Source organism: Marivita sp. S2033, from assembly GCF_046592965.1.
Lineage (GTDB): Bacteria > Pseudomonadota > Alphaproteobacteria > Rhodobacterales > Rhodobacteraceae > Marivita.
The window spans coordinates 114,462-168,819 of the sequence record NZ_JBISBV010000006.1 but is presented as its reverse complement, the minus strand read 5'-3'; the positions used below and the strand labels follow the sequence as shown (position 1 = coordinate 168,819).

Sequence of the window (54,358 nt, the reverse complement as noted above, 5' to 3'; positions counted from 1 at the left end):
ATTCGGCGGCACGATGAATAACAAGGTGGTGTATAACCTGCATTATGCCTTTTACAACATGGGCTTCACCGTGCTCCGTTTCAACTTTCGCGGTGTCGGGCGCAGCCAGGGCGAATACGATCAGGGTGTGGGCGAATTGAGTGACGCCGCCTCGGCGCTCGACTACCTGCAATCGATGAACAACAACTCCAAGCATTGCTGGGTCGCGGGCTTCAGTTTCGGTGCGTGGATCGGAATGCAGCTGCTGATGCGCCGGCCTGAAATCACCGGTTTCATCTCGGTCAGCCCGCCGGCGAACATGTATGATTTCTCGTTCCTCGCGCCCTGCCCGTCCTCGGGACTGATCATCAACGGCACCGGAGACCGGGTCGCACCGCCCGCGGACACGACCAATCTCGTTGCCAAGCTGGCCGAGCAGAAGGGCATCACCGTCACCCATACCGAAATCGAAGGCGCGGACCATTTCTTCAAGGAACCGCATATGGACACGATGATCGACCACGTGACCACCTATGTGAAACGCCGCCTCACCGAAAACACCCGTTAAGGATCGCACACATGTCGAAGGTCGAAGACCTCGCAGAAAAGCTCGCCGATGACACGCTCAAGGCGATGAAGCATCTCGACGATGATCGCTTTTTCATGGAGGTGGCCGCCGAGCTCGGTGCCGCATCCACAACGCTGGAAGAGGCCTTCCTGACGGCGATCCGCGTGCGCCTTGCCGAGCGCAGGGCCAGCGCCTTCATCCGCGCGCGGGTTCAGGGGCAATTGAAGGACGAGAATTTCGGGCGCTGACCCCGGATCGAGATCGAAAGCGGGTTTCTTGCTCGCGCCAACCGCTCAACACGCCCAGGGAAAGACATGTCGCACAGCGCCCCATCCCGCACCCTTCTTTTGACCGGCGCCAGCCGCGGGATCGGCCACGCGACCGTCAAGAAATTCGCCTCCGAGGGCTGGCGCGTGATCAGCTGCTCGCGCCAGGCTTTTTCGTCCGATTGCCCCTGGCCCGGTGGCGCGCGAAATCACATTCAGGTCGATCTCAGCGATCCGCAGCAGACGATGCAGGCCGTCGCGACGGTGAAAGAGCGGCTCGAGGGCGGGCGGCTCGATGCGCTGGTGAACAATGCCGGCGTGTCGCCCAAGGGCGAGGACGGCGCGCGACTCAGCACGCTCGACACCGATCTGAGCGATTGGGGCAAGGTGTTTCACGTCAATTTCTTTGCGTCCGTCGTTCTGGGACGCGGCCTCAAGGACGAATTGGCCAAGGCGCGCGGCGCGATCGTGAACGTGACCTCGATCGCCGGCGCGCGGGTTCATCCCTTTGCCGGTGCCGCTTACGCCACATCCAAGGCCGCGCTTGCCGCGCTCACGCGTGAGATGGCGCATGATTTCGGCCCACTCGGCGTGCGCGTCAACGCGATTGCGCCGGGCGAGGTGGAGACCAGCATCCTGAGCGAGGGCACCGACGAGATCGTCGCCGGCCTGCCGATGCGTCGCCTTGGCCAACCAAGCGAAGTGGCGGACGTGATCTTTTTCCTCTGCTCGGACCAGAGCAGCTATGTGTCGGGCACCGAAATCGAGGTGAACGGCGCGCAGCACGTGTGACACGCGGGGCAAGAATCTTCGGACGAAGATTCTTCGGCGTCAGAATTTTCGTTCGAAAATTCTTTGTCCCCGACGGCTAGAAATGAATGGCGCGTCCCCACGCGTCGAGCACGCTTTCATGCATCATCTCCGACAGGGTCGGATGCGGGAACACGGCGTGCATCAGGTCTTCCTCCGTGGTCTCGAGCTGGCGTCCGATCACATAGCCCTGAATGAGCTCGGTCACTTCCGCCCCCACCATATGCGCGCCCAGCAGCGCACCGGTGTTCGCATCGAACACGGTTTTCACAAGCCCCTCCGGTTCGCCCAGGGCAATCGCCTTGCCGTTGCCGATGAACGGAAACCGGCCCACCTTGATGTCATAACCCTGCTCTGTCGCCTGCGCTTCGGTCAGCCCGACGCTGGCGACCTGCGGCTGGCAATAGGTGCAGCCCGCGATGCTGTCGGGTGACACGGCGGGCGGCGTTTGCCCCGCGATCAGTTCGGCCACCATGACGCCCTCGTGGCTGGCCTTGTGCGCAAGCCAGGGAGCGCCTGCAATATCGCCGATGGCATAAAGCCCGTCGATGCCGGTGCGGCACTGCGGATCGGTCACGATATGGCTTCGCTCGACCGTGACGCCCAAATCTTCCAGACCAAGACCTTCGGTATTGCCGACGATGCCGACGGCGGAGATCACCGTGTCGAACTCTGCGGTTTCGACCTTGCCGCCGCTTTCGATATGCGCCGTCACCGTGCCGCTGGCGCGATCCAGCTTCTTGACCATCGCCTTTTCGCGCAGTGTCATGCCTTGCGCTTCGAACTGCTTCTTTGCGAACGCGCTGATCTCGGCGTCTTCGACTGGCAGGATACGGTCCATAACCTCGACCACGGTGGTCTCGGCACCCAGAGCATTGTAAAAACTGGCAAATTCGATGCCGATCGCGCCCGATCCGATGACCAGCAGCTTTTTCGGCATCCGTTTGGGCACCAGCGCATGTTTATAGGTCCAGACCAGATCGCCATCCGCTTCCAGTCCCGGCAACTCACGAGCGCGCGCGCCGGTGGCGATGATGACGTTGCGGGCGCTCAACTCCTCGGTGCCCGTCTCGGTCTTGACCGAGACCTGGCCCTTGGCGGGCAGTGTCGCCTCCCCCATGAAGACCTGAACCTTGTTCTTTTTCAGCAAGTGCCCGACACCGGAATTGAGCTGTTTGGCGATCTTGCGCGAGCGTTTGACAACCGCGTCTAGGTCAAAGCCGATGCCGTCGGCCTTGAGGCCGAATTCCTTGGCGCGGTGCATGAGGTGGAACACTTCGGACGTGCGCAGCATGGCCTTGGTCGGGATGCACCCCCAGTTGAGGCAAATGCCGCCGAGATGTTCGCGCTCGACGATGGCGACACTCAGACCCAACTGCGCGCCACGTATTGCGGCGACATAGCCGCCCGGCCCCGCGCCGATCACGATCATGTCGAAACTCTTGCCCATCGCGCGCTCTCCCTCGGTGATTGCACAAAGCCTAGGCGAAACCGGGATGGCCGACAATGGGGCGGCGGCGTTAGGTCCGAAACGGACCGAATGTTTCGCATGCGAAACAATGCGTCAAGATCGCTGACCCTTTAACGCCTTGTTAACAAAAGCTTTTCACGCCTCGGCCTTCTTCTCCCAGCGCCCCGACGCTTCGGACCAGTATTGTGCCGAACATCCCGCGCCGGTCAGGCTGCGCCATTGGCCGCGCGCGACCTCGACGGCGCGGGCGTCGTTACCGTCAAACAGCACGCAGACCCGTTGCAGCGCCTGCACCTCGTCCGCAGCGACCTCCGCGCCGTCGATTGTCATCACGCATTGCGGCGCGTTTGCCGCGTTTGGTTCGGTTGTCAAAAGAATGGGCTGGTCCGCATCATGCGGGCCGCCCGCCAGACCATGTGGCAGAAACCCGTCTTCCGGCTCCAGCCACAGCTTTTGATCCAGCCAGTCCATGCGTTCGGGATCGGTGCCGCGCACCGCCACCCGCCAGCCCGCAGAGAGCGACTTTGCCAACAGCATCGGCAAGGTCGCCTCCAGCGGCTTTTGCGTCAGGTGATAGAAATACGCGGCCCCCAACTCAGCTCACTCCTTGTTCTCGAACCGGTCAGCGATCAGCCGGTCGAGCGCACGCACGCCCCAGCCGGTTGCGCCTTTGGGCGACAGGTCAAGATCCTTGTCGACATGCGCGACACCGGCGATATCGAGGTGAATCCACGGTGTTTCATCCTTGACGAACCGCTTGAGGAACTGCGCCGCAGTGATCGACCCGGCGGGGCGGCCGCCGACGTTCTTCATATCCGCAACCGGGGATTTCAGCATGTCGTCATAGGCCTGTCCCAGCGGCATCCGCCATGCGCCTTCGGTTTCGGTTTCGGCGGCCTTGAGGAAGGCGGTGACAAGTGGGTCGTCGTTGGAATAGACGGCGGCGTTTTCATGCCCCAGCGCGATGATGCAGGCACCGGTCAGGGTGGCGAGGTCGATCATCGCGGCGGGTTTCTCGGATTCCTGCGCGTGCCACATGACATCGCACAGAACCAGACGGCCCTCGGCGTCGGTGTTGATCACCTCGATCGTGTCGCCCTTCATGGAGGTCACGACGTCACCGGGGCGCACCGCGTTGCCCGAAGGCATGTTTTCGACCAGACCCACCATGCCGACGACATTGGCCTTGGCCTTGCGTTTGGCGATGGCGTGCATGACGCCGGCAACAACGCCCGCGCCCCCCATGTCCATCGTCATGTTCTCCATGCCCGCCGCCGGTTTCAGCGAAATACCCCCGGTGTCGAACACGACGCCCTTGCCGATCAACGCCAAGGGCGCGTCGCCCTTGGTGCCGCCGTTCCAGCGCATCACGGCAACTTTCGACGGGCTGTCAGACCCCTGCCCGACACAAAGCAGCGCACCCATGCCCAGCTTTTCAAGCGCGTCCTCTTCGAGGATGTCGACCTCGACACCCAGATCGCGCAGACCCTCAAGACGGGTTGCGAATTCGCTTGTCGTCAGCACATTGGCCGGCTCGTTCACCAGATTGCGGGTGAAAAGAACCCCTTCCGCAACCGCGCGGCGGGGGGCGAACGCGATTTCGGCGTCTTCGGGATTGGTGCACATCACCGTCACTGCGCCGAGGGGATCCGCTTTCTTGGATCTGTGAGCGTCAAAATCATACCCGCGCAGTGCCAGACCCAGCGCGATTTCGGCGGCGCGCCGTGTGCCTTCGACCAGCACGGTCACTTCGGACCTGTTACCCGCCGCCGCGAGGGCCGCACCGGCCTTGCGCGCGAGATCGGGTGTCGGGCGGCGTGACAGTTTGACGAGATCAAGTGCCTCTGCCGCCATTCCGACCGGCCAGGCCAGCGTCATCACCTTGCCCTCGTCGAGCTTGTCCCACGCCTCTGACGCAACCGCCCGTGCCACCGCGCCCTTGGTCAGCCGGTTGGCGCGGCGCGCACCGGGGCTGAGCTTTTGCTCGGGGGTGATGAAGGCCGCGATGCGGCCCTTGGCCGTGGACAGCCCGTCAAGATCGACAGGCGCAAAGGTGAGTGCGCGAAGTTCCGCCATTTCATGCTCCGTAAATTGGTTCGCGCCTAGGCCTAGCGCCCGTGCGCGCGGTTGACCAGAGGCGGCTTTTCCCCCAAACCCTAGAGGATCGGGCCGCAAGGCCCACTCCATGTCGTGTGAAGGGGTCCGCTGTGCCAAGATTCGACAGATACATGCTGTCGCAACTCATGGTCCTCTTTGGATTTTTCGCGCTGGTGCTGGTGTCCGTCTATTGGGTCAACCGCGCGGTTGTCCTGTTTGACCGCTTGATCGCGGATGGCCATTCTGCGGGTGTCTTCCTCGAATTCTCGGCGTTGAGCCTGCCCAGCGTGATCGCGGTGGTGCTGCCGATGGCGTCATTCGCCGCCGCGGTCTATGTGAGCAACCGGATGATGGGAGATTCGGAGCTCACGGTCGTGCAGGCGACGGGATACAGCCCGTGGCGTTTGGCGCGCCCGGTCTTGGTGTTCGGGGTGATCGTGGCCGTGATGATGTCGGTGCTCACGCATTTTCTGGTGCCCGCCTCGGTCAACCAGCTCAAGGAGCGCGAAGTCGAGATCTCCGGTTCGGTAAGCGCGCGGCTTTTGCGCGAGGGTACGTTCCTGCACCCCGGCCCCGGCGTGACGTTCTTCATCCGCCAGATCACCCCCGAGGGGGAATTGCGCGACGTCTATCTGTCGGACCGGCGGCGCCCCTCGCGCGAAGTGACCTATACCGCCGAGCGCGCCTATGTCGTGCAGGGCGACGAGGGCCCGCGCCTGGTGATGATCAGCGGTCTGGCGCAGACGCTCCAGGTCGAGACCGGAACGTTGTCGACCACACTGTTCACCAATTTCACCTACGATATCAGCAACCTGATCGTTCAGGATCGCGACAAGGACTTGCAGCCGAGACATATGTCGACATGGGATTTGATGACCAGACCGGCCGAGATGGCCGAGATCAGCGGCGATTCCATCGCGCGCATCGGTGAGGAATTGCACGGCAGGTTCCAGCAGGCGCTGCTGGGGCTGGTGGCCGCGTTGATCGGCTTTTCGACCTTGATGACCGGAAGCTTCAGCCGCTTCGGCGTTGGCCGTCAGATCGTGGTTGCGATCTTCTTGCTGGTGGTGGTCAAGCTGGTGGAAAGCGGAGTCAGCGATCCGACACGCAACACTGCGATGCTCTGGCCGCTGGTCTATCTGCCATCGGCGGTCGGGCTGGCGATCTCGGCCTTCTTGCTGCATCTGGCGGCGCGTCCCTTCCGACCGGGGCGCGCTCTTACTGATCCAGAGGCAGCGACATGACCCTGCATCTCTATTTTGCGCGCCGTTTCATGTGGACGTTCCTCGGCATCTTTGCCGTGTTTTTCCTGTTCCAGATGCTGCTTGATCTGGTCGAACAGATCCGGCGCTTTGACGACTCGGTCAGCTTTGGCGAAGTCATGCGTCTGACATTGCTCAACACGCCCGAAGGCATGTACCAGATCCTGCCACTGGTGATGATCCTGTCGGCAATCGCGCTGTTCGTATCGCTGGCGCGCTCTTCGGAACTGGTGGTGATGCGCGCGGCAGGGCGATCCGGTCTGGTCGCGCTGATCGGGCCGGTGTCGGTGGCTGTCATCATCGGCGGGCTTGCCGTGGCGATGGGCAATCCGATTGTGGCAGCGACATCGAAGGCATATTCGGACTTGCGCGAAACCTACCGCAACGGGGGCACCTCGGCGCTGTCGATCGGGGCCGAGGGGCTGTGGTTGCGCCAGTCCGATCCGCGCGGCCAGACGGTGATCCGTGCGGCGCGCGCCAATGCGACCGGCACCGTTCTTTATGACGTGATGTTCGTCGCCTACGCAGAAGACGCCGGCCCGGTGCGCCGCATCGAGGCCGAGGAGGCCGAATTGAACCCCGGCGCATGGTCGCTGACGAACGCCAAGGTCTGGCCGCTCGAGGCCGGGGTCAACCCCGAAACCAATGCAGAGCAATACGATGAACTGACCGTTTCCTCGACCCTGACCGAAGACAGCATCAAGGACAGGTTCGGCCGCCCGTCCGCTATCTCGGTCTGGGATTTGCGCGGCTATATCACCGATCTCGAAGACGCGGGCTTTTCGGCGCGCCGCCACGCGGTCTGGCTCCAGATGGAAATGGCGCGGCCGGTGTTCCTGTTGTCGATGGTCCTGATCGGCGCGGCCTTCACCATGCGCCACAGCCGGATGGGCGGCACCGGGATTGGCGTGTTGACGGCGGTGTTGCTGGGCTTCTCGCTCTACTATGTGCGCAACTTTGCGCAAATCCTTGGCGAAAACGGCCAGTTGAACCCGCTGGTCGCCGCGTGGGCGCCGCCCCTGGCGTCGGTGCTGCTGGCGCTGGGATTGATCCTGCAACGGGAGGACGGGTGATGTGGCGCGCACTGTTGGCTGCCGTCGGTGTGGCGCTGATCCTGTCGCCATCCGCGTCGGCACAATCGGACGACGTTGTGCTGCTGGCGGATTCCGTGCTGGTGCAGGAGGGTGGCGACAAGCTGATCGCAACCGGAAACGTCGAGGCGTTGAGCGGCGGCATGCGGATGACAGCCGCAACCGTGATCTATGATCGCGCCACGAACACGCTCGACATTCAGGGGCCCATTCGGATCACCGATCCGGAAGGCAACATCCTGACCGCGACGCAAGCCGAACTGGATCAGGGGTTCCAGAACGGCTTGTTGGACAGCGCCCGGTTCGTACTGGACGAGCAGTTGCAGATCGCCTCCGCACGCGCCGCGCGGGTTGACGGGCGCTATACCGCGATGAGCCAGATTGCCGCCACGTCCTGTCAGGTGTGCGGCAGCGACGACCCCCCGCTCTGGGCGATCCGCGCAAGCCGCGTGGTGCACGACGCCGAGGAGCGCCAGATTTATTTCGACGATGCCCAATTACGGGTGCTGGGCGTGCCGGTGTTCTATATCCCCCATATGCGCCTGCCCGACCCGACTTTGAAGCGCGCGCGCGGCTTTCTGATTCCGGAACTCAAAACCTCCAGCCTGCTGGGGTTTGGAATCAAGCTGCCCTATTTCATCCCGATCGGCGATCATGCGGATCTGACGCTCACGCCCTATCTGTCCTCGATCACGCGCACGCTTGAACTGCGCTACCGTCAGGCGTTTCGTACCGGCGACCTCAAGATCAACGGTGCGGTCAGCCGCGATACGCTGCTGGACGACGATCTGCGCGGGCTGCTTTTTGCCGAAGGCGCGTTCAGCCTGCCGCGCGATTTCCGTCTGACCTTCGACATCGAAGCGGTGACCGACGATGCCTATCTCAACGACTATAACAACGATTTCAAGAAAGACCGGCTGGACAGCGCGATCACCCTGTCGCGCACCAAGCGGGACAGTTTCTTTTCCACCGGCGCAATCCATTACGAAAGCCTGACAGACGGCGAAAACAATGCCACCCAGCCGACGATCATCGGCAACCTGCGCTACAGCCGGCGGTTTTTTCCCAAGCGCGTGGGCGGTGAAGTGCGGCTTGGTTTCGATCTGCACGGGCATTACCGCTACTCCGACCTTGATATCGACAGCAGCGATTCCGATAACGTGGTCGACGGGCGCGATGTGGCGCGCGCCAATCTTGACCTCAGCTGGCGCGATCGCTGGACGCTGCCGGGCGGCCTGCGCGCGGGGGCTGTGGCGAAGGTCTCCGTGGACCGGTTTCTGGTGCGCCAGGACGCGGTGGCCGAAGGCGATTACACCGAAGTGACCCCCGCCGGGTCGCTCGAACTGCGCTGGCCCTGGACCAGAACCGACCAGAACGGCGCGCGGGTGCTGCTCGAACCGGTGGCCCAGGTGGGCTGGATCGGCGGCGAACGGACCGGCGTGCCGAACGACGAAAGCACGCGGGTGGAGTTTGACGAGGGCAACCTGTTGTCGCTGTCGCGATTCCCGGTCGCCGACCGCCGCGAACGTGGCTTGATCGGAGCGGCGGGGCTTAGATGGATGCGCGAGGATCCCGATGGCTGGCGCGCTGCATTGACGGTGGGCCGCGTCTGGCGCGAGGATCTGGACGGCGATGTCTCGCGCTCCTCGGGGCTCGACAGCGAAACCTCGGACTGGCTGGTGTCGGGCCAGTTCTCGCACACGACCGGAATCCAGCTGCTCGCACGGGGGCTTTATGACATGGTCGACAGCCGCTTTACCAAGGCCGAAATGCGCGCCAACCTGAACCGCGAGCGCTATGCGCTGGGTGCGTCCTATATCCTGTTGACCACGGATGCCGCCGAAGACCGCGCGGATGCGCAATCGCAGTGGCGACTGAACGCGCGCTACAATGTCGACCGTCACTGGACCGCGACAAGCAACACCCGCTATGACATCGCGGAGGGGCAATTCCTGCACGCGGGGCTGGGTGCCGAGTATCGCAACGAATGTGTCGTGGTGGACTTTTCGGTCTCGCGCAGCTTTGCCTCTTCCTCTAACCTGAACCCATCTACCGATTTCGGCCTGACCGTCGCGCTGACTGGATTCAGCACCGGCGGCAGTGGCAAGGAGTACCGTCGTTCATGCAACCAATGAGCATTTTCACCCGCAAACTGGGGGCGCTTGCCCTTGGCCTGACGCTGGCGCTTGGCCCCGTGACCGCCGGAGCGCAAAACATGTTCGCGCCCGCGATCCGGATCAATGACAGCGTGGTCACCGCCTACGAGCTTGAACAGCGGGCGCGGATGTTGACGGTGCTGAGCGCGCCGGGGAATGTGCAAACGCTGGCCCGCGAGCAGTTGATCGACGACCGGCTGCGCCTGCAGGCTGCCGAGGCCGCGGGGATCGATCCCTCCGAGGAAGAGGTGCTGGACGGCATGACCGAATTTGCCGGTCGCGCCAACCTGAGCCGGGAGGAGTTTATTCAGGCTCTGGCGGGGAGCGGCGTGGCGGAGCAGACCTTCCGCGACTTCGTGCGCGCCGGTTTGAGCTGGCGGCTGCTGGTGCAGGCAAGGTTCGCCGGGCGGGTGAACCTGACCGACACCGAGATCGACCGCGCCTTGGGAGCGGCTGGCGGGTCGTCGGTGCGGGTGCTGTTGTCGGAAATCATCATGCCGGCCCCCCCGGGGCAGGCCGACGCGGTGCGCGAGCGTGCCGAGCGGATCAGCCAGATCACCTCCGAGGCGGCGTTCTCGTCCGAGGCGCGACGCTATTCCGCCACTGCGACCAAACAGGCGGGCGGACGGTTGCCCTGGCAAAACCTCGAGGATCTGCCGCCGGTGCTGCGTCCGCTGGTGCTGGCCCTGTCGCCCGGTCAGGTGACCGATCCGATCCCGATTCCCAATGCGGTCGCGCTGTTCCAACTGCGCGACATCGAGGAGACCGGCTACAAAGCTGCGACCTACTCGGCCATCGAATACGCCGCCTATTATCTGCCCGGCGGGCGCAGCGCCGCCACGCTGGCGCAAGCGCGCGTGTTGGAAAGCAAGCTGGATCGCTGCGACGATCTTTACGGCGTTGCCCAAGGCCAACCGGCCGGGGTTTTGGAACGACAGACGCTGCCGCCATCCGACATTCCCACCGACGTGGCGTTCGAGCTTTCAAAGCTTGATCCCGGCGAGGTGTCGACGGCGTTGACGCGCTCGAACGGGCAAACGCTGATGTTCCTGATGCTGTGTGGCCGCACCGCCGAAGTGAACGAGGATGTGGACCGCGACCAGTTCGCGCTTGGCTTGCGCAATCAACGGTTCCAGTCGCTTGCGGAAAGCTACCTGGCACAGCTGCGCGCCGATGCCCGTATCCGAACGCAATGACGCCCGCGCCGATTGCCCTGACGGTCGGTGAGCCAGCCGGTATCGGCCCCGAGCTCGCGGTGGCCGCGTGGCAATCCCTGCGCGGCGAGGTGCCGTTTTTCCTGATCGGAGACCCCGCGCATTTGCCCGACGGTGCGCAATGGGTCGAGATTGCGGCGCCCGACGAGGTGGACACCGACCGCGCAGCGCTGCCGGTGCTGGTGCATCGCTTCGAGGGGCCGCGCATTCCGGGCGCACCGCACGCTGCGCAGGCCAAGGGCGTGGTCGCGGTGATCGAACGGGCGGTGGCATTGGCGTCGAGCGGCAAGGCCGGCGGCATCTGCACCCTGCCCATTCACAAGCAGGCGTTGCAGGAAGGTGCGGCGTTCGGCTTTCCCGGTCACACCGAGTTTCTGGCGCATCTGTGCGAGACGCCGGACGTGGTGATGATGCTGGCCAGTCCGGCACTGCGGGTGGTGCCGGTCACGATCCACATTCCGTTGGCCGAGGTCAAACACGCGCTGACGCCGGAGCTGATCGAAACCCGCATTCGCATCACCCATCTGGCGCTGCGATCGCAATTCGGGATCGCAGCGCCGCGTCTTGCCGTGGCCGGGTTGAACCCGCATGCGGGCGAAGGCGGGCGCATGGGGCGCGAAGAGATCGATGTGATCACTCCGGTTCTGGAGGCCTTGCGCGCCGAGGGGATGGACATTGCCGGACCGCTGTCGGCGGATACGATGTTTCACGCCGCCGCGCGCGCCACCTATGATGCGGCGATCTGCATGTATCACGATCAGGCGCTGATCCCGATCAAGACCCTCGATTTCGACCGCGGCGTGAATGTGACGCTGGGTTTGCCGATCGTGCGCACGTCGCCCGATCACGGCACGGCGTTCGATATCGCCGGCACCGGCAAGGCAAACCCGACCTCCACGGTTGAGGCATTGCGGATGGCGTGGGCGCTGTCGCGGCCGCACCAGAGTGGGGGCCAGCCCCCACACCCCCGGGATATTTCGGGCAAGAAGAAGACATGAGCGCGATTGATGATCTTCCGCCGTTGCGAGAGGTGATTGCGAGCCACGGGCTGAGTGCGCGCAAGGCGCTTGGGCAGAACTTTCTGCTGGATCTGAACCTGACGGCCAAGATCGCGCGGCAAGCGGGCGATCTGCGCGGCACCGATGTTCTGGAGGTTGGCCCTGGCCCCGGTGGCTTGACGCGCGGGTTGCTGTCGGAAGGCGCACGCCGGGTGCTGGCGGTCGAGAAGGATCCGCGATGTCTGCCGGCGCTGGCAGAGATTGCCGCGGCCTATCCCGGCCGCCTTGAGGTGATCGAGGGCGATGCTTTGGCGATCAATGCGCTGGAGCGGCTCACGCCGCCGATCGCGATCTGCGCCAACCTGCCCTACAATGTGGGCACCGAGCTGTTGGTGCGGTGGTTGACGCCGCCAAGCTGGCCGCCGGTGTGGGACAGTCTGACGTTGATGTTTCAGAAGGAAGTGGCTGAACGGATCGTCGCGCAGCCCGGATCAAAGGCCTATGGCCGGCTGGCCATATTGGCGCAGTGGCGATGCGACGTTCAGATCGCGATGCATCTGCCCCCCGAAGCGTTCACGCCGCCGCCCAAGGTGAGTTCGGCTGTCGTGCATCTGCGCGCCCTGCCCGAACCGCGATTTGATGCGGACGCCAAAACGTTGGAACGGGTGGTTGCAGCCGGATTCAACCAGCGCCGCAAGATGTTGCGCGCGTCGTTGAAAAGCCTGTCACCTCAGATCGAGGACCACCTCGTTGCGGTCGGGATCGCGCCCACAGAGCGGGCGGAGCAGGTGTCGGTGGAAGGGTTTTGCGCCCTCGCCCGGCGGCTGGCGTGATCCAAGCGGCACACCGCCGCTGAACGTTATTCCGCCGCGTCGGGTGTGGAGGTTTCGTTGTCTGCCCCGGATTTGGAGTCGGCCTTGGGTTCGGGCTTCTTGCGCGGCTTGCGCGGTGCACGCGGCTTCTTTGGCTTGTCGTCGGCCTTGGCTTCCGGCGTATCGACCAATCCGCTGTCAGAGGGCTGATCGGCATCGACGATCTCGGGCTGCGGCGCGCCGGAGGGATCGTCGGTCTGCTGCTGGGTCTGTGCGGCGCGTTCGGCGTCACGCTGCGCCTGGCGTTCGCGGTTTTCGCGTTCCTGCTGTTCGCGGCGTGCGTCTTGCTCGCGCTGCGCCTCCGAGAGCATCCGCATGTAATGCTCTGCGTGTTGCTGGAAGTTCTCGGCGTTCACACGGTCATTGCTCAGCTGTGCATCGCGCGCCAACTGGTTGTATTTGTCAATGATCTGCTGCGGCGTGCCGCGCACCTTGCCCTCGGGACCGGAGCTGTCGAACACCCGGTTGACGACATTGCCGACGGTATTGGAGCGGTTGCGGTTCGACTTGTTCCGCGGACGTTTGTTGGAAGAGCGCATATTTGACTTTTCAGCCTTCTTTCAGCTGTTTTTGCGATTGCATTGTGCGCTTTGTGCGCGTTGGGTGTTTGCAATAGCATCCATATTTTGGCTTACATCGCGTGAGAGGGGTCAGACCAGCCTCAACCGACGCGATACCCTGAGTAACCATGTCCGGGACGTTGGCACAAGGGTATTATAGGCAAAAAACGAGTCAACTCATCAAAAATCAACGCGTTCATGGCGATTTTATGCCGGAAACGACCCGATCCCGGCCATCAAGGTCGCGATGGATGGCGATTTCTTGCAGGCCGTTCCGTTCAAAAAGCCCCGACACTGCGGCGGCCTGGGATGGTCCGATCTCGACCAGGAGGCGGCCATTCGGGGCGAGGAAACGGGGCGCGTCGCGCGCGATCGTACGATAGGCGGATAGGCCATCGGCCCCGTCGGTGAGCGCCATTTGCGGCTCGTGCGACAACTCGGGCGCCAGCGAAGACATTTCATCGAGCGCGATATAGGGTGGGTTCGACACGATCAGGTCAAAGATGCCGGTGACATCCGAGAACCAGTCCGAGCGCTGCCACGAGACGCGCTCTGTCACTCCGACGATGCCGGCGTTCTTGCGCGCGACCGTGAGGGCGGCGTCCGACAGATCGGTGCCGAGTCCCCTCGCTTGCGGTCGTTCGTGCAGCAGCGACAGCACGATGCAACCGGACCCGGTGCCAAGGTCGAGAACTGATGTAAACGGCCCGGTCAGAGCGGTTTCGATCAGGGTTTCGGTGTCGGGGCGTGGATCGAGCACATCCGCTGTGACGGCAAATTCGTGCATCCAGAACGCGCGTTTGCCGGTGATGTGGCTGATCGGTTCGCGCTGCACCCGGCGTTGCACCAGTTGGTTCAGTCGCGCGATCTGGGTGTCGTCAAGCGGCGTCCAGGGGGGTGCGTCGCCCTGCACCACATCCATCAGCGCGCTGGCGTCGCGGGCCGGACTGGGTGATCCGGCCAACTCCAGCTTGCGCCGCATGTCGCGAAGCGTCGCGTCCGGATCGTGGCTCATGCCATTTCGGCCAGCATCGTCGCCTGTGCGTCCGCGGTCAGCGCGTCGATGATCTCGTCCAGATCGCCTGCCATGACTGCATCGAGTTTGTAGAGCGTGAGGCCGATGCGATGGTCGGTCAGCCGTCCCTGGGGAAAGTTGTAGGTGCGGATACGCTCGGAGCGATCGCCCGAGCCGACCTGGCTTTTGCGGCTGGCGGAGCGTTCGTCATCGACCTTTTGCCGCTCGAGATCGAACAGCCGGGTGCGCAGCACCTGCATGGCGATCTCGCGGTTGCGGTGTTGGGATTTCTCGGAGCTGGTGACGACGATACCGCTGGGGATGTGGGTGATGCGCACGGCCGAATCGGTGGTGTTGACGTGCTGACCGCCCGCGCCGGAGCTGCGCATGGTGTCGATGCGCAGATCATTCGCGTTGATCTGGATGTCCACGTCCTCGGCCTCGGGCAAGACGGCGACGGTGGCGGCGGAGGTGTGGATGCGCCCACCCGATTCGGTTTCCGGCACCCGCTGGACGCGGTGGACGCCGGATTCAAACTTCAGCCGCGCAAAGACGTTTTCGCCCTTGATATGGGCCACGACTTCCTTGATGCCGCCGATCTCGGTCGCCTGCTCTTCGATGATCTCGAACTGCCAGCCGCGCGCCTCGGAGTAGCGTTGATACATGCGCAGCAGGTCTCCGGCGAAGAGCGCGGCCTCTTCACCGCCGGTGCCGGGGCGGATTTCAAGCATGGCGGGGCGCGCGTCGGCCTTGTCTCGGGGGAGAAGGGCCAGTTGCAGCGCGCGTTCCACCTTCGGCAGGCGCGCCTTGAGCACCGGCAGTTCCTCTTGCGCCAATTCGCGCATTTCCGGATCGGAGAGCATTGCCTCTGCTTCGGCCAGCCCGTCGCGAACGCGGTGCCATTCGGCGATCTGTTCCACGACCGGCTTGAGGTCGGAATACTCCTTGCCCAAAGCCGCAATATCGCCGGACCCTTCGGCCATCTGGGCTTCAAGGTATTCGAAACGTGCGGTGATTTGGCGGAGGCGGTCTTCTGGGATCATGCGGTTCTGTCGGTCATCGGCGCTGCGTGGTCAAGACCTATCCCTGCTGCGCGCGCAACATCTGAAGCCAGCCATCGACGCGTTCCCTGTTCACACCCATGTCGGACTGGCCGAATCGCAGGCGTGCATAAAGCTTGAGCACGTCTTCGTCTTTCATCACCGTGGTGTAATCGGGAAATCCCATCCATTGCGAGCGGGTGACGTAAGTGACCATGCCGTCGTCAACGCTGCCGGCCAGCACTTCGGTGCGCGGCGTGGCGAGGATGATGCGATCAAGCTCCTGAAAGGTGGTGTCAGTGGCGGGGATGCGGCGCCGCACACCCCCGGCAAGATCCTGATCGGAGGTGACCTTGGGATCGACATGCCAGACCGCAGGATCCGAAGGTGCCAGCCTGATCCAAGCAAGACCTGCGACAACAATCAGAATAATTGCCCAGAAAATCATCTTCACGACGCCTCTTTCCTCGCCTCAGTCAGAGCACCCGCCCCGATCGTCACGCCTAAGACATTCAGCCGCGGCGGGTCCAGCCCCAGAGGCTGAGAATTTCGGTGGCCACATGCGCCCCCGCAATCGCGGTTGCGCCCGTTGTATCGTATGGAGGGCTGACCTCAACCACATCACCACCCATCAACTCTATGCCGGCGATATTCCGCAGGATAGCGGCCATGTCGGCACTTGACGGGCCGCCCCAAACCGGCGTTCCGGTGCCGGGCGCGAAGGCCGGATCGAGGCAGTCGATGTCGAAGGTGAGGTAGGTCGGGTAATCCTTCAGGATTTCGCAGATTTTTCCGGCGACCGCCTCTGGCCCGATCCGGTGCATCTCGCGGGCGTCGATGATGTTGAAGCCCAGCGTGTCGGGATTGTCGGTGCGGATGCCCACCTGAACCGAGCGGGCCGGGTCCACCAGACCCAGCTTGACCGCCTTGTAGAGGAACGTGCCGTGATCGATGCGGTCCATGTCGTCATCCGCCCATGTGTCGGAATGGGCGTCGAACTGCAAAAGCGACAGGGGGCCGTATTTCTCGGCATAGGCTTCGAGGATCGGCAGGGTTATGGAGTGATCGCCCCCTAGCGTCACGGTGGCGGTGTCGGTGGCGAGGATGTCGGCGATGTGGTTTTTGAGTGTTTCGGGGAATTCATATGTTTTCGCGTAATCGAAGGCCAGATCGCCGTAATCGGCAATCGCGAATTCTTCGAGCACATTGTAGCCCCAGCCATAGGGCATGTCATAGGGTTGCAGGCTCGACGCCTCGCGGATGGCACGCGGGCCGAACCGCGTGCCGGTGCGGTTGGTGACGGCCTGATCGAACGGGACGCCGGTGATCGCCACATCGACGCCGGACAAATCCTTGGTGTATTTTCGCCGCAGGAACGACGTCGCGCCGGCAAAGGCGTTTTCGAAACTGCCACCCTTGAGGTCGTCGCGCGTGAAAGCGTGGTCAATCTGTGTCTTGGCGTCTTCCAGTCCCATATTCTATGTCCCGTGCCGTGTTTCGATGAGGCGCGCAAAGAAGGACGCGCCGATGGGGGCCACCTCGTCGTTGAAGTTGAAGGCCGGATGGTGACAGGACGGCCCGATCCCCTGCCCCAGCATCAGGTAACTGCCGGGCCGCGCCTCAAGCATGTAGGAAAAGTCCTCGGCCCCCATCTCCGGGCTGCGATTGGCGTCCACACGTGCCTCTCCGACGATGCCTTCGGCCACCTGGGCCGCGAACGCCGTCTGGTCTGCGTGGTTCACCGTGGCGGGATAGTTGCGCATGTAATCGAGCGTCGCCTCGACGCCGTAGCTGGCCGCTTGCCCGGCGACGATCTCATGGAAGCGGGCTTCGACCATGTCGCGCAGATCGGCATCGAAGCTGCGCACCGTGCCCGCGAGGCGCATGGTTTCGGGAATGACGTTCGTTGCGCTGCCGCCCTGCACGATGGTCAGCGACACCACCAGCGGCAAACGCGGATCGGCGTTGCGCGAGGCAATGGTTTGCAGCGCCTGCCCGATGGCCAGTCCGCACGGCACCGGATCGAGCGTTTGATGCGGAAAGGCGGCATGACCGCCCTTGCCCTTGATCGTGATCTCAAAATCATCCACCGCCGCCATCATCGGACCCGAACACGTGCTGAACGTGCCCTCTTCCGAGAACGGATCGGTGTGCAGCGCATACACTTCCTCGATGCCGAACCGCTCCATGATGCCTTCCTCGACCATCATGCGCCCGCCGCCCACGGTTTCCTCGGCTGGCTGAAAGATCAGCGCCACGGTGCCTTTGAACTTGAGAGTCTCGGCAAGGTAACGCGCCGCGCCCAAGAGCATCGTGGTGTGGCCGTCATGGCCGCAGGCGTGCATCTTGCCGGAAACGGTCGACGCATAATCGACACCGGTTTCCTCAAGGATCGGCAGCGCATCCATATCGGCGCGCAGGCCCGTCACCGGCCCGTCGCCCTGACCCCGGATCAGCGCAACGACGCCGGACTCTGCAATCCCTTCGTGAATCTCATCCACCCCGAAGCTGCGCAGTTTCTCAACAACGAACGCCGCAGTCTGATGGCAATCAAGGCTCAACTCGGGATGCATGTGCAAATGCCGCCGCCAGCCGGTCATGTCGTCTGCAAAATTACCGATCCGGTTGATGATGGCCATGACTGGACTCCCTCGGCCTGATGCCGCATCCCTGCATCTAATCCCTAAGCACAGAGGCCTGCAATGTCCGATGACCTGATCCACGACTCCCAAGGCGGGATGCCCCGGCTGCTGGAGATCATGCGCCGCTTGCGTGATCCCGACGCCGGATGCCCGTGGGACATCGAACAGGATTTCGCCTCCATCGCCCCCTACACGATCGAGGAAGCCTACGAGGTGGCAGACGCGATTGAGCGTGAGGCATGGGGCGAATTGAAGGGCGAATTGGGCGATCTGCTGCTGCAATCGGTCTATCACACGCAGATGGCCGAGGAAGCCGGGTTGTTCACCTTCGACGACGTCGCGAATGCAATCTCCGACAAGATGGTGGCGCGACATCCGCATGTGTTCGGCGATGAAAGCCGCGACAAATCGGCGGAACAGCAGGTTCAGGACTGGGAAAAGATCAAAGCCGCCGAGCGCGCTGGCAAGGCGGAAACCGGCGTGCTGGACGGGGTGGCCCAGGGCCTGCCCGCCCTGACGCGGGCGATCAAGCTGCAAAACCGAGCCGCGCGCGTCAGCTTCGACTGGCCCTCAAGCGACGACGTTCTGGAGAAGATCGTCGAGGAGGCGCAAGAGGTGCGCGAGGCCGAAACAGAGGCGGACCGGTTCGAGGAATTCGGCGATCTGCTGTTCGTGATGGTCAATCTGGGCCGTCACATGGGTCTTGACCCCGAAGCGGCCTTGCGCGCGGCGAACGGAAAATTCACCCGTCGGTTCGAGAGCATCGAGGCGGCACTGGCGGCGAAGGGGAAGACTCCGGCTGAAAGCGATCTGGCCGAGATGGATGCGTTCTGGGATGCGGCAAAGCTGGCTGAGAAGCAGGCTTGATCGGTCGAGATCGGACCCTTGATGGCGCAAAGAACGGAATAGTTCATCCGGGCGCAGGGAAAGGCGGGTCCGAGCCGTTGTTGCCGCGCTCCTGCATCGCGGCTACGGAGTTTGTGAGACTGGAAAACGGCGATTTTCGCGGACGTTCCGAGAACGAGGGTTTTTAGAACAGATCGCTATCAGGCTACGGCAAACAGCTTCTCAAATTCCTGCGCACCAACCTTGCTGAATGTTACTACGCGGGACTTCTGGTCTCGCTTCGCCCAAGACAGGTCTTCGAAACGCCTCAGGAAGGCACGGCCAAGGCTTCCCGCCAAATGTGACCTGCGTTCGCTCCAATCCAGACACTCGCGGCAAAGCGGTGTCCGGTTGCTTCGCAAACCATCGAGGTCGATCTGGAAGTCTGCCGCAAAATTTGCGCCGCTCACGGTCAGGCTCAGATCGTCACCAAACAGAGCAAGGTGCCTTTGCGCCATCAGACTATCGAACAGTTGCGTTCCCATATCTCCGGCGAGATGGTTGTAGCAGACACGCGCTTTGCGCAGCTCGGTATCTTTGGGGCCAGTGCGCTTGCGCAAATGTCCTGATCCGGCGGCGAGACCCATGAGACCTTCCAGAACATGGGCCACATCATCACTGGCCAGCGAAAAGTACTTGTGCCGCCCTTGTTTGCGGGGGCGCAGCAAGCCGCCGTAGTCAAGTTTCGACAGATGCGAACTGGCAGTCTGGATGGTCACGCCCGCCTCTTCGGCCAGCTCACTCACGGTCAATGCCTTACCGCTCATCAAAGCAGTCAGCATGTTCGCACGAGCCGGATCACCGATCAGCGCGGCGATGTGAGCGATGTCAGGACCTTCTTTCATAGTTCGAGCGTAATCGAAGCATTTTCTCACGGCAACAGGATAGAAATGGCTCAACAGTTTTGAAAAGGAGCCTGCAATGCTGACCTGTGTGATCCGCTACCAAATCGACCCGACAAAGAAAGTCCAGTTTGGGGAATATGCGCGCAATTGGGGGCAGGCGATCCCCCGCTGCGGTGCCGACCTGATCGGATATTTCGCGCCCCACGAAGGGTCCAGCACATTGGCCTACGGCATCTACAATGTGAAAAGTCTCGCCGACTATGAAGCTTATCGTGCCAGACTAGCCGATGATCCGCTTGGGCGCGAAAATTATGAGTTTGCCCAAAAAGAGAAGTTTCTTCTGCGCGAGGACCGCACGTTTCTGAAACTTATTTCCACGCCTCACGGCCCGATTGCGCCCCGATGATTGCCGTTATTTTTGAAGTTGAGCCTGCGGACGGCCGCAAGGATGAATATCTTGATATCGCAGCCGAAATGCGCCCGATGCTTGACCAGATCGAGGGCTTCATCTCGGTCGAGCGATTTCAAAGCCTGACCGACCCGCGCAAGGTTCTGTCGCTATCGTTCTTTGAGGATGAGGCCGCAATCGCACGGTGGCGCACGCTCAACGCCCATCGAGGGGCGCAGGCCAAAGGAAGGGGTGGCGTCTTTGACGACTACCGTCTTCGGATTGCGAGCGTGGTTCGTGACTACGGAATGTTCGACCGCACGCAAGCACCGGCAGATTCAAAAGCTGTTCATACGAGTAAGGACAATGATGATTCCAAGTAGTGACAGCTCGTTGGATTTCATCATACCGCCTGCCAGAACCGACCATCTGTTGAACGGTTTGCCACACGGGACATTGATCCAAGCGAAGCGACTGTCTGCAAAATCCGCAAACCGAACGTTCGGCTATTGTTCAACCGAATGGAACCTTGAGCCAACAGCGCAAAAGAAAAACGCGCCCCGAGGCGGGGCGCGTTTTTAAAATTCTCGAAGGATGCGAAGCTTACTGTGCTTCTTTGATGAACTTCACCGCATCGCCGAATGTCTGGATGGTCTCGGCAGCGTCATCGGGAATTTCGATGCCGAACTCTTCTTCGAATGCCATGACCAGCTCGACGGTGTCGAGGCTGTCTGCGCCAAGATCGTCGATGAACGATGCGTTCTCGACAACTTTGTCCTCTTCAACACCAAGGTGCTCGACAACAATTTTCTTAACGCGATCTGCGACGTCGCTCATGTTTTCTTCCTCACAGTTTCGTCGGCGCTGTTGGCCGGATTAACCCTCACCGGGGCGGAAATGTAGTGCCCCGAGGGGTCGTGATGTGCGTCCCGGTCGAACGCGACAAGGCCAGTTCTGTCCGAAACGGACTGACCGAAACCTGCGCCGCTATAGCACATGAGAACCGGATGGCAAACGCTTTGCAAGCAAAGATTATCTTTGTTTGTTGATCGTGCGGGATGGAACTTCAACACGGATGCCGTCCGAATTTCGCATGATAAATCAAACCATTGCCATGCCGCCGTTTACGTGCAGCGTCGTTCCGGTGACAAAGGCGGCTTCGGGACTGCTGAGATAAAGAACCGCCGCGGCGACCTCATTTGCGGTGCCCATTCGGCCAACGGGAATCTGCCCGGGAATGGCGGCTCGCTGCTCCTCGGTCATCTTGTCGACCATGGCCGTTTCGATGAACCCGGGCGCAACCGCGTTGACGGTGATACCGCGGCTGGCAACTTCGTAGGCCAGCGATTTCGACATGGCGACCATGCCAGCCTTCGCGGCAGCATAGTTGCTCTGGCCGGGATTGCCGATCGCGCCGACCACCGAGGACACATTGACGATCCGGCCCCAACGCGCCTTCATCATGCCGCGCAAGACGCCTTTGCACAGGCGGAATGACGAGGTCAGATTGATGTCGATCACCGATTGCCAATCGTCCTGCGACATCCGCAGCATGAGGCCATCGCGCGTGATCCCGGCGTTGTTGATCAGAATATCAACGCTGCCCATGGCCTCTGCCGCTTGCGTGGGCAACGCCGAAACCGCGTCGCCGTCGCTCAGGTCGCATGGCAGGACATGCGCCCGTTCGCCGAGATCGGCGGCCAGTTCCTCCAGCGGCCCCTGCCGTGTGCCCGACACGCCCACGGTCGCGCCCGCCTCATGCAAACAGCGTGCAATGGCACCGCCAATACCGCCCGAAGCGCCGGTGACCAGCGCCGTTTTTCCTGTCAGATCGAACATCTGTGCTTCCCTTTTACGCGCCTTTTGCTCATCGGCCTGGCGCTTGTTTCCTTTTAGGTCGTGGCGGATTGAACGTCGGCCACGGTGCCGATCGCGCGGGTTGTGGCGGTTTTGTCGATCCGGCGCACCATGCCTGTCAATGCCTTGCCTGCCCCGATTTCCCAGAACTCGGTCACGCCGTGATCGACCATCCACATCACCGATTTGCGCCATCGCACGGCACCGGTGACCTGCTTTACCAGCAGAGCGCGGATCGCCTCGGGCGAGGTGACGGCCTCGGCGACAACGTTTGCAACCAACGGCACCACAGGCTCCCTGATCTCGACCGCGCCAAGGGCGTCCTGCATGACCTGCGCCGCAGGTGCCATCAGGTCGCAATGAAACGGCGCGCTGACCGGCAGCAACAGCGCGCGCTTGGCGCCCGCCTCTTTCGCCAGATCAATCGCGCGCTCGACCGCGGCCTTGTGGCCGGACACCACAACCTGCGCCGGATCGTTGTCATTCGCCGCCGCGCAGACGTCGTCCCCGCGCGCTTGCGCTGCCACGCCGCGCACCTGATCGAGCGTCAGGCCAAGAATGGCCGCCATAGCGCCCTCGCCCACCGGAACGGCCTCCTGCATTGCCGCTCCGCGCTTGCGCAACAGGCGCGCCGCATCTGCGACCGAGAGTGCGCCGGCCGCCGTCAAAGCCGAATATTCCCCGAGCGAGTGACCCGCAACATAGGCTGCCGCAGTCACGTCGACCCCTTCCGCGCCAAGCGCTCGCAGGGTGGCGATCGACGTCGCCATCAGCGCCGGCTGGGCATTTTGCGTCAGCGTCAGGGTTTCAATGTCGCCGTCCCAGATGGTGCTGCTAAGCGACTCTCCCAGTGCCTCATCAACCTCTTCGAAAACCGCACGTGCCGCTGGATAGGCGTCGGCAAGATCACGTCCCATGCCGACGGCCTGCGCGCCCTGTCCGGGGAAAAGAAATGCTCGGCTCATGCTCAGTCTCCGTTTTAGTTGGAGAAAGCCATTACATCCCGGACCGCTTCGGCGCAACGTTCATGCCGGGTTTCGCCTCAACGAACCGGCGAATGATCACGATGGCCGCTACCGGCGCAACAGGCACAAGCCCGCGAAACCCATCAGAACGACCGACATCGCAAGCCCCATGATACGCGCCTCGGGCAAAGCGCCGTGCACCGCGATCCAGGTACCCGGTACGGCGATCAGGCAGGCAACGCCGATAATGCGCCGAAAAAGCTGCCCCACAGGGTTTGCTTCAGGTGGGTAATCATCGCTGAAATGCGCCATTGAAGTGTGTCCTGTTTACAAGCTGGAACCACATTGTTGGACGAATATGCCCTAAACTGGGCAGGACATGCGCGATGCGAAGGCGCGTTTCGGGCAACACAAGGGCAGAACCCGACGCGCGTGCTTTGGCCGCTTGAACCCACCCATATTCCGTGTATACCGGCGCTTCCTTTCGCAAGACGATTTTATCCGCGCAGACTCTCGTGGGCAGGTGCGAAGGGATCATTGCCTGTCCTTTGAAATGCGCCAGAACAGAAACGGAGTTCACATGCCGCTATACGAGCATGTTTTCATCTCGCGTCAGGATTTGTCCAACGCGCAGGCCGAAGGCCTCATCGAACATTTCGGCACAGTCCTTGCGGACAACGGCGGCAAGCTGGTTGAGCAAGAGTACTGGGGCGTCAAGACGATGGCCTACAAGATCAACAAGAACCGCAAGGGCCACTATGCCTATCTGCGCACCGATGCACCCGCGACGGCCATTCAGGAAATGGAACGTCTGATGCGCTTGCATGACGACGTGATGCGCATTCTCACCATCAAGGTTGATGAGCACGAGGAAGGCCCGTCGGTCCAGATGCAAAAACGCGATGATCGTGGCGACCGCCGCGAGCGCCGCAATTGATCGCCTGAAGAAAGGACGTTAAACCATGGCCGCAAAACCATTTTTCCGCCGTCGCAAGGTCTGCCCCTTCTCGGGCGACAATGCACCGAAAATCGACTATAAAGATACCAAGCTGTTGCAGCGCTACATCTCGGAGCGTGGCAAGATCGTTCCGTCGCGGATCACCGCGGTGTCTGCCAAGAAACAGCGTGAACTGGCCCGTGCAATCAAACGCGCCCGCTTTCTCGCCCTGCTGCCCTACGCAGTGAAGTAAGGAGACACGCACATGCAAGTCATTCTTCTGGAACGCGTGGCCAAGCTTGGCCAGATGGGCGATGTCGTCGACGTCAAGCCCGGCTTTGCCCGCAACTACCTGCTGCTTCAGGGCAAGGCCCTGACCGCCAGCAAGGAAAACATCGCCTCTTTCGAAGGCCAGAAAGCGCAGCTGGAAGCTCGCAACCTGGAATCCAAGAAAGAAGCCGAACAGCTGGGCGACCGTCTTGACGGTCAGCAGTTCATCGTGATTCGTCAGGCCTCTGACGGCGGCAACCTCTATGGCTCCGTCACCACGCGCGATGCCGCCGATGTGGCGACCGAGGAAGGGTTCTCGATCGACCGCAAGCAGGTCATCATCCGCCAGCCGATCAAAGTTCTTGGTCTGCACGAAATCGAGGTGCACCTGCACCCCGAGGTGATGGTCACCATCGAGCTGAACGTCGCCCGCTCTCCCGAGGAAGCCGAACTTCAGGCCTCCGGCAAGTCCATTCAGGAACTGGCCGCAGAGGAAGAAGCACAGGCGGAATTCGAGATTCAAGAGCTGTTCGACGATATCGGCGCGGCGCAACTGGACGAACTGGAAACCGAGGTCGAACAGAAGACCGCCGAGCCTGCCGTTCAGGAAAAAGCCGAGCTGGACGAGAAGCTCGACCGCTAAGCTTTTCTGCAAGACACCGAAAAGGCCGCGCCGGATATCCCGCGCGGCCTTTTTTGTTGGGCGTTTGCACCTCGTTGCCATCCACGAAGCTAGCCTTCGAGATACGCCTTCAGCGCCACGGCATTGTTATGCTCCTCGTCCTTGGCGCCATAGACCAGTGTGACACGCCCCTCCTTCAGCCGGTCCTTCAACTCGGCAACAACGTCGTCCTTGCCGTCAAGCTCCTTGGCGTAGCGTTTCTGGAATTCGTCCCACTTGTCGGGATCGTGGTCGAACCAGTCGCGCAGATCGTCGCTCGGCGCGATGTCTTTCATCCAGTCGTCGAGATCCAGATCCTCCTTGGACACCCCGCGCGGCCAGATCCTGTCGACTAGAATGCGCTGCCCGTCCGACCGACCGGGCTCCTCATATGCGCGCTTGAGCCAAATGCTGGTCATCTTTCGCCTCCTGTCACTGAGTGCTGTCTTGCATCCCTCGCCTTTCCTGAACGCTGACATTTTGCGTTTGGTTGCGCGACAACGAGGCTTTAACCTGACCTGACATCGAACCGATGAACCAATAACCGGGAGGACACGCACATGGCATTCAACCTCAACCGACGCAGCTTTCTTGCCAGCACGGCAGGATTTCTCGCGCTGCACCCGTTCTCGCTCCGCGCGGCAGCGAACCAGACGCATTTGCGGATCATGGAAACCACTGATCTGCACGTCCATGTCCACCCCTACGACTATTACGCCGACCGCCCCTCCGACACGGTCGGGCTAAGCCGCGTCGCCTCGATCATTCAGAACATTCGCGGCGAAGCGACCAATTCGCTGCTGCTCGACAATGGTGATTTCCTGCAAGGCAATCCGATGGGCGATTGCATCGCCTACGAGCGCGGGATGAAAGATGGCGACATGCACCCGATCATCACAGCGATGAACGTGCTGGGGTTTGAGGCGTCGACACTGGGCAACCACGAGTTCAACTACGGGCTGGAGTTCCTGACCAAGACCATCGCGGGTGCCGAGTTCCCCGTGGTGTGCGCCAACGTCGTCAAACAGACCGGCGCGTCGCCGCGCGAGGACACGCCGCTGGTGCCGCCCTATGTGATGATCGAGCGCAGCGTGACGGATGGCGCAGGCACCGCGCATGACATCAAGATCGGCCTCATCGGCTTTGTTCCGCCACAGGTGATGACCTGGGACCGCCGCCACCTCGAGGGCAACGTTCAAGCCCGCGATATCGTCGAAACCGCCCGCGCCTGGGTGCCGCAAATGCGAGAGGACGGCGCCGATATCGTCATCGCGCTGGCCCATACCGGCATCGGCCCTGCACAGGCCGAGGATGGCATGGAGAACGCGGCCGTCCCGCTTGCGGGTGTCGATGGGATCGACGTGATCCTCACCGGCCATTCGCATCTCGTCTTTCCTTCGCCCACTTATGACGCGGTTCCCGGTCTTGATGTGGCAGCCGGCACGATCAACGGCAAGCCCGGCGTCATGGGCGGCTTTTGGGGCAGCCATATGGGATTGGTCGATCTGATGCTGGAGCGCGATGGCAATGGTTGGCGCGTGCTCAGCCACCAATCCGAGGCGCGCCCGATCTACGAGCGCGGCGAAGACCGCTCCGTCACGCCGCTGGTTGAGGATTATCAACCGGTGCTCGACGCCACGATGGCAGAACACGAGGAAACGCTGGCCTATGTCCGCCGCGCCGTGGGCAACACCGATGCTCCGCTGCACAGCTATTTCGCGCTCGTGGCCGACGATCCGTCAGTGCAGGTCGTCTCGAACGCGCAGCGCTGGTATATCGAACAGATGATGCGCGGCACCGAACATGAAGGCGTGCCGATCCTGTCCGCTGCCGCGCCCTTCAAGGCCGGCGGTCGTGGTGGGCCGGAATACTATACCGACGTGCCGAAGGGCGCGGTTGCGATCAAGAATGTCTCCGATCTTTACCTCTACCCCAACACCGTGCGCGCCGTGCGGGTGACGGGCGAGCAGGTCAAGGGCTGGCTTGAACGCTCGGCGGGCATGTTCAACCAGGTAGAACCGGGAGCGACGGATGCACCGCTGCTCAACCCGGAATTCCCGAGCTACAATTTCGACGTGATTGACGGCGTGACCTACCAGATCGACCTCAGCGAGCCGTCGATGTTCGACCGCGAAGGCAAGGTGATCAACCCAGACGCCGACCGGATCAAGGATCTGCGCTACGACGGCGCGCCGATCGCACCCGATCAGGAATTCATCATCGCCACCAACAACTACCGCGCCGGCGGCGGCGGCAGTTTCCCCGGCACCGGAGACACGATCATCTTCGAGGGACCCGACACCAACCGCGACGTGATCGTGCGCTATATCGTGGAACAGGGCACCATCAACCCGAAGGCCGATTTCAACTGGCGCTTTGCTCCGATGGACGACACCAGCGTGATCTTCGAAACCGGTCCGGCGGGGGCGAAGTACTCAGACAGCTTGCAGGACATGCAGTTGGAAGAGGTCGGCACGAACGAAGACGGGTTCGCACAGTTCCGACTGACGTTGTAAGACCTGAAAACCAGTGCGCCGGAGTCAGCTTCGGCGCACATTTGAAGGGGTGCGACAATGCCCGTACGTTTGACGCATGTTACCGTTCTGGCCTGCCGCGTCCCTATCGAGCGTCCGGTTGCCACCTCCTTTGGCGTGATGACTAGCCGCCCCGCGGTGTTCGTACGGCTGGAGGATCAGGACGGTACGTTTGGCTGGGGCGAGATTTTCGCCAACTGGCCTGCCGCCGGTGCCGAACACCGCGCCAGGCTGGTGGTCGAGGATTTCGCGGAACTGCTGATCGGGCAGTCTTTCGAAGGGCGCAGGGCGCTGTTTGAAACGCTGACGGCCAAGACCCATATCCGCGCCTTGCAATCGGGTGAATGGGGGCCGTTCCGGCAGGTGATCGCTGGTCTGGATACGGCATATACCGACCTGCTCGCCCGTCGCGCCGGCGCATCTGTCGCGCGGTTCTGAACCCTCACGCGGATTTGACGGTGCGCTGCTACGCCAGCGGCATTGCCATCGCGCATGCCTTCGAAAGCATCGCGGACAGCCGGACGCAGGGCTTTGCCGCGTTCAAGGTGAAGGTCGGCTTTGATGCGGCGCGCGACACCGGCATTCTGCACGACCTGTTCGACACGCTCATGCCCAACGAGGTGATCTGCGCCGACGCAAATCAAGCGTGGACATTGAAGGGCGCACAAGACTTCCTTGCCGCAATACGCGGTTTGCCTCTTGGTTGGCTGGAAGAGCCCCTGCCCGCCGACGCGCCGCAGAGCGATTGGCTTGCATTGGCAAACGCAAGCACCGTTGCGATCGCCGCGGGCGAGAATATCACCGGCACAGGCGGCTTTAGCGAGGCCATCGCGTCGGGTGTGTTTGACGTCATCCAGCCCGATCTCGCCAAATGGGGCGGGTTCAGCGGTTGTTGGCCGGTAGCGCAGGCGATCCGCACGGCCGGTCTGCGCTATTGCCCGCATTTTCTCGGCGGTGGCATCGGTTTGCTGGCCTCTGCCCATCTGCTGGCGGCAACGGGGGGCGACGGGATGCTCGAAGTCGACGTCAATCCCAACCCCCTGCGCGACGGCTTCGAGATCTGGCAAGCGGGCACCACGAAAGGCACCCTCACCTTGCCAGAGCGCCCCGGTCTGGGCATCACCGCGTTTCCCGACCCGCTTCGCCGCTACGTCACGTTCGAGCGCACACTGACCGCCTAACGAAAAAGGCCGCCCCTTGGGACGGCCATTTCCTGAATGCGATGAAGTCAGATCACTCTTCGTCAAGCGCCTCGACGGCCTTTTGAAGATCGTCTTTGGAGACTTCCTTTTCGGTCACCTTGGCTTGCTCGGCAACGTGATCAACAACCTTGTCTTCAAAGATCGGCGCGCGCAGCTGCTGCTGCATCTGCTGGTTCTGGCGCACGAAATCGAAGAACGCACGTTCCTGTCCGGGATACTGGCGCGCCTGGTTCATGATCGCCTGCGTCATCTCGGCGTCAGTTACCTCGATCTTGGCCTTCTGGCCCAGTTCGGCCAGCAACAGACCCAGCTTCACGCGGCGCACAGCGAGCTTGTTGTGCTCGTCCGTCGGCTCGACCTCGGGGTGATCGTGGCCTTCGACATCCGGGTTTTCCTCGTGCCAAAGCTGATGCGCGATCTGCTTGGCTTCGGCTTCCACCAGCGACGGCGGCAGTTCCACGTCGGTTTTTTCGTCGAGCTGGTCCAGCAGGTCACGCTTCATCACCGCGCGCGCGGCACCGACATATTCGGCCTCCAGACGCTCTGCGATCTGGCCTTTCAGCGCGGCAAGATCTTCGGCACCGAACTTGGTGGCAAGCTCGTCGTTGATCTCGGCGGCAACCGGCTCCTTGACGTTCTTGATCTTGCATTCAAAGACCGCGTCTTTGCCGGCCAGGTTCTCGGCACCATATTCCTCGGGGAATTTGACCTCGACGTTCTTTTCGTCGCCAGCCTTCACACCGACCAGTTGCTCCTCAAAGCCGGGGATGAACGACCCTGACCCCAGAACCAGCGGATAATCTTCGGCGGCACCGCCCTCGAACGGCTCGCCATCGACCTTGCCGAGGAAATCGATCACCACCTGATCGCCGTCCTTGGCTTTGGAGCCTTTCTTGCGATCATCAAAATTCTGCGCGCTTTCGGCAAGATTCGCCAAGGCTTCGTCAACCTCGGCATCACCGGCTTTCACAACCAGACGCTCAAGCGATATGGTCGACAGATCGACCTCGGGCATCTCGGGCAGTTTTTCGTAAGCCATGTCGACCTGAATGTCGTCGCCCTCTTTCCAATCGTCGTTGGTCATCTTGACTTCGGGCTGAAGCGCCGGGCGGTCGCCGCTTTCCTCAAAATGCTTGTTCATCGCGCCGTCGATGGTTTCCTGCATCGCTTCGCCCAGAAGACGCGGGCCGAACTGCTTTTTCAGCAGCGGCATCGGAACCTTGCCCTTGCGGAAGCCCTTCATTTCGACTTCGGGCTGCGCCTCTTTCAGCTTTTCATTGACCTTCGCGTCCAGTTCGTCCGCCGAGACGGTGATCGAATAGCCGCGCTTGAGACCGTCATTGAGCGTTTCGGTGACCTGCATGTCATTCCCCTAAAGCTTAACGGGGCGCGCCTGCACCCCGTACCTTACAATTCGCGCCCTTCTATGCATCGAAAACCCTGTGTGCAAGGCAGATTCGACAGGGGTGGAGCGAGCATTCCACCAACCCGAATTCGCGTTCCGGCGCGATGCCAGCCGGAAGGTACAGCCTGCTGCCGCCGAGCGGACGGCCGTAAGCGCGTGAAGCTGTAATGAAATTGGTGCGGGTGAAGGGACTCGAACCCCCACGCCATAGGCGCCAGAACCTAAATCTGGTGCGTCTACCAATTCCGCCACACCCGCATTGCGCTGCTCACTAGCAAAGCTGTGACGCCGATGCGAGAAGAATTTTCGTACGAAAATTCTGAAGCCAAAGAAACTTCGTCCGAAGTTTCTTACCCGGTCAGACGGGAGAACACGCGCGGCAATGTGTCCGGCAGATCCTCGGCGATCAATCCCGGCCCGAATACGCGGGCCGCTTCGCAGTGGAGCCACACCGCGGCTTCGGCGACCTGAAACAGGCCCGCAGACGTCGATGGAGCGGCGAGCCCCGCAATCAGCCCCGCCAGAACGTCCCCGGCCCCGGCGGTGGCCAGCCACGGCACAGCCCGCGCGCCGGTTGCGCTGTGCACGCTGGCACCGCCACCGGGTTCGGCGATCACGGTGTCTTCGCCCTTGAGCAGCACCACGCATCCAGCCATGTTGGCCGCCTGTCGCGCCGCGTCGATCTTCGACGTCTCGCCGCGCGCGGACTGGGACATGTTCGGAAACAGCCGCGCGAATTCACCCTCATGCGGGGTCAGGATCGTTCGTTCGTGCGTGTGGGCAAAAAGAGCGGACGGATCATCGGCAAAGGACGTCAGCGCATCCGCATCGAGGATGACGGCCGTGGGCCGAGAGGCGCGGTCGCCGCCGCGATGGGCCAGAGCCGCAAGCACGAAATCGCGTGTCCTCGCCCCCACGCCCATGCCCGGCCCGAGGCAGAGCGCCGTCACGCGGTCATCCGCAATTCCGCGAAAGGTGCTCGGATCGGCGCAGGCGCTCAGCATCACCGCATCCAAGTGGGTGGCATTTTCCTGAAGTGCTGCCGGCGGGCACAGGATGGTCACAAGCCCTGCTCCGGCACGCAATGCCGTTCGCGCCGCCATGCGCGCGGCGCCGCCCTTTCCGACGCCGCCCGACATGACAATGACATGCCCGTAATCGTATTTATGGCCGCTGCCCTGAAGCTTGGCCACAATCGCGCCGGGCCAGACGCGCAACGGCAAGGGTCGCTGCATGAAGTCAGGGATCACAAGGCGCGCGCGTTCCGCGTCAGGCGCGGTTCCCACCATCGCGCGCTCCTTCGCATCAGCGCCGCGCAGGCCGATATCGACAACCTCGACATCGCCGCAAAGCGACGGACCAAGCCCCAGCTTGTGGCCCACCTTCAGACTGTGGAAGGAAATGGTGAGATGCGCCGAGTTGACCAGATTTGCCTGATCATCCCCCGGCACCATGCCGGTATCGAGGTTCAGTCCCGAGGGACAATCAATCGCCAGTCGTCGGACAGCCGGGCCGTGCGCCGGATTGGTCATCATTCCGGTATCGAGCACCGCAGCCAGTTCCTTGGGAATTGGCCGGGTCAGCCCCGTCCCGAACACCGCATCGACAAACAGCGCGGGCTGGTCGCACCGCTGGATCGCACTTGGATCAAAGGGCGAGACGGTGCCCATGTTCAGCCAGAGGTCATGGTTCACCTTCGCATCCGGAGGCAAGCTGGTCGCGTCGCCAAAAAGGAAGACGTCGACCTCCCAGCCGAGATCCCGCAAACGCCGGGCGATCACGAACCCGTCGCCGCCGTTATTGCCGGGTCCGCAGAGGATCAGCGCGCGATGCGCACCTTTGGCGAGGTCCGGCCATTTGCGCAGCGCCGCCTGAACCGCGCCTCGTCCGGCACGCTCCATCAATTGCAGGCCGGTCACGGCACCCGACTCGATTTCGGCCAGTTCGATGGCGCGCATTTGCGCCGAGCTCAGCAATTCGGTCACGATTGTCCTTCCGAGCGTTCTAATCCTGCCTCTTTGGCAAGCGCTTTGCACAATTTTTAAGCGTTTTTCCTGTCGCGCCCCTTTTACCCGTGCCGTGTCCGACATCACCGATTGTGACCCAGAAAGAGAAATGGTCTCTCGATTTCAACACCGGAACGAGGATGCCACCATGAAAAAAGTCGAAGCGATCATCAAGCCATTCAAACTCGATGAGGTGAAAGAGGCGTTGCAGGATGCCGGCATTCAGGGCCTCAGCGTCATCGAGGTCAAGGGGTTCGGGCGTCAGAAGGGCCATACCGAACTCTACCGCGGTGCCGAGTATGTCGTCGACTTCCTGCCAAAGGTCAAAATCGAGGTGGTTCTTGAGGATGATCAGGTGGATGGTGCAATCGAAGCGATCGTCGAGGCGGCACGCACCGACAAGATCGGCGATGGCAAGATCTTCGTCTCTCCGGTCGAACAGGCAGTGCGCATCCGGACCGGTGAAACCGGGTCCGACGCGATCTGATCCGTTACCCCGTCACGTTAAACACACCCCCCAATCCCATATCAGCGAAAGGGAACGAGAATGAGCATTGATGCGCTTCTCAAGCAGATCAAAGATGAGGATGTCGCCTATGTGGACATCCGGTTTACCGACACGCGCGGCACGCTTCAGCACGTCACGATCGATGTCGATCTTGTCGACGAGGATTTCCTCGAAGAAGGGTTCATGTTCGATGGCTCCTCCATCGCCGGATGGAAATCCATCGAGGCCTCGGACATGAAGCTGATGCCCGACACCGAAAGCGCCTATATTGATCCGTTCTATGCCGAGCGGACGCTTTGTGTGCATTGCTCCATCGTCGAGCCGGACACCGGCGAACCGTACGAGCGCGACCCGCGCGGCACCGCGCAGAAGGCCGAGGCGTATCTCAAGTCGAGCGGCATCGGCGACGCGGCCTATTTCGGCCCGGAAGCCGAGTTCTTCCTGTTCGATGACGTGCGCTATTCCAACACCATCAACAAGGTCTCCTACGAGGTCGACGCACTTGATGCCTCCTGGAACACCGACACCGAATACGAGATGGGCAATACCGGTCATCGTCCGGGCCTCAAGGGCGGGTATTTCCCGGTCAATCCGATTGATGACGGGCAGGACATCCGCTCCGAGATGCTATCGACGATGAAGCGTCTGGGCATGAAGGTCGACAAGCACCATCACGAAGTCGGGTCATGCCAGCACGAGCTGGGGCTGATTTTCGGCAGCTTGACCGAACAGGCCGACGAATTGCAGAAATTCAAGTACATCATCCACAACGTCGCGCAGGCCTACGGCAAGTCCGCCACCTTCATGCCCAAGCCGATCTTTGGTGACAACGGCTCGGGCATGCATGTGAACATGTCGATCTGGAAGGATGGCAAGCCCTTGTTCGCAGGCGACAAATACGCGGACCTGAGCCAAGAGGCACTGTATTTCATCGGCGGCATCCTCAAGCATGCCAAGACCCTGAACGCCTTCACCAACCCGACAACCAACAGCTACAAGCGTCTGGTTCCCGGCTTTGAGGCGCCGGTGCTGCGCGCCTATTCCGCGCGCAACCGGTCGGGCTGTGTGCGTATCCCGTGGACCGAAAGCCCCAAGGCCAAGCGTGTCGAGGCCCGTTTCCCCGACCCGGCCGCAAACCCGTATCTGTGCTTTGCCGCGCTTCTCATGGCGGGACTTGACGGGATCAAGAACAAGATCAATCCGGGCGAGGCGATGGACAAGAACCTCTATGACCTGCCCGCCGAAGAGCTGGAAGGTATCCCGACAGTATGCGGATCGCTGCGCGAAGCCATCGAAGCCCTGAAGGCGGATCACGATTTCCTTCTGGCCGGCGATGTCTTCACCAAGGATCAGATCGACGGATATGTGAGCCTGAAGCTGGGTGAGGCCGAACTTTACGACCAAACGCCCCACCCTGTCGAATTCGGTATGTATTACAGCTGCTGACCGGAGCTTTCAGATTGACACGGGGGCGCATTCAGGTGCGCCCCTTTTTTTGTGCCCGGCCACGTCATCCCCGATGCCGCGAATTGGCCATGATGTCGTCGTTACCGCGCCATAGCAGCGGCGCAGATCCAAAGACGGACGAGCAACAACGCGACACGGAAAGGCCGTCGTCATGACTCAGGATTTCAAGGAGCGACTGGCGCGACTCGAGGCCAAGCAAGCCAGACAGGATGCGATCGCCGCGCCTTCCGGCAATGATCCCAGCGCTGGCAGGATGTCCACTGGCCCCTTTCAGGGTAGGTCGCTTCTTTTCAAGGTTCTGGCCGGAGTCGCCGGGGTGTTGCTGTTGCCGACAATCGCGGTGGTCACGATGGTGATCCTGTTCATCGAGCGCGAACCGATGAGCGACATCAAGGCGCAAGTGGATTCGCAGCCTGCCCGCACAGCCGCCATCGCGCAACCCACCGAAAATTCTAGTTTTGGGGAGTCCGGTCTGGCCGTGAAATTGGCCACCGGCGTGGATACGAGCGTCGAGGCAGAAGACAGTTTGCGCGATCTTCCCACCGGAGATCTCATGCTCGAGCAGATGAATGAGGCCGAAGCGCGCAACGGTACGGAGCCGAGACCTTAAGCGGCGCGTAATGAACGTGCGGGATTGCGAGGCAATCAGGCTCACGAACGCCTGCATAATTCGACCTCACTCGAAACAATCCCGCTCCAGACCCTGATTGTTTGCAAGTGAACAACATTCCTCCAAATTTCGACCACATTCCGGCGGAATCATGAACAGACAAGTCCTTTGCTTGAACGAAAAGGAGGTTTGGTATGTGTGCGGCAGATGTAACTGTAATCAGCTTGGTCACCGATCTGGCCAAAGATAAAGTGTGCGCGGCGCTGGTGGTCCGCGTGTCCGACGCGCTGGCCTCTCTGGGAATTCGCTATCAGCGATTGCCGATCACACGCGACTATATCGACTGGTCGCTGGACGAGTCCGATCAATTGACCGTCGCGCTCGACGATGCCAACGACTCAAGCATCATCCTCGTGGCGATACGCAGCGCGAACAGCGCCGATAGTGCAGCACAGCTTGCAAATATCGGAGCCGAATTGTGCCGCAGCTTCGATGTCCATACGGTGTACTGGAACGGCGCGTCCACGCCGATTTCGGCTGCTGCCTTTCTTGGTAAACCGGGCACGGATGGTCGCTCAATCTCGAACCGCCGCACGGTCTATCCGCGCAAGGTCTCTGTCCAGCGCCCGTCGACACGGCGGCAAACACCCTTTCCGACATCTGCAAAGCTGGAAACCTGGGTGATGCGCGGGTTGCGCGCACGGTTCAAGGAATTCGACGCCGCCACAACAGACCGGACCGAGACGGATCCGCGCCGCGCAACCTCTGTGCCATTGCGGCTGGCCGCATGGGCGCTGTCGTTGACGACCGCCATCTTCATGCTGCCCTTGGCGATCCCGCTGATCGCCCACAACCTCGTGCGCGGCGAGGATGTACGCTCGGGTGCGATGGCGCTGGGTGTCGCCGGTCTGTTCGCCTCGCTGGCCCATAGCGGCATGGCTCCGGCGCTGTCCTACCTGTACCTCGTCTAGGCCCGGTTCCACAGCAAGACGGAGCAAGCGAAGGAACGCTTGCTCCTGTCCGGGCGTTTGCTAACTTAATGCAACTCATTTCCTGTGGAGACTTTCCAAATGCGTCGATTGATTGCTGCCGCCCTGATGACGGCCTGCGCCGCCCTGCCCGTTTCTGCGGCTCAGTGCATCACCAGCCAAAGCGACTTCAACGCCTACAAGCAGAACCTCGCCAATCAAGCGGCCGCTGCCGGTGTCGGCCAGCGCGGACTGGCGGCGTTGCAGGCGGCGAACCTGTCTGGCATCACGTGGCGCTTTGAATCCAACCCCAGCAGCCAGAGCGGGACGCTGCAAGGTGATCCGGCGCGTTTTCTGGCCAAACGCTCTGGCAGCACAGCCGACAGCTTCATCAACCAGACCCGCTCCAAGATCGCCAAGAACCCCAACACGTTCGCCTCGATCGAGCGCAACTTCGGCGTGCCCGGGTCGATCCTTGCAACCATTTGGGGGCTGGAAACCAGCTGGGGCGGCTATCTCGGGGGCACCGACATTGTGGACGGCGCGGTGACGCTGTCCTCCTATTGCCGCCGTCACCCGCGGTTCGAGCCACATGCGATTGCGGCGCTGCAAATGGTCGATGACGGAACATTGTCGCCCGGCACACAGGGCGGACCGTCAGGCGAATTGGGCCATATGCAGTTTCTTGCCGGCAACTGGATGAAATACCGCGTCGATGGCAATGGCGACGGGCGCGCCGACCCTTACAATGCGGTTGATGCGCTTGCGACGGCGGCCAACATGCTGCGGCGCAATGGCTGGCAGGCCGGTCAACCGTTCGGCGAAGGCACGCAGAACTTCAACGTGCTGTCGGTGTGGAATGACAGCGGAAACTATCTGCGCGCCATCGTCTATTCCGCCGAACGCGCGGGCGGCTGACGCACCGGCGTTTACTCGAACACCACGATTTCGGCCAAAACGCCTGCGTGATCCGAACCAAGCAGGCCCCGGGGCGTCGCACGGCCGCCCCCGGGCGCATAGACATGATCTATCGGCAACGGAACGCCCATCTTTCTGAACGTCGGAAACAGCGGTCCGGCGCGGGTCGTGCCGGTCACCTGCCCGGTGTGCCGCAAGGCGTGCGACCATGGCACCATGTTGAAATCGCCCGCGATCACCACCGGATCCTCCAACCCGCCCAGCAGCGGCAGGATGCGCTGCAACTGGCCCGCCTGCCCATGCGGCCAGGGCCAGAACCCATGCAGGCTGAAGGCCCAGAACGTACCCTCGGGCGATACGACCTGAATGCCCACAAGCCCCTGCCCTTCAACGCAAAGCTCTCCCTCGACCGGCCAGCGCGACAGGATCGCCACACGCGCCCAGTCGGTCAGCGCGCAACTTGCCTGATGCGGATAGTCCGCGCGCAGATCTTTCACCAACGCCGCGTTGCGGGACGTGAGTTCCTGCAATGCGACGAGATCGGGACCGGCATCGCGGATATCGGCCGCCAATGCGTCGGTCTGATCGTTCTGATAAAGCAGGTTCTTTTGGTATATCGTCACCGGCCCCGGCGGGTGCGAGACGTATTTCTGCGCCACGATATGCCCCATCGCAGCCAGGCAAAGCACCGCCACCGACCACCGTATCCAATAGGGCCAGGGCGACCAGATCGTCCAAAGCGCGAAGGCTATCGCGAGCGGCAGGCGGAAGGCCGCCAGACTGTCCCCGACGGGATGGGCGCTGCCAGCAAAGCTGGCGAAAAACGCCAGTGCCAGCGCCAGTGTGACACCCCACACCAACAGCCGCTTCACTCTCTTCATCCCGTGATGCTCCCGATACTTCGCTTGCGTCTCGCCTGCACAGACGACACTCTCACACTCAGCGATCCGCCCAGAATGACACCGAATTCCGGCCCAGAGGACCAAAAACCATGCCAACCGAACGCATCACCTTCTCCGGCCATTCCGGCGACACCCTGTCGGCGCGGCTCGACCTGCCCGACGGGCCGCATCAGGCCACCGCCCTTTTTGCGCATTGCTTTACCTGTTCCAAGGACAATCACGCCGCACGGCGGATCGCCGCACGGCTGGCATCGATGGGGATCGCGGTATTGCGGTTCGATTTTACCGGGTTGGGCCATTCGGAGGGTGACTTCACAGACACCACTTTCAGCTCGAACATCGAAGACCTCTATGCGGCGGCGAACTACCTGCGCGAACGCGATATGCCGCCATCCATGCTGATCGGCCATTCGCTTGGTGGCGCTGCCGTGTTGCGCGCAAAGGCGGGCATCGACGGGATCAAGGCGGTCGTGACCATCGCCGCGCCCTTCGACCCCGAGCATGTCACGCGCAATTTCGCGGACGCGCTTGACGACATCGAGACAGACGGACAGGCAGAGGTCGATCTGGGCGGACGCCCGTTCACGATTGGCAAGGCGTTTGTGCAGGACGTCAAGGCGCAGGCGCTGGCGCCGGCAATTCGAAATCTTGATGCCGCGCTTTTGGTGATGCACGCACCGCGCGACGCCGTGGTCGGCATCCAGAACGCCACCAACATCTTCGTCGCGGCAAAGCACCCCAAGAGCTTTGTCACGCTGGACGATGCGGACCACCTGATCAGCCGGCCCGACGACGCCGAATACGCTGCTGCGGTGATCGCGGCGTGGAGCGGTCGCTATCTCGATGTCGAGCCGCCCGCACCGCCGAAGGGTGCCCCCGAAGGTATCGTGCGCGTCTCAGAGGCCGATTCCGCCGGCTTTCTGCAAGACGTTCAGGCCGGACCGCATCACATGCTGGCCGACGAACCGGAGGCTTATGGCGGAACAAATCGCGGCCCATCGCCCTATGGATTTCTTGCCGTCGGATTGGGCGCCTGCACGTCGATGACGATCCGCATGTACGCGCGCCGCAAGGAATGGCCGCTTGAGCATGTGTCGGTCGATGTGACCCACGACAAGGTCCATGCGCAAGACGCCGACAGTTCCGAGAAGACCAAGATCGACCAGTTTCACCGGCGGATCACCCTGACCGGCGATCTGGACGATGACCAGCGCGCCCGGCTGCTTGAAATCGCGGATCGCTGTCCGGTCCACCGGACGCTGGAGGCCACCTCGCATGTGGTGACCGAACTGGTCTAGCATCGCGCCACGTTCATAATGGTGTTGAGCATTATGAATTTGCGTCACCACGCGCACTGTGTCAGGCAGGCGCAAACTCTGCGCGGATACATATGACATGAGCACTTCCCTCGAAACGCTGCTGGCCGAACGCGACTGGCTTCTGGCCGATGGCGCGACCGGCACCAACCTGTTCAACATGGGGTTGGAAAGCGGCGATCCGCCCGAGTTCTGGAACGAGACGCACACCGACAATATCCGCAAGCTCTATTCCGGCGCGGTGGACGCGGGCAGCGATCTGTTCCTGACCAACACGTTTGGCTCCAACGCCTCGCGTCTGGCGCTGCACAAGGCGGAAAAACGCGCGTTCGAACTGTCCCGCATCGGGGCAGAAATCGCCCGCGAGGTTTCCGATGCCGCAGGGCGCCCGGTTGTGGTTGCCGGATCGGTCGGGCCGACAGGCGATATCATGGAGCCGGTGGGCACCCGCTCGCACGCCAGCGCGGTCGAGATCTTTCACGAACAGGCCGAAGGGCTGAAAGCCGGCGGCGCGGATGTTCTCTGGGTCGAGACGATCAGCGCCCCGGAAGAATTCCGCGCGGCGGCAGAAGCGTTCGGACTGGCGAACATGCCGTGGTGCGGCACGATGAGTTTTGACACGGCGGGGCGCACGATGATGGGCGTCACCTCGTCTGGCATGGCAGAGCTGGTCGACAGCCTGCCCAACCCGCCGCTCGCGTTTGGCGCAAATTGCGGCACCGGCGCGTCGGACCTCTTGCGCACGGTGCTGGGCTTTTCCGCCTCGGGCACAAACCGCGCGATCATCGCCAAGGGCAATGCAGGCATCCCCAAGTATATCGACGGCCACATTCATTACGACGGAACGCCCGAATTGATGGCGCGCTATGCAATTCTGGCACGCAACGCCGGAGCGACGATCATTGGCGGATGCTGCGGCACCATGCCCGATCACCTGCGCGCCATGCGTGAGGCATTGGAGAGCACGCCCAAATCCGCCGCCCCGTCCCTGGACGAGATCGTTCAGGAGATCGGACCGTTCAGTTCGGAGTCAGATGGCACCGGAGATCAATCGGAGGCGCCAAAGCGTGAACGACGCGGCCGCAGGCGCGGCTGACAACGCCCGAGTTTTTGCTCACATCATCGCGCGCGCGTCCCGGCGAGGTCGGTCGCGCATCCGGTGATGTCGGATTTCACCAAGTGATCACATCCGAAAACCACGAATAGTTAGGTAAATCATGTCTGGCGGGGTTCGCCGACGGCTGGAGAGACAATCATGGCTGACGAAGACGACGACATCATCCTGTCCGAACTGAACGATGAGGAACTTGTCGAGCAGATGTTCGACGATCTCTACGATGGTCTCAAGGAAGAGATCGAAGAAGCGGTCAACATCCTTCTTGAACGCAAGTGGCAACCCTACGACATCCTGACCAAGGCACTTGTGGGCGGGATGACCATCGTCGGGCATGATTTCCGCGACGGCATCCTGTTCGTGCCGGAGGTGCTTCTGGCTGCCAACGCGATGAAGGGCGGGATGCATATCCTGAAGCCGCTTCTGGCCGAAACCGGCGCACCCAAGGTCGGCAAGATGGTGATCGGCACCGTCAAGGGCGATATCCATGACATCGGCAAGAACCTTGTGTCCATGATGATGGAAGGGGCCGGGTTCGAAGTTGTCGATCTGGGGATCAACAACCCGGTTGAAAGCTATCTTGACGCCATTCAGGCAGAAGAGGCGGATATTCTGGGGATGTCTGCCCTGCTGACCACGACGATGCCCTACATGAAGGTCGTCATCGACACGATGATCGAAAAAGGCATGCGCGACGACTATATCGTGCTTGTCGGCGGCGCGCCTCTCAACGAGGAATTCGGCAAGGCCATCGGTGCCGACGCCTATTGCCGCGATGCCGCCGTCGCTGTGGAAACCGCAAAGACCTTTGTGTCGCGCAAGCACAACCAACTGGCGGCGAACTGACCAAAAGGGCAACGGGCTGGAGGAACGGGGCCGCAAAGTTGCCTCGTTTCCAGACCGAGTTTCGTCAGATTCGCGTGTGAATTTCCTCGCGGAGCTGACACAAGGAAACGACCACATGCCCTTTTCCATCACGAGCAAACCGCTGGTCTTCGGCATTCTTGCGGTCAGTTTTGTGAATATTGCGCTGTTCGCGACCACGCGCGCGACTGTGGACTTGTCCGACATGCCCGAAATTGCACTGCAATTGGTCGGGTTCGCCCTGCTCTGGTTTGCGGCACACAGGTTCCGAGACGATCCCGGTTATCTGTTGCGCAGCACGCGCAACCTGTTCGAAGGCCTGTTCTTTCTGACGATGTTCGCCATCACAATGGCGACCCTCAACAATCTCAGCATGATGATCCCATTTCCGTTTCAGGATGACCTGCTGGCAGGCTGGGACGCAGCCCTCGGGTTGAACTGGCTGGCCTATTTCGAAGCCGTTCATTCCAGCCCGACAGCTATTTGGATCCTGGAATGGGCCTATAACGATCTGGCGCTTGCAGGTCTGGCCGTTTTCGCAGCGCTCGCGTTCTTTCGGGACGAGCGGCGCTTGCGCTATTACATGGAAATCTTCTTTTACACCGCGCTGATCACGATGATCGTTGGCGCATGTTTCCCGGCCTTGGCCGCCGTAGACCGCTATATCGTTAACCTGTCTGACTATCCGAATTTCCCGACACCGCCCGGAATCTATCACCTTTCCCACTTCGAAACCCTGCGCGGAGCGAGCGAGATCGTGATCAATCCCGTCGGCTTGCCCGGGCTGGTCACATTCCCGTCCTACCATACGGCGTCGGGGATCATGCTTTGCATCGGCGTCTTCAGAACATGGTTGTTCTGGCCGGTTCTGCTCTATTCGGCGGCAATGATCGCGTCATCGCCGGTCTTTGGCGGACATTACTTCATTGATCTTGTCGCCGGAGCGTCGCTGGCGTTCCTGGTGGCTTGGGTGAACGCGCGGCGGTCAATCTATGATGGCCTGTTCGCGCGTCGAGCGACGCGGACCGAAACTGCGGACCATGCTGCGGATGCCAATCTGCACACTGCCTGACGTGCGGATTTTCTACTGCGCAGATGATTTCGATGGACTTCCGCTGCCACGACCGACGGCGGATTTCCGACCACTCGGTCTGGCTAGGGGTTTTAATGATCGCCGATTGATCTTATCTTCTTTGTGAGTAGAGGAGATATTCATGCCAGTGACCACCTTTGTCTCGTTGATCTTTGCCGTGATCGCGACGTCCGGGCTGACCGTCTGGGCGATGGTCGAGTTCGGGGTGTTTCAGGTGCTTCCCTGGCTGATCGGCCTCGGGCTGGTGGCGCGCTGGGGTTTGAGCCATGTGCCGGGCGATGACGAGCCTGCCTGACGACTCTACGTTAACTCAAGACGGGATGGATGCGCGCAAGAACGGGCGCGTTCTGATCATCGCGTGCGGCGCGCTGGCGCGGGAAATCCTGGCACTGCGCGAGGCCAATGGCTGGCAGCATATCGATCTGACCTGCCTGCCTGCCATCTTGCACAATCACCCTGAAAAAATTGTCGATGCGGTGCGACGGGTCGTTGAGGCCAATCGTGCGGCGTATCGGACCATTCACGTGGCGTACGGCGATTGCGGCACAGGCGGGGGTTTGCAAGCTGCGTGCGATGCGATGGGCATCGAGATGATCGCCGGTCCTCACTGTTACAGCTTTTTCGAGGGCAACGACGCCTTCGCCGCGCGGGACGAATTCACTGCCTTCTATCTGACTGATTTTCTGGTCCGCCAGTTCGAGGCGTTTGTCTGGAAACCACTGGGATTGGACCGCCATCCCGAATTGCGCGACATGTATTTCGCCCATTACGACAAGCTGGTCTATCAGGCGCAGACCGACGATCCGGACTTGACCGAAACCGCGATGGAGTGCGCGCAACGGCTTGGGCTGGCCTTCGAGCGGCGCTTCACCGGGTATGGTGATCTTGATCGCCAGATGCAGGATTGGACCACGGCCCCTTAGTCTGCCGACGCCGTGAGAATGGCCGAGACGGGCACCATCGTGACGCTCGACGCCCGGTCCTGCAAACTCCAGAGCAGCAACGCCGATACGGTGTCGGGCGTATAGCGGCCCAGCATCACCGCAGCGCCATCCTGACGGGCGCGAAACGCCGCGCCGTCCAGAAAACGGCGCTTTGTGCGCGCGTCCTGACCGTCGCCATCGAAATCCCGCAACACGCTGACCGCAGGCACGTTTTCGCGCCGCGCAATTGCCTGAGCGGTGTTCAGCCCGTTGGGCATGAACACCAGGCCATGCCCGCTTTCCGCAGCAAAGCTGGTGGCTTGTTCGGTGTTCCCGCGCACGTCCTGAAGACTGCTGTCGGGTGCTTCGATCAGCGCCACTGATTCGGGCACAGCGGCGATGGATCCGGCAAGAATTTGCTCCACGTCAGTGGGCTGCGCCGCCAAGGGAAGATCGACGAGGGTGGCGACCTCGTAACCCAACGCCCGGTAGCCCGCCATACGCTCGGCGGCACCCGGCTGCCCCGGATCGAGCGCGAAAGTGACCGGAAACGGGAAATTGTCGAGCGTATCCGGCCCTAACGGGCCTGTGCCATCGTCAATCAACACGATCGCCATCCGCGGCAGGTCGGAGTCAGTGCCGACCGGAGCTGCGAAACGCTCAAGTGGTGGACGCGCATCCTCGTCCGAAGGCTGCACTTCTGTCACATCGGTCTCTGGATCGGTGCCGATGGTGGGAAGTCGGGTCGACGCACCACTGTCTCGCCCGGCGAACGCCCCCGCCGGTTTGCCAATCGAGGGGCGCGCCAAGGCTGCGGTGTCGGTTTCATCACCTTCCGGATCGGGTGTCGTGATGTCGGGCACCAAGCGCCGCACTTTGGGACGATCCTGAGCGATTTCGTCGTCGCCCGCGCTATCCGGCTCGTCGCCGACTTGGTTCGGCGCAGCATCTGGCTGTTGCGATGCGGTTTCCATGTCCGGCTCGGGCGCGGTTTCCGGCTCGGGATCCGGCGCGGCTTCCGTCACGGGTTCAGGTTCGAGCGGGCGCTCTAGCGTGGGAACTGCAGGAGCCGGGGGCTGCGCGGGTTCTGTGGAAATCGCCAGCCCAACCTCGGTATCGGGTGACGCGAGTGCCGGGCCTTGCGCGATGTCTGGCGAGCCTTCGGTGCTGGGCTGCGCCGGAGCGTCAGACACCGCCACCATTTCAGGAGATTGGAGGCTACCTGCTTCACTCGTAACTTCAGGCGCAGGTGTCGGCGCGGTGGCAACGTCTTGCGGCGCGGCGTCGTCGCCCTGCGAAGGAGTGTTCAGCGCGGGCGAGTCGGTGTCCGGTGCGACTGTCGTGACATCGGCGGGTCGGCGGCTCGGTTGCGACGATTCCACGATCGGCTGCGGCTCCGATGCGGTGGGCTGCGGGCGCTCGTCGGGAATGTCAGGCTCGCTTTGCGGGCTCTGCGCGGTCATCTCGCCTTCCGGGTTCTCCTCCGACACCTCGCTCGGCGGGCTTTCTGCGGTGGTCTCGCTTTGCAAGCCCTCCTCCGGGGTCTCAATCTCTGCGACGGTCTCTGGCGCGTCCGCGGTTTGCGTCCTGTCCGTCGGTTCCACCTCGGGTTCGGGCGCTGTCGTTTCGGAGCCCTCGGCGGGCACGATGACAATTTCGACCTCGGCCGGCGCGGTTTCGACAGCGGGCGCTTCGGCCACCGGATCGGCTACCGGTTGCGGCGGCACGTCACTCCTTGGTGACAAGATCGACGCGGTGGTCAAACCGACCACGGATACCACGGTGCCCCAGATGGCCCCTGACAAAAATCCTCTTGCCATGCTCACTGTCCTCGCCTTGCCGTCTCAAGCGTTCCGGCATCTCGGACGTGCCGGTTGACCCACCCGCGCCCTTGACGCGCCTTGGTCTGCCTGCGCATGTATACCGCGATTGCGCCCTGCCCCGCCAGCCCTGTCAAAGAAGAAACGCCCATGTTGCTGCTCATCGATAACTACGACAGTTTCACCTATAATCTTGTGCATTATCTGGGTGAACTGGACACGGACGTCAAAGTTGTGCGCAACGACGCGATAACGGTCGATGACGCGCTTGCACTCAATCCCGCCGGCATCCTTCTTTCCCCCGGCCCGTGCGATCCCGACAAGGCAGGCATTTGCCTTGCGCTGACACGAGCCGCAGGTGATGCGGGCATTCCGCTGCTGGGTGTGTGTCTGGGCCATCAGACACTGGGTCAGGCCTATGGCGGGCGGGTCGTGCGCCATAGCGAGATTGTACATGGCAAGATGGGAATGATGCATCACGACGGCAAAGGCGTGTTTGCAGGCCTGCCGACGCCGTTCAAGGCAACGCGATATCATTCGCTGGTGGTGGCACGGGACAGCATCCCCGACTGTCTGGAAGTGACCGCCTGGCTGGAAGACGGTACGGTCATGGGGCTGAGTCACCGCGACCTGCCGCTGCATGGCATCCAGTTCCATCCCGAATCCATCGCCTCCGAGCATGGCCATGCCCTGTTGCAGAATTTTGTGAACGAATTGAAGGTCCCCGCATGAGCGACGCGATGAAGCCCCTGATCTATGCCGCCTCCGAAGGACCGCTGAGCCGGTCGCAGGCCGAACAAGCCTTCGAACTTCTGTTCGACGGAGAGGCGACACAGGCCCAGATCGGCGGCCTGCTGATGGCGCTGCGCGCGCGCGGCGAATCCGTATCCGAATATGCCGCTGCCGCCGCCGTGATGCGCGCCAGATGTACACCCGTTACCGCGCCGGAGGGTGCGATGGACATCGTCGGCACTGGCGGCGACGGCAAAGGCACGCTCAACATCTCGACCGCGACCGCGTTCGTGGTGGCGGGTGCTGGGGTGCCTGTCGCCAAGCATGGCAATCGCAACCTCAGCTCGAAATCGGGCGCGGCGGATGCGCTGACAGAGATGGGGGTTAACGTCATGGTCGGCCCCGAGGTGGTGGAGCGCGCCCTCGCCGAGGCCGGAATCGGCTTTATGATGGCGCCGATGCATCACCCTGCAATGAAGCACGTCATGCCGGTGCGGCAGGAATTGGGGTGCAAGACCATCTTCAACATTCTGGGACCGCTCACCAATCCGGCAGGTGTCAAACGCCAATTGTCCGGCGCGTTTGCGATCGACCTGATCTTTCCGATGGCCGAGACGCTGCGGGAACTCGGGTCTGTCAAGGCGTGGCTGGTGCATGGCGGCGACGGAACGGACGAGATCTCGATCTCCGATCCGACGCAGGTCGCGGTTCTGGAAGACGGCAAGGTGCGTGGCCGCGAAGTGCACCCCGAGGATGCCGGCCTTCCGGTGCATCCGTTCCGCGACATCATGGGCGGCACGCCGGCCGACAACGCCAAGGCCTTTCGAGCCCTGCTGGACGGAGCCAAAGGCGCATATCGCGACGCCGTGCTGCTGAACGCGGCAGCGGCGCTGATCGTGGCGGACAAGGTGAGCGATCTGACAACCGGAGCCGAGATGGCGGCCGAAAGCATTGACAGCGGCGCGGCCAAAGCGCGGATCACGGCGCTCGCCAAGGCCACGCAAGCGGCGTGATCGCGGCCGCGAAAGAGGCCGCGCGCGCAATGCAGGCGTGGTGTGGTGGGGGCTCTGCCCCCTCGGCCTGCGGCCTCACCCCCGAGGTATTTTCGAACCAGAGAAGACGGGCCGCGTGATGCCGGAATTGACGCCGCCCGCCGCGTGGGCGCATTTGCCGTTTTTTCGCGATCGCCTGCCTGCGATCAACGCCGCGCTGGAATGCGAGGCTCGGACCATCTTGCCGCCTCGTCCACAGGTCTTTGCGGCGCTCGAGTCCTGTCCGCCGGACGATGTGCGTGTCGTCATTCTGGGGCAGGATCCCTATCCGACGCCCGGCCATGCGCATGGGCTGGCATTTTCGGTCGCACCTGATGTGCGCCCGTTGCCGCGCTCCTTGGGAAATGTCTTCAAGGAGTTGCAGGCCGATATCGGGGCTGCTCCACCGAATGGCGATCTGCGGTTCTGGGCCGATCAGGGCGTGCTGTTGCTGAACGACGTGCTGACCGTTCCGGCGCATGACGCACGCGGGCATCGCAAGCTTGGCTGGCAAGAATTGGTGCCAGAGGTGTTTGATGCGCTCTCGGACCGGCCGCGCGCTTTTATTCTATGGGGCAAGGATGCGCAGAGGCATGCAGATCGCCTTTGCGCCGATGCCCATCTCGTTTTGCAAAGCGCCCATCCCTCGCCCTTGTCGGCACGGCGCGGATTTTTCGGCTCGCGCCCCTTTTCCAGGGTAAACGCTTGGCTTAGAGATCAAGGACAGCCCCCGATCAACTGGACAAGCCCATGAGTGCCACCATTCTTGACAAGATCAAAGCCTACAAGCTCGAGGAGATCGCCGCCGATAAGGCGCGCGTCCCCTTGGCCGAGGTCGAGGCCGCGGCAAGCGCCGCCCCGGAGGTGCGAGGGTTTGCGACCGCCTTGCGCCATGCGCAGACAAGCGGCTACGGCCTGATCGCGGAGATCAAGAAAGCCTCGCCGTCCAAGGGATTGATCCGGGCGGATTTCGATCCCGGAGCGCTGGCCAAGGCCTATGAAGACGGCGGCGCGACCTGTTTGTCGGTGCTCACCGACACGCCCAGTTTCCAAGGCGCGAAGGACTATCTTGTCGCCGCGCGCCGTGCGACCGGCCTGCCGGTGTTGCGCAAGGATTTCATGTACGACACCTATCAGGTCGCCGAAGCGCGCAGCCTGGGCGCCGATTGTATCCTCATCATCCTGGCGAGCGTCAGCGACGCGCAAGCCAAGGATCTGGAGGCGGCGGCTTTCGCATGGGGAATGGACGCGCTGATCGAAGTGCATGACCGCGCCGAACTCGATCGCGCGCTTGCTCTGACATCGCCGTTGATCGGCATAAACAACCGCAATCTCAATACGTTCGAGACCTCTCTTGAGACGACGCGCGAACTTTCGGCGCATGTCCCGAACGACCGGATGCTGATCTCGGAATCCGGATTGTTCACTCCCGCCGATCTTGCCGACATGGCGTCCTGCGGCGCGCGCAGCTTCCTGATCGGCGAAAGCCTGATGCGCCAGTCCGACGTCGCCCGCGCGACACGCGCGCTTCTGGTAGATCCGGTGGCGGCATGAGCGGCGGGCTGACCCATTTCGATGCCAAGGGCGACGCCCATATGGTGGACGTGTCCGACAAGGCCGTCACCGCCCGCATCGCGGTGGCCGAGGGCTATGTCCGGATGGCGCAAGAGACGTTCGACATCATCACCGAGGGCCGAGCGAAAAAGGGAGATGTGATTGGCGTGGCGCGACTCGCGGGGATCATGGGGGCGAAGAAAACCCCCGATCTGATCCCGCTGTGCCATCCGCTCCCGGTGACGAAGGTGTCGGTCGAACTGACACCGGCGCCCGATTTGCCCGGCCTTCGGATCGAGGCGACGGTCAAGACCACGGGTCAGACCGGGGTCGAGATGGAGGCGCTCACCGCAGTATCGACCGCCGCGCTGACGGTTTTCGACATGGCGAAAGCCGTCGATAAAGGCATGGAGATCACCGGCATTCGCGTGATGCTCAAGGACGGCGGCAAGTCCGGACGGTTCGAGGCGGCATGATTTCCGTCTCCGAGGCGCTCGACCAGTTGTTTGCGCTCACCACCGCGTTGGAGCCGGAAACGGTGCCGCTGCTGCAGGCGCACGGGCGGGTTTTGGCCTCGGATGTCGCGGCAACCCGCGATCAGCCGCCCTTTGATGGCTCGGCGATGGATGGCTATGCGGTCACGCAGGCCAGCCCCGGTTTGCGCCTGCGCGTGATCGGAGAGGCCGCCGCGGGGCATCGGTTTGATGGCAGCGTGGGCGATGGCGACGCGGTGCGCATTTTCACCGGCGCGCCTGTGCCCGCAGGTGCGCAGCGCGTTGTTATACAGGAAGATGTCGAGCGCGACGGCGACTGGATCACCCTGCGCGAGACGCTGGATGCCAGTTCCCATATCCGGCCCGCAGGCGGCGATTTCCGCGTTGGCGATACAGTGTCGGCCGGGCGATTGATCGGCCCGAATGACATTGCGCTGATGGCGGCGATGAACATTGCGCTAGTGCCGGTGACGCGCCGCCCCGTGGTTGCGCTCATCTCGACGGGCGACGAGTTGGTCATGCCCGGCGAGTCTCCCGGCCCCGACCAGATCATCGCGTCAAACACCCTCGGGCTGCATGCGCTGATGCGCGATCTCTGCGCAGAGCCGCGCTTGCTGCCGATTGCGCGCGACAATGAAGCATCGCTGAATACGGCGTTCGATCTTGCCCGGGGGGCCGACCTGATCGTGACCATCGGCGGTGCGTCGGTTGGCGACCATGACGTCGTGGCCAATCTGGCCCCGCAACTCGGATTCGAGCAGTCGTTCTACAAGGTCGCGATGCGGCCCGGAAAGCCTTTGATGGCCGGGCGTTTCGGCACGGCGATGATGATCGGCCTGCCTGGCAATCCGGTGTCGGCGATGGTGTGCGGTCATGTGTTTCTGGCGCCGGTGATCCGCGCAATGCTGGGCTTGAGCGCACGGCCAGCACCGCGTCTGACGGCGCCCCTGGCCAAGCCCCTGCCCGCCAACGGGTCACGCGAACACTACATGCGCGCGCGACTGACCGATGGCGCGCTGCTGGCCTTCGGCTCGCAGGACAGCTCCCTGCTCGGCATCCTCAGCGACGCCGATGCGCTGATCGTACGCCCGCCAGATGATGGGGCGCGGGACGTGGGTGATACGGTCGATTACATCGTCATTCGTTAAATATTTACCTTTCTCCGCAAGTGTTCCGGTGATGATTGACACAAAACATGAACATCCATAGAACAAAGGGTGAGGATCACCCGAGCGGAGGCGGAACATGCTGACAAAAAAACAACTGGACCTGCTGGATTTCATCAACAGGCGCGTTTTGCGCGACGGTGTGCCGCCGAGCTTCGATGAAATGAAGGAAGCGCTGGATTTGCGCTCCAAGTCGGGCATTCACCGGTTGATTACCGCGCTGGAAGAACGCGGGTTCATTCGCCGACTGGCGCATCGCGCGCGCGCCATCGAAATCGTGAAACTGCCCGACTCTCTTGCCAACAAGCAAGCGGGCTTTAGCCCACGTGTCATCGACGGCGATGTGCCGGACGGGCCGACCCCGTCCAACGCGGTTTCTGTCGAGGCGGTGCAGTCTGTCAATCTTGCCCTGATGGGGCGGATCGCCGCCGGTGTGCCGATTGAGTCGATCAATGACGTGCCGCCCGCCGTGGCTGTTCCCGGCGCCATGCTCAGCGGCAATGGCAAGCACTATGCTCTTGAGGTCAAAGGCGATTCCATGATCGACGCCGGGATCAATGATGGCGATGTGGTTGTCATCCGCGAAACATCGTCGGCTGATAATGGCGATATCGTCGTGGCGCAGGTTGATGGCTACGAAGCCACCCTGAAGCGGTACAAACGGGCCGGTGACAGTATTGTTCTGGAAGCCGCGAACCCGGCTTATGAACCACGCATCCTGCCAGTTGGAAATGTCACGGTCCAGGGACGCTTGGTGGGGCTGATCCGCACCTATTAAGGGGCGCGCAGCGTTCTGTCGTTCCAAAGGCGCGCGCCGGATCGGTCGCGCGCCGTTTCTATGCTCAGCGTTCCGTCGCTGTGCCGTCTGATGGCAAGAGCGTCGAATGGTTTGAACCGCTTACTGTCGATCACTTCGCAGCCTGACACATCGGCACCCTTACGAAGATCGGCGCTGGCGACAATCAACTCCCCCGCCTTGCATCCCTTGAACGCGGCGGCGGCGCGTTTGCCGTGGATGTGTCGAATTGCAGGATCGCCGTGTTCCACCCAAAACGCGGCGGATTGCTCCTGATCCAGCCCGTGTCCGTCATTTTCCAGCCAAACGCTCGCAACGAAACCAGACCCTTTGGGCCGGGATAACGCACGTCCGTTCTCGGTCATGACTCCGACCAGAGTTCCCCCTTCGGCGACAAGGATATCGGGCCGCTCTGCTGTGATCCAAAGCGCTGTGGCCAGGGCAAGTGGTGCGACGCCCAACAAGCGCAATCGGCCCTGCCAGATGATCAAAACCAAAAATCCGAGCGCGGTCAGCGGCAGCACCGCAGGCTGTGGCGTCATGACCGGGCGCACCGAGCCCTCCCACAGCGCCACGCGTTCTGCGACGGCCAGAATCCAGTCAAGCCCCAGTTCCATCACTCTCAGGCCCAGCATCTCCAAGCCGATGGGCATCAGCAAAAGCCCCAGAACTGCTGACGGAATCACCAAAATTCCCATCAGCGGGACAGTGGCGAGGTTGGCGAGCAACCCGTATTGCGCGATCTGGTTGAAATGTGCCATCGCGACCGGTGCCGTGGCCGCACCTGCCACGGCGGACGACAGCACCACCGAAACGACGCCGTTGAGGACACGATGGCGCGGCAGGTTGCCCGGCCCGTCCCGGATCGCGCCGAACACCGCGACAAGTGCTGTCGTCGCGGCAAACGACATCTGGAAGCCCGGTCCCAGCAACGCTTCGGGGCGCAACAACAGCACGATCACCGCCGCCAGTGCCACCGCGCGCAACGATATCGCGCGCCGGTCGCTGATCACCGCCAGCAACATGACCGCAACCATGACGAAGGCCCGCTCGGTCGCGACATTGCCGCCGGACAGCGCGAGATAGACGGCCGCTACGGCCAACGCGCCCGCAGCGGCGATTTTCTTGATCGGCCAAAGCTGGCCAATCGGAGTCAACAACAACCCCAACCGCAAGGTTGCGAACACAAACGCGCTGACCAGCCCCATGTGCAGGCCGGAGATCGCCAGAAGATGCGCGAGATTGGTGTCGCGCAGGGCTTGCATCACGTCCTGTGGAATGGAACTGCGGTCTCCGGTGATGATGGCCGCAGCGAACGCGCCGGTCGCGCCGGGCAGTGCCGCCTGCACCCGCGCCGAAAGCGCCATGCGCATGCGGAACACCCATTGGCCCTTCGCGGCGTCTTCCCACAAAACGACGGGCACGCGTGTGTAGCCCACAGCACCAAGGCGCAGGAACCACGCATGGCGGCGGAAGTCGAACCCGCCGGGCTCAACCGCACCGCCGGGCGGGCCAAGATGCGCCGTTGTCATAACGATCATGCCCGGTTCGGGGATCAGGCCCGGGGTTGTGCCATGCAGAGACAACCGCACCCGCACTGGCGTTTTGCGGGGCGCGACATTGGTCAGCCAGACCCGGTCGAGGGTGATCCGAAGCGCGTCGGATGCGGATCTGTCGATCGCGACCACCCTGCCCGTTACCGGCCCGTAATAGCGCCAGTCGAGCACCGGCCCGGCAACGACATGCGCGCGCGCTCCTGCCAGCGCGGCCCCGAGCGCAATCAGGGCCATCGCGCAGAGCAGTGGTGCGAACACCGCATGAGAGCGCAGATAGAAGACCAAAAGCACAAGCCCGGTAGCGCCACAGAGGAGCAGCGCCCAGACTGGCGGCTCGAATCGGATCGAGAAATAAAGTCCGATTCCGATCGCCAGAAACACCGGCACAAAGGGAAACAGCCCGCCGCGTTGCGCGAGAAGGATATCGGCCAACCCGGACCAGACCCGCGCCATGCTTGCCCCCGTTCAAGGTGCTGTTTACAGAGGCCGCAGAATACCTCCCTTATCGTGAATGAAAGGTAAACGCACGCATGGCCCGCCAGATCGTCACCCGTTTCGCCCCCTCGCCCACCGGCTATTTGCATATCGGCGGCGCACGCACGGCGCTGTTCAACTGGCTTTACGCACGTGGGCGCGGCGGCAAGTTCCTGCTGCGCATCGAAGACACCGATCTCGCCCGTTCGACCCCTGAGGCAACCGAGGCGATTCTCAAGGGGATGGCGTGGCTCGGGCTGAACCATGACGGCGATGTGGTCAGCCAGGCGTCGCGCGTCGAGCGCCACGCCGAGGTGGCGCATGAATTGCTCGCCAAAGGTGCTGCGTATAAGTGTTTCTCGACACAGGATGAGATCGAGGCGTTCCGCGAAGCCGCGCGCGCCGAAGGCCGCTCGACCCTGTTTCAAAGCCCCTGGCGCGACGCTGATCCGGGCACGCACCCTGATGCGCCCTATGCCATTCGTCTCAAGACGGCGCAGGACGGGGCGACAGTGATCCACGATCAGGTTCAGGGCGACGTCACCATTCGCAACGATCAGCTTGATGACATGGTGCTTTTGCGCTCCGACGGCACACCGGTCTACATGCTGGCCGTGGTGGTGGATGACCATGATATGGGCGTCACCCACGTGATCCGCGGCGACGATCACCTCAACAACGCGGCGCGCCAGATGGGCATTTACAGCGCGATGGGCTGGGAGATCCCGGTCTGGGCGCATATTCCGCTGATCCACGGCTCTGACGGAAAGAAACTCTCCAAACGCCACGGCGCGTTGGGGGTCGAAGAGTATCAGGCGATGGGCTATTCGGCGGCGGGAATGCGAAATTACCTTGCGCGTCTGGGATGGAGCCACGGCGATGACGAATTCTTTACCGATGCTCAGGCACAAGAGTGGTTCGACTTGAAGGGAATCGGAAAATCGCCCGCGCGGTTCGATTTCAAGAAACTGGAGAATCTGAGTGGTCAACATATCGCCGTGTCCGACGATGCTGCCTTGCGGCATGAGTTGCAGGAATATCTTGTCGCCGCCGGGCTGCCTGCCCTGACGGAAGCGCAGGCCGACGGGATCGAGCGTGCGATGTATTGCCTCAAGGACCGGGCACGCACCTTTCCGGAACTGATTGAAAAGGCGCATTTTATTTTGGCGGAACGGCCAATTTTGCCGGATGAGAAGGCCGCCAAGCAGCTCGACACGGTATCCCGTGGTATACTGGGATCGTTGACGCCGCAGTTGCAAAATGCTAGCTGGACACGCGACGAGCTTGAAGCCGTCACATCCCGATTTGCAGATCAGCACGGGACAAAATTCGGCAAGCTGGCTGGCCCGATGCGGGCGGCTCTTGCGGGCCGGGCCGTGACGCCGAGTGTCTTCGATATGATGCTGATTCTGGGACGCGACGAAACCATCGCGCGACTGACGGAAGCGGCGGCCAGGGACGACGACTGACACCGCAGACGGTGCGTTCACCTTGGGATTGAATAGCTGGCTTTGAACCTCCGTTCAAAGCAATGAGACGAAGGGACCACGTATGTCAGACACCTCCAAATCTGCGACATTGACCATTGATGGCGAAAGCTATGAACTGCCGATCTACACGCCCACCTGTGGGCCGGACGTGATCGACATCCGTAAACTTTACGGACAAGCCGGTGTGTTCACCTATGATCCCGGCTTCACGTCGACGGCAAGCTGCGACAGCACCATCACCTTTATCGACGGCGACAAGGGTGAATTGCTGCATCGCGGCTACCCGATCGAACAGCTGGCCGAAAAGTCGCACTATCTCGAGGTGTGTTACCTGCTGCTTTACGGAGATTTGCCGTCAGCCGCCGATCTGGAAGAATTCGAGGCCACGATCACGCGACACACGATGATTCACGAACAGATGCACAACTTCTTCCGCGGCTTCCGGCGCGATGCGCATCCGATGGCGACGATGGTCGGTGTGGTTGGCGCGATGTCGGCCTTTTACCACGACAGCACCGATCCCAACGACGAGCGCCAGCGCGAGATCGCGTCGCACCGCCTGGTTG

Annotated in this window: 58 protein-coding genes and 1 tRNA gene (2 of these 59 only partly in view); 38 read left to right on the top strand and 21 right to left on the bottom strand. The window is 62.1% G+C overall.

Annotated elements, in window-relative coordinates; genetic code table 11:
* The 3 genes from ACGKZZ_RS12245 to ACGKZZ_RS12235 all read left to right on the top strand — a co-directional run.
* On the top strand, nt 1-547 hold the 3' portion of the coding sequence (locus ACGKZZ_RS12245) for an alpha/beta hydrolase (protein ID WP_411223851.1). It extends 107 nt beyond the left edge of the window; 547 of the gene's 654 nt are visible here — the last part of the coding sequence; the start codon falls outside the window, past its left edge; its stop codon occupies nt 545-547.
* Nucleotides 548-558: 11 nt separating this feature from the next.
* A complete protein-coding gene (locus tag ACGKZZ_RS12240; protein ID WP_411223850.1) occupies nt 559-795 on the top strand; it encodes a hypothetical protein in 237 nt (78 codons plus the stop codon).
* 66 nt (nt 796-861) lie between these two features.
* Entirely contained in the window at nt 862-1,605 is a 744-nt protein-coding gene (locus ACGKZZ_RS12235) for an SDR family NAD(P)-dependent oxidoreductase (RefSeq protein ID WP_411223849.1), read from the top strand.
* Between the two features lie 76 nt (nt 1,606-1,681).
* Here ACGKZZ_RS12235 and lpdA read toward each other — a convergent pair whose 3' ends face one another.
* The 3 genes from lpdA to ACGKZZ_RS12220 all read right to left on the bottom strand — a co-directional run bounded on the left by lpdA (nt 1,682) and on the right by ACGKZZ_RS12220 (nt 5,170).
* Nucleotides 1,682-3,073, bottom strand: coding sequence for a dihydrolipoyl dehydrogenase (lpdA, locus tag ACGKZZ_RS12230; protein WP_411223848.1), 1,392 nt, complete (start codon nt 3,071-3,073; stop codon nt 1,682-1,684).
* A 156-nt stretch (nt 3,074-3,229) separates the two neighbouring features.
* Entirely contained in the window at nt 3,230-3,688 is a 459-nt protein-coding gene (locus tag ACGKZZ_RS12225; protein ID WP_411223847.1) for a DNA polymerase III subunit chi, read from the bottom strand.
* A gap of 6 nt (nt 3,689-3,694) precedes the next feature.
* The gene (locus ACGKZZ_RS12220) at nt 3,695-5,170 is read right to left on the bottom strand and encodes a leucyl aminopeptidase (RefSeq protein WP_411223846.1); all 1,476 of its coding nucleotides are present in this window, start codon (nt 5,168-5,170) and stop codon (nt 3,695-3,697) included.
* 152 nt (nt 5,171-5,322) lie between these two features.
* Between ACGKZZ_RS12220 and lptF the strand changes: the two genes are divergently transcribed.
* Genes lptF through rsmA form a run of 6 tightly spaced genes read left to right on the top strand, consistent with a single transcriptional unit; the run spans nt 5,323 to nt 12,745 of the window.
* Nucleotides 5,323-6,435, top strand: coding sequence for an LPS export ABC transporter permease LptF (gene lptF, locus ACGKZZ_RS12215; protein ID WP_411223938.1), 1,113 nt, complete (start codon nt 5,323-5,325; stop codon nt 6,433-6,435).
* The gene (lptG, locus tag ACGKZZ_RS12210; protein WP_411223845.1) at nt 6,432-7,526 is read left to right on the top strand and encodes an LPS export ABC transporter permease LptG; all 1,095 of its coding nucleotides are present in this window, start codon (nt 6,432-6,434) and stop codon (nt 7,524-7,526) included. The genes lptF and lptG overlap by 4 nt, the downstream gene beginning before the upstream one ends.
* The gene (locus ACGKZZ_RS12205) at nt 7,526-9,679 is read left to right on the top strand and encodes an LPS-assembly protein LptD (protein WP_411223844.1); all 2,154 of its coding nucleotides are present in this window, start codon (nt 7,526-7,528) and stop codon (nt 9,677-9,679) included. The genes lptG and ACGKZZ_RS12205 overlap by 1 nt, the downstream gene beginning before the upstream one ends.
* The gene (locus tag ACGKZZ_RS12200) at nt 9,676-10,896 is read left to right on the top strand and encodes a peptidylprolyl isomerase (protein ID WP_411223843.1); all 1,221 of its coding nucleotides are present in this window, start codon (nt 9,676-9,678) and stop codon (nt 10,894-10,896) included. Before ACGKZZ_RS12205 ends, ACGKZZ_RS12200 begins: the two co-directional genes overlap by 4 nt.
* On the top strand, nt 10,893-11,912 hold the full coding sequence (gene pdxA, locus ACGKZZ_RS12195; RefSeq protein WP_411223842.1) for a 4-hydroxythreonine-4-phosphate dehydrogenase PdxA: 1,020 nt from the start codon (nt 10,893-10,895) through the stop codon (nt 11,910-11,912). The genes ACGKZZ_RS12200 and pdxA overlap by 4 nt, the downstream gene beginning before the upstream one ends.
* On the top strand, nt 11,909-12,745 hold the full coding sequence (gene rsmA / locus ACGKZZ_RS12190; protein ID WP_411223841.1) for a 16S rRNA (adenine(1518)-N(6)/adenine(1519)-N(6))-dimethyltransferase RsmA: 837 nt from the start codon (nt 11,909-11,911) through the stop codon (nt 12,743-12,745). Before pdxA ends, rsmA begins: the two co-directional genes overlap by 4 nt.
* A gap of 26 nt (nt 12,746-12,771) precedes the next feature.
* Here rsmA and ACGKZZ_RS12185 read toward each other — a convergent pair whose 3' ends face one another.
* The 6 genes from ACGKZZ_RS12185 to ACGKZZ_RS12160 all read right to left on the bottom strand — a co-directional run bounded on the left by ACGKZZ_RS12185 (nt 12,772) and on the right by ACGKZZ_RS12160 (nt 18,038).
* On the bottom strand, nt 12,772-13,323 hold the full coding sequence (locus ACGKZZ_RS12185; RefSeq protein ID WP_411223840.1) for a DUF4167 domain-containing protein: 552 nt from the start codon (nt 13,321-13,323) through the stop codon (nt 12,772-12,774).
* A 217-nt stretch (nt 13,324-13,540) separates the two neighbouring features.
* Nucleotides 13,541-14,359: a peptide chain release factor N(5)-glutamine methyltransferase gene (prmC, locus tag ACGKZZ_RS12180; RefSeq protein ID WP_411223839.1), complete on the bottom strand. Its 819-nt coding sequence runs from the start codon at nt 14,357-14,359 to the stop codon at nt 13,541-13,543.
* Nucleotides 14,356-15,402 carry a peptide chain release factor 1 gene (gene prfA / locus ACGKZZ_RS12175; RefSeq protein WP_411223838.1) on the bottom strand — a complete coding sequence of 349 codons (1,047 nt, stop codon included), beginning with the start codon at nt 15,400-15,402 and terminating at the stop codon, nt 14,356-14,358. Before prfA ends, prmC begins: the two co-directional genes overlap by 4 nt.
* A 37-nt stretch (nt 15,403-15,439) precedes the next feature.
* A complete protein-coding gene (locus ACGKZZ_RS12170) occupies nt 15,440-15,847 on the bottom strand; it encodes a DUF1499 domain-containing protein (RefSeq protein ID WP_411223837.1) in 408 nt (135 codons plus the stop codon).
* A 64-nt stretch (nt 15,848-15,911) separates the two neighbouring features.
* The gene (gene speB / locus ACGKZZ_RS12165) at nt 15,912-16,874 is read right to left on the bottom strand and encodes an agmatinase (protein ID WP_411223836.1); all 963 of its coding nucleotides are present in this window, start codon (nt 16,872-16,874) and stop codon (nt 15,912-15,914) included.
* A gap of 3 nt (nt 16,875-16,877) precedes the next feature.
* A complete protein-coding gene (locus tag ACGKZZ_RS12160; RefSeq protein ID WP_411223835.1) occupies nt 16,878-18,038 on the bottom strand; it encodes a M20 aminoacylase family protein in 1,161 nt (386 codons plus the stop codon).
* A 63-nt stretch (nt 18,039-18,101) separates the two neighbouring features.
* On the opposite strand from ACGKZZ_RS12160, the gene mazG reads away from it, so the two are divergent.
* Nucleotides 18,102-18,908 carry a nucleoside triphosphate pyrophosphohydrolase gene (gene mazG / locus ACGKZZ_RS12155; RefSeq protein WP_411223834.1) on the top strand — a complete coding sequence of 269 codons (807 nt, stop codon included), beginning with the start codon at nt 18,102-18,104 and terminating at the stop codon, nt 18,906-18,908.
* Between the two features lie 179 nt (nt 18,909-19,087).
* Here the strand turns inward: mazG and ACGKZZ_RS12150 are convergent, their stop codons facing one another.
* Nucleotides 19,088-19,771 (bottom strand): ArsR/SmtB family transcription factor, encoded by a 684-nt coding sequence (locus ACGKZZ_RS12150; protein ID WP_411223937.1) that lies wholly within the window; start codon nt 19,769-19,771, stop codon nt 19,088-19,090.
* Nucleotides 19,772-19,847: 76 nt separating this feature from the next.
* Between ACGKZZ_RS12150 and ACGKZZ_RS12145 the strand changes: the two genes are divergently transcribed.
* Together ACGKZZ_RS12145 and ACGKZZ_RS12140 are read left to right on the top strand one after the other, a co-directional pair.
* Nucleotides 19,848-20,177, top strand: coding sequence for an NIPSNAP family protein (locus ACGKZZ_RS12145; RefSeq protein ID WP_411223833.1), 330 nt, complete (start codon nt 19,848-19,850; stop codon nt 20,175-20,177).
* Nucleotides 20,174-20,542, top strand: coding sequence for an antibiotic biosynthesis monooxygenase family protein (locus ACGKZZ_RS12140; RefSeq protein ID WP_411223832.1), 369 nt, complete (start codon nt 20,174-20,176; stop codon nt 20,540-20,542). Before ACGKZZ_RS12145 ends, ACGKZZ_RS12140 begins: the two co-directional genes overlap by 4 nt.
* A gap of 220 nt (nt 20,543-20,762) precedes the next feature.
* On the opposite strand, the gene ACGKZZ_RS12135 is transcribed toward ACGKZZ_RS12140, so the two are convergent.
* The 4 genes from ACGKZZ_RS12135 to ACGKZZ_RS12120 form a co-directional block, all read right to left on the bottom strand.
* The gene (locus ACGKZZ_RS12135) at nt 20,763-20,996 is read right to left on the bottom strand and encodes an acyl carrier protein (RefSeq protein ID WP_085641287.1); all 234 of its coding nucleotides are present in this window, start codon (nt 20,994-20,996) and stop codon (nt 20,763-20,765) included.
* Nucleotides 20,997-21,260: 264 nt separating this feature from the next.
* Entirely contained in the window at nt 21,261-21,998 is a 738-nt protein-coding gene (fabG, locus tag ACGKZZ_RS12130; protein ID WP_411223831.1) for a 3-oxoacyl-[acyl-carrier-protein] reductase, read from the bottom strand.
* Between the two features lie 53 nt (nt 21,999-22,051).
* Complete coding sequence (fabD, locus tag ACGKZZ_RS12125) at nt 22,052-22,981, bottom strand: ACP S-malonyltransferase (RefSeq protein WP_411223830.1); 930 nt, start codon at nt 22,979-22,981, stop codon at nt 22,052-22,054.
* Nucleotides 22,982-23,089: 108 nt separating this feature from the next.
* Complete coding sequence (locus ACGKZZ_RS12120; RefSeq protein ID WP_411223829.1) at nt 23,090-23,293, bottom strand: hypothetical protein; 204 nt, start codon at nt 23,291-23,293, stop codon at nt 23,090-23,092.
* Nucleotides 23,294-23,561: 268 nt separating this feature from the next.
* Here ACGKZZ_RS12120 and rpsF point away from each other — a divergent pair, with 268 nt between their 5' ends.
* From rpsF to rplI, 3 genes are read left to right on the top strand one after another with little or no spacing between them, the layout of a single operon-like run.
* The gene (rpsF, locus tag ACGKZZ_RS12115) at nt 23,562-23,918 is read left to right on the top strand and encodes a 30S ribosomal protein S6 (RefSeq protein ID WP_411223828.1); all 357 of its coding nucleotides are present in this window, start codon (nt 23,562-23,564) and stop codon (nt 23,916-23,918) included.
* A 25-nt stretch (nt 23,919-23,943) separates the two neighbouring features.
* Entirely contained in the window at nt 23,944-24,171 is a 228-nt protein-coding gene (gene rpsR / locus ACGKZZ_RS12110; RefSeq protein ID WP_008328567.1) for a 30S ribosomal protein S18, read from the top strand.
* A 12-nt stretch (nt 24,172-24,183) separates the two neighbouring features.
* The gene (gene rplI, locus ACGKZZ_RS12105) at nt 24,184-24,831 is read left to right on the top strand and encodes a 50S ribosomal protein L9 (protein ID WP_411223827.1); all 648 of its coding nucleotides are present in this window, start codon (nt 24,184-24,186) and stop codon (nt 24,829-24,831) included.
* Between the two features lie 89 nt (nt 24,832-24,920).
* Here the strand turns inward: rplI and ACGKZZ_RS12100 are convergent, their stop codons facing one another.
* Nucleotides 24,921-25,268 carry a DUF488 domain-containing protein gene (locus tag ACGKZZ_RS12100; RefSeq protein ID WP_411223826.1) on the bottom strand — a complete coding sequence of 116 codons (348 nt, stop codon included), beginning with the start codon at nt 25,266-25,268 and terminating at the stop codon, nt 24,921-24,923.
* A 141-nt stretch (nt 25,269-25,409) separates the two neighbouring features.
* On the opposite strand from ACGKZZ_RS12100, the gene ACGKZZ_RS12095 reads away from it, so the two are divergent.
* Genes ACGKZZ_RS12095 through ACGKZZ_RS12085 form a run of 3 tightly spaced genes read left to right on the top strand, consistent with a single transcriptional unit; the run spans nt 25,410 to nt 28,564 of the window.
* Nucleotides 25,410-27,365: a bifunctional 2',3'-cyclic-nucleotide 2'-phosphodiesterase/3'-nucleotidase gene (locus tag ACGKZZ_RS12095; protein WP_411223825.1), complete on the top strand. Its 1,956-nt coding sequence runs from the start codon at nt 25,410-25,412 to the stop codon at nt 27,363-27,365.
* A 57-nt stretch (nt 27,366-27,422) separates the two neighbouring features.
* Nucleotides 27,423-27,821: a hypothetical protein gene (locus ACGKZZ_RS12090; protein ID WP_411223824.1), complete on the top strand. Its 399-nt coding sequence runs from the start codon at nt 27,423-27,425 to the stop codon at nt 27,819-27,821.
* A 20-nt stretch (nt 27,822-27,841) separates the two neighbouring features.
* Complete coding sequence (locus ACGKZZ_RS12085; RefSeq protein WP_411223823.1) at nt 27,842-28,564, top strand: mandelate racemase/muconate lactonizing enzyme family protein; 723 nt, start codon at nt 27,842-27,844, stop codon at nt 28,562-28,564.
* Nucleotides 28,565-28,616: 52 nt separating this feature from the next.
* Here ACGKZZ_RS12085 and tig read toward each other — a convergent pair whose 3' ends face one another.
* The 3 genes from tig to ACGKZZ_RS12070 form a co-directional block, all read right to left on the bottom strand.
* Nucleotides 28,617-29,948, bottom strand: a complete 1,332-nt coding sequence (gene tig, locus ACGKZZ_RS12080; protein ID WP_411223822.1) for a trigger factor — start codon at nt 29,946-29,948, stop codon at nt 28,617-28,619.
* A 216-nt stretch (nt 29,949-30,164) separates the two neighbouring features.
* Nucleotides 30,165-30,248: transfer RNA gene (locus ACGKZZ_RS12075), tRNA-Leu, on the bottom strand.
* A 92-nt stretch (nt 30,249-30,340) separates the two neighbouring features.
* On the bottom strand, nt 30,341-31,975 hold the full coding sequence (locus tag ACGKZZ_RS12070) for an NAD(P)H-hydrate dehydratase (protein WP_411223821.1): 1,635 nt from the start codon (nt 31,973-31,975) through the stop codon (nt 30,341-30,343).
* Between the two features lie 169 nt (nt 31,976-32,144).
* Here ACGKZZ_RS12070 and ACGKZZ_RS12065 point away from each other — a divergent pair, with 169 nt between their 5' ends.
* The 5 genes from ACGKZZ_RS12065 (at nt 32,145) to ACGKZZ_RS12045 (ending at nt 36,467) form a co-directional block, all read left to right on the top strand.
* Nucleotides 32,145-32,483, top strand: a complete 339-nt coding sequence (locus tag ACGKZZ_RS12065; RefSeq protein ID WP_411223820.1) for a P-II family nitrogen regulator — start codon at nt 32,145-32,147, stop codon at nt 32,481-32,483.
* A 60-nt stretch (nt 32,484-32,543) separates the two neighbouring features.
* Nucleotides 32,544-33,950 (top strand): type I glutamate--ammonia ligase, encoded by a 1,407-nt coding sequence (gene glnA, locus ACGKZZ_RS12060; RefSeq protein WP_411223819.1) that lies wholly within the window; start codon nt 32,544-32,546, stop codon nt 33,948-33,950.
* Between the two features lie 172 nt (nt 33,951-34,122).
* Nucleotides 34,123-34,581, top strand: coding sequence for a hypothetical protein (locus tag ACGKZZ_RS12055; protein WP_411223818.1), 459 nt, complete (start codon nt 34,123-34,125; stop codon nt 34,579-34,581).
* 194 nt (nt 34,582-34,775) lie between these two features.
* Complete coding sequence (locus ACGKZZ_RS12050) at nt 34,776-35,552, top strand: hypothetical protein (protein ID WP_411223817.1); 777 nt, start codon at nt 34,776-34,778, stop codon at nt 35,550-35,552.
* 99 nt (nt 35,553-35,651) lie between these two features.
* Nucleotides 35,652-36,467 (top strand): lytic transglycosylase domain-containing protein, encoded by an 816-nt coding sequence (locus ACGKZZ_RS12045; RefSeq protein WP_411223816.1) that lies wholly within the window; start codon nt 35,652-35,654, stop codon nt 36,465-36,467.
* Between the two features lie 11 nt (nt 36,468-36,478).
* Here ACGKZZ_RS12045 and ACGKZZ_RS12040 read toward each other — a convergent pair whose 3' ends face one another.
* Complete coding sequence (locus ACGKZZ_RS12040) at nt 36,479-37,348, bottom strand: endonuclease/exonuclease/phosphatase family protein (RefSeq protein WP_411223815.1); 870 nt, start codon at nt 37,346-37,348, stop codon at nt 36,479-36,481.
* A 110-nt stretch (nt 37,349-37,458) separates the two neighbouring features.
* Between ACGKZZ_RS12040 and ACGKZZ_RS12035 the strand changes: the two genes are divergently transcribed.
* The 6 genes from ACGKZZ_RS12035 (at nt 37,459) to ACGKZZ_RS12010 (ending at nt 42,679) form a co-directional block, all read left to right on the top strand.
* Nucleotides 37,459-38,667 carry an alpha/beta fold hydrolase gene (locus ACGKZZ_RS12035; RefSeq protein ID WP_411223814.1) on the top strand — a complete coding sequence of 403 codons (1,209 nt, stop codon included), beginning with the start codon at nt 37,459-37,461 and terminating at the stop codon, nt 38,665-38,667.
* Nucleotides 38,668-38,764: 97 nt separating this feature from the next.
* The gene (gene bmt / locus ACGKZZ_RS12030) at nt 38,765-39,781 is read left to right on the top strand and encodes a betaine--homocysteine S-methyltransferase (RefSeq protein WP_411223813.1); all 1,017 of its coding nucleotides are present in this window, start codon (nt 38,765-38,767) and stop codon (nt 39,779-39,781) included.
* Nucleotides 39,782-39,940: 159 nt separating this feature from the next.
* Nucleotides 39,941-40,645, top strand: coding sequence for a corrinoid protein (locus ACGKZZ_RS12025; protein ID WP_411223812.1), 705 nt, complete (start codon nt 39,941-39,943; stop codon nt 40,643-40,645).
* 115 nt (nt 40,646-40,760) lie between these two features.
* Complete coding sequence (locus ACGKZZ_RS12020; RefSeq protein ID WP_411223811.1) at nt 40,761-41,735, top strand: phosphatase PAP2 family protein; 975 nt, start codon at nt 40,761-40,763, stop codon at nt 41,733-41,735.
* A gap of 142 nt (nt 41,736-41,877) precedes the next feature.
* Nucleotides 41,878-42,051, top strand: a complete 174-nt coding sequence (locus ACGKZZ_RS12015) for a hypothetical protein (protein ID WP_411223810.1) — start codon at nt 41,878-41,880, stop codon at nt 42,049-42,051.
* Nucleotides 42,035-42,679 carry a DUF1638 domain-containing protein gene (locus ACGKZZ_RS12010; RefSeq protein ID WP_411223809.1) on the top strand — a complete coding sequence of 215 codons (645 nt, stop codon included), beginning with the start codon at nt 42,035-42,037 and terminating at the stop codon, nt 42,677-42,679. Before ACGKZZ_RS12015 ends, ACGKZZ_RS12010 begins: the two co-directional genes overlap by 17 nt.
* On the opposite strand, the gene ACGKZZ_RS12005 is transcribed toward ACGKZZ_RS12010, so the two are convergent.
* The gene (locus tag ACGKZZ_RS12005; protein ID WP_411223808.1) at nt 42,676-44,499 is read right to left on the bottom strand and encodes a divergent polysaccharide deacetylase family protein; all 1,824 of its coding nucleotides are present in this window, start codon (nt 44,497-44,499) and stop codon (nt 42,676-42,678) included. The genes ACGKZZ_RS12010 and ACGKZZ_RS12005 overlap by 4 nt on opposite strands.
* A 150-nt stretch (nt 44,500-44,649) precedes the next feature.
* Here ACGKZZ_RS12005 and ACGKZZ_RS12000 point away from each other — a divergent pair, with 150 nt between their 5' ends.
* The 7 genes from ACGKZZ_RS12000 (at nt 44,650) to lexA (ending at nt 50,254) form a co-directional block, all read left to right on the top strand.
* The gene (locus ACGKZZ_RS12000) at nt 44,650-45,231 is read left to right on the top strand and encodes an anthranilate synthase component II (protein ID WP_411223807.1); all 582 of its coding nucleotides are present in this window, start codon (nt 44,650-44,652) and stop codon (nt 45,229-45,231) included.
* The gene (gene trpD, locus ACGKZZ_RS11995; protein WP_411223806.1) at nt 45,228-46,244 is read left to right on the top strand and encodes an anthranilate phosphoribosyltransferase; all 1,017 of its coding nucleotides are present in this window, start codon (nt 45,228-45,230) and stop codon (nt 46,242-46,244) included. Before ACGKZZ_RS12000 ends, trpD begins: the two co-directional genes overlap by 4 nt.
* A 118-nt stretch (nt 46,245-46,362) precedes the next feature.
* Nucleotides 46,363-47,016: a uracil-DNA glycosylase gene (locus ACGKZZ_RS11990; protein WP_411223805.1), complete on the top strand. Its 654-nt coding sequence runs from the start codon at nt 46,363-46,365 to the stop codon at nt 47,014-47,016.
* Nucleotides 47,013-47,816 carry an indole-3-glycerol phosphate synthase TrpC gene (gene trpC, locus ACGKZZ_RS11985; RefSeq protein ID WP_411223804.1) on the top strand — a complete coding sequence of 268 codons (804 nt, stop codon included), beginning with the start codon at nt 47,013-47,015 and terminating at the stop codon, nt 47,814-47,816. Before ACGKZZ_RS11990 ends, trpC begins: the two co-directional genes overlap by 4 nt.
* On the top strand, nt 47,813-48,292 hold the full coding sequence (moaC, locus tag ACGKZZ_RS11980; RefSeq protein WP_411223803.1) for a cyclic pyranopterin monophosphate synthase MoaC: 480 nt from the start codon (nt 47,813-47,815) through the stop codon (nt 48,290-48,292). Before trpC ends, moaC begins: the two co-directional genes overlap by 4 nt.
* Nucleotides 48,289-49,458 carry a gephyrin-like molybdotransferase Glp gene (gene glp, locus ACGKZZ_RS11975; protein WP_411223802.1) on the top strand — a complete coding sequence of 390 codons (1,170 nt, stop codon included), beginning with the start codon at nt 48,289-48,291 and terminating at the stop codon, nt 49,456-49,458. Before moaC ends, glp begins: the two co-directional genes overlap by 4 nt.
* A gap of 97 nt (nt 49,459-49,555) precedes the next feature.
* Nucleotides 49,556-50,254: a transcriptional repressor LexA gene (lexA, locus tag ACGKZZ_RS11970; protein ID WP_411223801.1), complete on the top strand. Its 699-nt coding sequence runs from the start codon at nt 49,556-49,558 to the stop codon at nt 50,252-50,254.
* Here lexA and ACGKZZ_RS11965 read toward each other — a convergent pair.
* Nucleotides 50,251-52,281 (bottom strand): ComEC/Rec2 family competence protein, encoded by a 2,031-nt coding sequence (locus tag ACGKZZ_RS11965; protein WP_411223800.1) that lies wholly within the window; start codon nt 52,279-52,281, stop codon nt 50,251-50,253. The genes lexA and ACGKZZ_RS11965 overlap by 4 nt on opposite strands.
* Before the next feature lie 77 nt (nt 52,282-52,358).
* Here ACGKZZ_RS11965 and gltX point away from each other — a divergent pair, with 77 nt between their 5' ends.
* On the top strand, nt 52,359-53,771 hold the full coding sequence (gene gltX / locus ACGKZZ_RS11960) for a glutamate--tRNA ligase (protein ID WP_411223799.1): 1,413 nt from the start codon (nt 52,359-52,361) through the stop codon (nt 53,769-53,771).
* A gap of 82 nt (nt 53,772-53,853) precedes the next feature.
* Nucleotides 53,854-54,358 carry the beginning of a citrate synthase gene (locus tag ACGKZZ_RS11955; protein WP_411223798.1) on the top strand. The gene runs 791 nt beyond the window's last position, so the window shows 505 of its 1,296 coding nt (coding positions 1-505); it begins with the start codon at nt 53,854-53,856; its stop codon lies off the right edge, out of view.

Excerpts from the sequence above, each read along its gene's own strand:
- ACGKZZ_RS12055 (WP_411223818.1), top strand. The coding sequence starts at position 34,123 with ATGACTCAGGATTTCAAGGAGCGACTGGCGCGACTCGAGGCCAAGCAA.
- rpsR (WP_008328567.1), top strand. The coding sequence starts at position 23,944 with ATGGCCGCAAAACCATTTTTCCGCCGTCGCAAGGTCTGCCCCTTCTCG.
- ACGKZZ_RS12235 (WP_411223849.1), top strand. The coding sequence starts at position 862 with ATGTCGCACAGCGCCCCATCCCGCACCCTTCTTTTGACCGGCGCCAGC.
- ACGKZZ_RS12120 (WP_411223829.1), bottom strand. The coding sequence starts at position 23,293 with ATGGCGCATTTCAGCGATGATTACCCACCTGAAGCAAACCCTGTGGGG.
- ACGKZZ_RS12010 (WP_411223809.1), top strand. The coding sequence starts at position 42,035 with ATGACGAGCCTGCCTGACGACTCTACGTTAACTCAAGACGGGATGGAT.
- ACGKZZ_RS12025 (WP_411223812.1), top strand. The coding sequence starts at position 39,941 with ATGGCTGACGAAGACGACGACATCATCCTGTCCGAACTGAACGATGAG.
- ACGKZZ_RS12150 (WP_411223937.1), bottom strand. The coding sequence starts at position 19,771 with ATGAAAGAAGGTCCTGACATCGCTCACATCGCCGCGCTGATCGGTGAT.
- prmC (WP_411223839.1), bottom strand. The coding sequence starts at position 14,359 with ATGAGCCACGATCCGGACGCGACGCTTCGCGACATGCGGCGCAAGCTG.
- fabG (WP_411223831.1), bottom strand. The coding sequence starts at position 21,998 with ATGTTCGATCTGACAGGAAAAACGGCGCTGGTCACCGGCGCTTCGGGC.
- ACGKZZ_RS12200 (WP_411223843.1), top strand. The coding sequence starts at position 9,676 with ATGAGCATTTTCACCCGCAAACTGGGGGCGCTTGCCCTTGGCCTGACG.
- ACGKZZ_RS12100 (WP_411223826.1), bottom strand. The coding sequence starts at position 25,268 with ATGACCAGCATTTGGCTCAAGCGCGCATATGAGGAGCCCGGTCGGTCG.
- trpD (WP_411223806.1), top strand. The coding sequence starts at position 45,228 with ATGAGCGACGCGATGAAGCCCCTGATCTATGCCGCCTCCGAAGGACCG.
- lptG (WP_411223845.1), top strand. The coding sequence starts at position 6,432 with ATGACCCTGCATCTCTATTTTGCGCGCCGTTTCATGTGGACGTTCCTC.
- gltX (WP_411223799.1), top strand. The coding sequence starts at position 52,359 with ATGGCCCGCCAGATCGTCACCCGTTTCGCCCCCTCGCCCACCGGCTAT.
- ACGKZZ_RS12020 (WP_411223811.1), top strand. The coding sequence starts at position 40,761 with ATGCCCTTTTCCATCACGAGCAAACCGCTGGTCTTCGGCATTCTTGCG.
- lpdA (WP_411223848.1), bottom strand. The coding sequence starts at position 3,073 with ATGGGCAAGAGTTTCGACATGATCGTGATCGGCGCGGGGCCGGGCGGC.
- ACGKZZ_RS12140 (WP_411223832.1), top strand. The coding sequence starts at position 20,174 with ATGATTGCCGTTATTTTTGAAGTTGAGCCTGCGGACGGCCGCAAGGAT.
- moaC (WP_411223803.1), top strand. The coding sequence starts at position 47,813 with ATGAGCGGCGGGCTGACCCATTTCGATGCCAAGGGCGACGCCCATATG.
- ACGKZZ_RS12170 (WP_411223837.1), bottom strand. The coding sequence starts at position 15,847 with ATGATTTTCTGGGCAATTATTCTGATTGTTGTCGCAGGTCTTGCTTGG.
- lptF (WP_411223938.1), top strand. The coding sequence starts at position 5,323 with ATGCTGTCGCAACTCATGGTCCTCTTTGGATTTTTCGCGCTGGTGCTG.
- ACGKZZ_RS11965 (WP_411223800.1), bottom strand. The coding sequence starts at position 52,281 with ATGGCGCGGGTCTGGTCCGGGTTGGCCGATATCCTTCTCGCGCAACGC.
- tig (WP_411223822.1), bottom strand. The coding sequence starts at position 29,948 with ATGCAGGTCACCGAAACGCTCAATGACGGTCTCAAGCGCGGCTATTCG.
- pdxA (WP_411223842.1), top strand. The coding sequence starts at position 10,893 with ATGACGCCCGCGCCGATTGCCCTGACGGTCGGTGAGCCAGCCGGTATC.
- glp (WP_411223802.1), top strand. The coding sequence starts at position 48,289 with ATGATTTCCGTCTCCGAGGCGCTCGACCAGTTGTTTGCGCTCACCACC.
- trpC (WP_411223804.1), top strand. The coding sequence starts at position 47,013 with ATGAGTGCCACCATTCTTGACAAGATCAAAGCCTACAAGCTCGAGGAG.
- ACGKZZ_RS12205 (WP_411223844.1), top strand. The coding sequence starts at position 7,526 with ATGTGGCGCGCACTGTTGGCTGCCGTCGGTGTGGCGCTGATCCTGTCG.
- prfA (WP_411223838.1), bottom strand. The coding sequence starts at position 15,402 with ATGATCCCAGAAGACCGCCTCCGCCAAATCACCGCACGTTTCGAATAC.
- ACGKZZ_RS12090 (WP_411223824.1), top strand. The coding sequence starts at position 27,423 with ATGCCCGTACGTTTGACGCATGTTACCGTTCTGGCCTGCCGCGTCCCT.
- fabD (WP_411223830.1), bottom strand. The coding sequence starts at position 22,981 with ATGAGCCGAGCATTTCTTTTCCCCGGACAGGGCGCGCAGGCCGTCGGC.
- ACGKZZ_RS12005 (WP_411223808.1), bottom strand. The coding sequence starts at position 44,499 with ATGGCAAGAGGATTTTTGTCAGGGGCCATCTGGGGCACCGTGGTATCC.
- glnA (WP_411223819.1), top strand. The coding sequence starts at position 32,544 with ATGAGCATTGATGCGCTTCTCAAGCAGATCAAAGATGAGGATGTCGCC.
- ACGKZZ_RS11990 (WP_411223805.1), top strand. The coding sequence starts at position 46,363 with ATGCCGGAATTGACGCCGCCCGCCGCGTGGGCGCATTTGCCGTTTTTT.
- ACGKZZ_RS12145 (WP_411223833.1), top strand. The coding sequence starts at position 19,848 with ATGCTGACCTGTGTGATCCGCTACCAAATCGACCCGACAAAGAAAGTC.
- ACGKZZ_RS12185 (WP_411223840.1), bottom strand. The coding sequence starts at position 13,323 with ATGCGCTCTTCCAACAAACGTCCGCGGAACAAGTCGAACCGCAACCGC.
- ACGKZZ_RS12015 (WP_411223810.1), top strand. The coding sequence starts at position 41,878 with ATGCCAGTGACCACCTTTGTCTCGTTGATCTTTGCCGTGATCGCGACG.
- ACGKZZ_RS12050 (WP_411223817.1), top strand. The coding sequence starts at position 34,776 with ATGTGTGCGGCAGATGTAACTGTAATCAGCTTGGTCACCGATCTGGCC.
- bmt (WP_411223813.1), top strand. The coding sequence starts at position 38,765 with ATGAGCACTTCCCTCGAAACGCTGCTGGCCGAACGCGACTGGCTTCTG.
- mazG (WP_411223834.1), top strand. The coding sequence starts at position 18,102 with ATGTCCGATGACCTGATCCACGACTCCCAAGGCGGGATGCCCCGGCTG.
- rplI (WP_411223827.1), top strand. The coding sequence starts at position 24,184 with ATGCAAGTCATTCTTCTGGAACGCGTGGCCAAGCTTGGCCAGATGGGC.
- ACGKZZ_RS12220 (WP_411223846.1), bottom strand. The coding sequence starts at position 5,170 with ATGGCGGAACTTCGCGCACTCACCTTTGCGCCTGTCGATCTTGACGGG.
- ACGKZZ_RS12240 (WP_411223850.1), top strand. The coding sequence starts at position 559 with ATGTCGAAGGTCGAAGACCTCGCAGAAAAGCTCGCCGATGACACGCTC.
- ACGKZZ_RS12135 (WP_085641287.1), bottom strand. The coding sequence starts at position 20,996 with ATGAGCGACGTCGCAGATCGCGTTAAGAAAATTGTTGTCGAGCACCTT.
- ACGKZZ_RS12160 (WP_411223835.1), bottom strand. The coding sequence starts at position 18,038 with ATGGCCATCATCAACCGGATCGGTAATTTTGCAGACGACATGACCGGC.
- rsmA (WP_411223841.1), top strand. The coding sequence starts at position 11,909 with ATGAGCGCGATTGATGATCTTCCGCCGTTGCGAGAGGTGATTGCGAGC.
- ACGKZZ_RS12000 (WP_411223807.1), top strand. The coding sequence starts at position 44,650 with ATGTTGCTGCTCATCGATAACTACGACAGTTTCACCTATAATCTTGTG.
- lexA (WP_411223801.1), top strand. The coding sequence starts at position 49,556 with ATGCTGACAAAAAAACAACTGGACCTGCTGGATTTCATCAACAGGCGC.
- ACGKZZ_RS12095 (WP_411223825.1), top strand. The coding sequence starts at position 25,410 with ATGGCATTCAACCTCAACCGACGCAGCTTTCTTGCCAGCACGGCAGGA.
- ACGKZZ_RS12035 (WP_411223814.1), top strand. The coding sequence starts at position 37,459 with ATGCCAACCGAACGCATCACCTTCTCCGGCCATTCCGGCGACACCCTG.
- ACGKZZ_RS12040 (WP_411223815.1), bottom strand. The coding sequence starts at position 37,348 with ATGAAGAGAGTGAAGCGGCTGTTGGTGTGGGGTGTCACACTGGCGCTG.
- ACGKZZ_RS12045 (WP_411223816.1), top strand. The coding sequence starts at position 35,652 with ATGCGTCGATTGATTGCTGCCGCCCTGATGACGGCCTGCGCCGCCCTG.
- rpsF (WP_411223828.1), top strand. The coding sequence starts at position 23,562 with ATGCCGCTATACGAGCATGTTTTCATCTCGCGTCAGGATTTGTCCAAC.
- ACGKZZ_RS12065 (WP_411223820.1), top strand. The coding sequence starts at position 32,145 with ATGAAAAAAGTCGAAGCGATCATCAAGCCATTCAAACTCGATGAGGTG.
- speB (WP_411223836.1), bottom strand. The coding sequence starts at position 16,874 with ATGGGACTGGAAGACGCCAAGACACAGATTGACCACGCTTTCACGCGC.